Consider the following 47685-nt stretch of genomic DNA (forward strand, 5'->3'; position numbering starts at 1 on the left):
TCCGCGAAAATATTCCCTAATTGCAACTATCAGCAGAACCGACAGCATAATTCACGGATGGGGCAAGCACTATCGCTTCTGTAACGATGATGCCCTTTTTGATCGAGTAGATGACAGAATGGCTCGCTTGGTGGGCGCGTTCCTCGGCGAATACCGAGCCATCAAGGCACGTCGCGACGCCAAGGATGCGGCGTCCCTATTGGGTGTCGAGGAGTTCGCCCGGTACCAGCGTAGGCCGCTGGTTTGGCCGAGAAAGGGGGGCTAGCGCAAGATGGCTGTTCTAGGCGTAATTTCTTCGCCCGATCACCCGGCTTGACCGGGTAATCCAGAGCGTGGCGGCGTTGGGCTGGATTGCCCGATCAAGTCGGGCAATGACGGGGCGCAGGCGCTGGGCCTGTTTTTGCGGAGTGTTACCCCACCCAACGTCCCCCTGTTGGGGGGGAGGGGCTGGGCCGGTGATTGCTGAGGGGACGCAGAGGCCCTCGCTTTCGCGAGGGTGACAGGCTGGTGGTGGGGCAAAGTGTTGAGACCTCGGGTCGGGCCCGAGGGTGCCGGGGTGTGGCGCACGCCGACCCCCACCCTCAGTCCCTCCCCGCAAGGGGGAGGGAGGCGAAGGGGCTGTGCGGCAATGGAAGCCGGGGCTTTTGAGTGTTGGCTTTTTGCGTCGTCATCACCCGGCTTGACCGGGTGATCCAGAGTATGGACAGCGTTGGGCCGGATTGCCCGATCAAGTCGGGCAATGACGGGGTGGGGGCGCGGTGGGCGTTTGGGCATCGCGAAGTGCAGAGCCCTCGGGTCAGGCCCGAGGGTGACGAGTTGGGTGTGCGGGGCGCATCCCCACCCAGCCTCCCCTTGCTAAGGGGAGGGGCTGCGTCGGTGCACGTGGCGAGTTCGTGGCTCTCTTGGGCGTTATCTTTTCACTTCGTCATCACCCGGCTTGACCGGGTGATCCAGATCGCGGCGGCGTTGGGCTGGATTGCCCGATCAAGTCGGGCAATGACGGGGCGCGGGCGCTGGGCCTGTTTTTGCGGAGCGTTACCCCCACCCAACCTCCCCCAAACTCGGCGGAAGGGGCTGGGCCGGTGATTGCGGCAGCGGAAAGGAGGCCTCGCTTGGCGAGGGTGACAGGCTTGCTGGCGAGGCGTACCCCCACCCAGCCTCCTCCTGTTAGGGGGAGGGGCTGGGCCGGTGATTGCTGAGGGGACGCAGAGGCCCTCGCTTTCGCGAGGGTGACAGGCTGGTGGTGGGGCAAAGTGTTGAGACCTCGGGTCGGGCCCGAGGGTGCCGGGGTGTGGCGCACGCCGACCCCCACCCTCAGTCCCTCCCCGCAAGGGGGAGGGAGGCGAAGGGGCTGTGCGGCAATGGAAGCCGGGGCTTTTGAGTGTTGGCTCTTCGCAGCGTCATCACCCGGCTTGTCCGGGTGATCCAGAGTATGGCCAGCGTTGGGCTGGATTGCCCGATCAAGTCGGGCAATGACGGGGCAGTGGTGTTCGTTCGTTGCGCTGGTGTATGCGGAAGCGAAACAGAGGCCCTCGCTTTGGCGAGGGTGACAGGCTGGCTGGCGAGGAGTACCTCCACCCAGCTTCCCCCTGGAAAGGGGGAGGAGTTGGCCCTGTGGTGTGGCGAGCTATTGCTCAGACAACGGCCGTTGCTCTTCTGAGCACACTCTCTCCCGTCGTCATCACCCGGCTTGTCCGGGTGATCCAGAGCGTGGCGGCGTTGGGCTGGATTGCCCCATCAGGACGAGCACTGACGGTGTGGTGGGGCGCGGAGCTTAAGGCACCTGTGCGCCTTTGGCGTTGACGAAGATTGCGTAGACCGAGGTCGTGGCCGTGATGAAGAGCTGATTGCCGCGCGGGCCGCCGAAGGTGAGGTTGGACACGGTCTCGGGGATGTTGATGCGCCCCAGGAGCGTGCCGTCGGGGGAGTAGCAGTGCACGGCGTTGCCGCCGCTGGTCCAGACATTGCCAAAAGTGTCGGTGCGCAGGCCGTCGGGAATGCCGAATTTCAAATCACAGAATTTGCGGCCATTGGCCAAGAGGCGGCCGTCGATGACGTCAAAGATGGTGATGCGGCGCGGCACGTTTTCATCGTGGCTGGAGCCGCTATCGGCGACATAAAGCAGCTTTTCGTCGGGCGAGAAGGCGAGGCCATTGGGCTGGGTGAAGTCGCCGGAAACAGATTGTAATTCGCCTGACGGATCAAGGCGGAAGACATTGTGTTTGGCCTGCTCCGGGGTGGCCATGAAACCTTCATAGTCCGAGAGAATGCCGTAGGTCGGGTCGGTGAACCAGACGCTGCCATTGGAATGGACGACAAGGTCATTGGGCGAGTTGAGGCGCTTGCCTTCAAAACTGTCGGCCAGCGTGGTGATGGTGCCGTCATGCTCCGTACGGGTGACGCTGCGGGTACCGTGGTGGCAGGAGAGCAGGCGGCCAGAGCGATCTCTGGTGTTGCCGTTGGAGTAGTGGCTATCGGCGCGGAACACATGGGTGCCGACATCGGGGATGTAGCGCAGCATCCGATGGTTTGGGATGTCGCTCCACAGGAGATAATTGCCATCTTTGAACCAGACCGGGCCTTCGGCCCAGCGGCAGCCGGTGTAGATTGTTTCGAGCTTGGCATTGCCCAAAATTAGCCCTGAGAAGCGCGTATCTACGACAGTGTAGAGGCCTTGTTCTGTCATTCGTGTCTCCTCCGGAATCCTCAATCTCTTCTTCTGATCATGACAGAGATTTGGGCAGATGGAAGAGGCAGGACAGAGGGGCTGAACTGGCGTCACACTTGAAAAATTTAAAGATTCTCTGCGGTCGTGCTGTGTTGAACTGGTCTCAAAGCGGCGAAATCAGACGAATGATTATTTTTTGAGGACGATTGGAAGAAAAGCGGACTTGGCTCCGTATACAAAGCATGCGTTGCAAGCTTTGTATGTGTTTCATCTTAGGGCCTGCTATCGAAAGATAACCCTCCCGAATCCGGGCGAATGGGGTTATGTGGGTTAGTTTTCCCGACATTCCTGAATATTGTTGCCCATTGCCTGCAATTGCACTGGCGTTTGTTTTCGGCTTTGCTGTCTTCAAAGCTCTCCAGTTCATTCGAGAGAGAGCAAGTATTCAGGAAATGGAGAGGACTTAATGAACACTTCACTCACCCGCATTGCTGCGGTGCTCGCTGCATCCACTATGCTCGTTAGTGTGGCCAGCGCGGAAACCATTCGCTGGGCGCGTTCCTCGGACTCGCTGACTATGGATCCGCACTCGCAGAACCAAGGGAATACCCACACTCTTTCCCACCACATCTATGAAACGCTGCTCGGCCGCGCCAATGACGGCGCTCTGACGCCACGTTTGGCGACAGAGTGGGCCCTCAAGGAAGGCGACCCAACAGTTTGGGTGTTCAAGCTGCGTGAAGGCGTCAAATTCCACAACGGCAACGACTTCACCGCTGAAGACGTGATCTACTCGATTGAACGCGCCAAGAGCGAGTTCTCGAACATGAAGCAGCTGCATGCCGAAGTGGTTTCGGTTGCTGCGGTCGACGATTACACCGTCGAATTCCAGATGAAGGGCCCAGCCCTGATCTACCCAAACAACCTCACCAACACCTTCATCATGGACAAGACCTGGTCCGATGAACATGATCTGGCTGTGGTGCAGGACTTTGCCGCTGGCGCGAGCAACTACTCGGTGCTCAACACCAATGGTACCGGTCCATACACGCTCGCTTCGCGCGAAGTCGACGTGAAGACCGTGCTTGATTACAACGCCGGCTGGTGGGGCGAAAAGCCTGCGGTCGACAAGATCGAATATCTGGTGATCGCTGACGCGCAGACCCGCGTTTCGGCACTGCTCTCGGGTGAAGTCGATATCGTTCAGGACGTTCCGCCACAAGACATCGATCGTCTGAGCAATACCGAAGGTTTTAAGGTCGAAATCGGCCCAGAAAACCGCTTCATCTATTTCGGCTATCGCTTTGGTGAAGAGCCACTGGCTTCGTCCGACATCAAGGACAGCAACCCCTTCAACAATCCGAAGGTTCGTGAAGCGATGGAGCTTGCGCTCGATCGTGATGCGATCAAGCAGGTTGTGATGCGCGGCCAGTCGATCCCGACCGGTATCCCGAACCCTCCGTTCGTGAACGGTTGGACGCCAGAACTCGACGCTTATCCGAAGCCAGACGTGGAAAAGGCGAAGGCCCTTATGGCTGAAGCTGGCTACCCGAACGGCTTTACCGTGACGCTCGATACGCCAAACAACCGTTACGTGAACGACGAAGCGATCTCGACCGCTTATGTCGGCATGCTCGGCCAGATCGGCATCAAGGTGACGCTGGCATCGCGTCCAGTGGCTGAACACAGCCCGATCATCTTGGCGAACAAGTCGGACTTCTACCTGCTCGGTTGGGGCGTTCCGACATTTGACTCGGCCTATGTCTTCAACGACCTCGTCCACTCCAAGACTGATCTGCACGGCACCTATAACGTCGGCCTCTACACCAACCCAGAACTCGATGAGAAGATCATCGCGCTCGGCACCATGGACAACATCGAACAGCGCGATGCGACCATTGCCGAAATCTGGAAGGTCGTGAAGGAAGATCGCGTGCTCATGCCGATCCACAACCAGGTGCTCGCATACGCAATGCGTGATGGCGTGACCCTGGCTGTTCAGCCGGAAAACCAGCCGAACATGACTACGGTCACCTTCGACTAACTTCCTGCAATCCAAGGCCGCCGCGTGAAGAGAGTTCTTCCGCGGCGGTTCGTATTTTGAGGGAGCCACATGCTCGCCTTTATTGCCCGACGACTTCTGCAATCCGTCCTCGTCATGCTCGTCGTGGCGTTTATTGCCTTCCTCGTCTTCCGTTACGTCGGCGACCCGCTCGCAGCTTTGCTGAGCCAGGACGCAAAACAAGCGGATTATGACGCGGCTCGTGAACGGCTTGGTCTAAACGAGCCCTTCTATGTCCAGTTTTTCCATTTCGTGGTGAACGCACTTCAGGGGCAGTTTGGCATTTCCTATCGGCTGCAGCAGCCGGTCAGCCAGCTCATCCTCGATCGCTTGCCCGCAACCATCGAATTGGCTTTCGCCTCGTCCATCATCGCTCTGGTGGGTGGTGTTGTGCTCGGCATCTACACCGCCCTGCGCCAAAAGGCGTTTTCGACCGGCGTGATCATGACGCTGTCGCTGGTGGGCGTATCCTTGCCGACCTTCCTTATTGGTATTGGCCTGATCTATGTGTTCGCGGTCGAGCTCAAATGGCTGCCTTCGTTCGGTCGTGGCGAAGTTGTCGAGCTCGGTTGGTGGAAAACCGGGCTGCTGACCCAATCGGGCCTGCGCTCAATTATTCTGCCGGCGATTACGCTGTCGCTGTTCCAATTGACGCTGATCATGCGCCTTGTACGCGCGGAAATGCTGGAAGTGATGCGCACGGACTACATCCGGTTTGCGCGCGCTCGGGGCCTTTCCAAGCGTGCCATCAACTTTGGCCATGCGCTCAAAAACACCATGGTGCCGGTGATTACCATCACGGGGCTTCAGCTGGGTTCGGTGATCGCTTTCGCAATTATCACCGAGACGGTGTTCCAGTGGCCGGGCGTGGGTTCGCTCTTCGTCAATTCGGTCGCCGCCGTCGACGTGCCGGTCATGGCTGCATACCTCGTCTTCGTGGCGCTGGTGTTCGTTATTATCAACCTCATCGTTGATATTCTTTACTTTATCGTCGATCCGCGCCTGCGCGACGGCGCAAGAACGGGGAAGTAACTCGTGACAGACCTCCCTCAAACACCAGACGCACCAGCGGCCGCGCCGTCGCGTTGGCAGAGCTTTATCAAGTCAGACGTTGTTTGGTCCTATCGCCATTCACCCGTGGCGATCGTTGCCTCGATTATCGCGCTGGCGCTTATTCTGATGGCGGTTTTTGCGCCATTGCTTGCGCCTTATAATCCGTTCAATCCAGCGACGCTGAATTTGATGGACGGCTTTACGCCGCCCAATTCGACCTCGATGTCCGGCAAGTATTTCTCGCTGGGTACGGATAGTCAGGGGCGCGATGTGCTCTCGACCATTATGTACGGATCGCGCGTGTCGCTGTTCGTGGGCATTATGGCGACGTTGTTCGCTATGGTGATGGGTGTCGGCCTCGGCCTTGTGTCAGGCTATGTCGGCGGCGTGGTGGATGCGATCATCATGCGTGTCTGCGACGTGCAGCTCAGCTTCCCGGCCATTCTCATTGCGCTGCTGATCTTCGGCATTGCGCGCGGCGTTATTCCGCCCAATCAGCAGGAAGGCGCAGCGGTCTGGGTGCTTATTATTGCCATTGGTCTGGCCAACTGGGCGCAGTTCGCGCGCACGGTGCGTGGGGCAACCTTGGTTGAGCGGCAGAAGGATTATGTTTCGGCGGCGCGCATTCTTGGCGTGCATCCGATTTTCATCATCTTCCGCCATGTGCTGCCCAATGTGGTTGGTCCGGTTTTGGTGATCGGCACGATCGGGCTGGCACTCGCCATCATCGAAGAGGCGACATTGTCTTACCTCGGTGTGGGCGTGCCTCCGACCCAGCCTTCGCTTGGGACGCTGATCCGTATCGGCCAGCAGTTCCTGTTCTCTGGCGAATGGTGGATTCTTGCGTTCCCCGCACTGACGCTCATCCTTCTCGCTCTGTCGGTCAACCTCCTTGGTGACTGGCTGCGTGATGCTCTCAATCCGAAGTTGCGCTAATGCCTGAACCCGTTCTTTCTATTCGCGACCTCGTTGTTGAGTTTCCATTCCGCGACGACGTGTTCCGTGCCGTAAACGGCGTGTCGTTTGACATCATGCCGGGCGAAATTGTCGGCGTCGTCGGGGAGTCCGGTGCGGGCAAGTCGATGACCGGCTCCGCCGTTATTGGGCTCATCGATCGTCCTGGGCATATTGCGGGAGGCCAAATCCTCCTCAATGGTCAGCGCATCGACAATCTGCCGACCGAACAGCGTGATGCGCTGCGTGGCAAGCGTATCGGCATGGTCTTCCAAGACCCGCTGACGAGCCTCAACCCGCTCTACACGGTGGGTCAGCAGCTGATCGAAACCATCCGCACGCACTTGCCGCTTTCCGAAGCGGAAGCGCGGCAGAAGGCAATTGGTCTGCTGACGGAAGCGGGCATTCCGCGCGCTGCGGAACGCATCGACTCCTATCCGCATCAGTTTTCGGGCGGGATGCGCCAGCGTGTGGTTATCGCGCTGGCTATCGCGGCTGAGCCGGAGCTGATCATTGCGGACGAGCCGACTTCGGCGCTTGACGTGTCCGTGCAGGCCCAGATCATCAAGGTGCTGAAAAAGCTCTGTTCGAGCCGTGGTGCTGCGGTGATGCTGATCACCCACGACATGGGCGTGATTGCGCAAACCGCTGACCGCATGGTGGTGATGCATCAGGGTACGGTGGTGGAGACTGGGACGGTCGGGGACATTATTCGTCGTCCGCGCGAGCCCTATACGATCAAGCTGATCAACTCGATTCCGACGATTGAACGCAAGGACGGGGCAGCGGCGATTGCGCCCACTGTCGCTGACGACAAAGCCTATGTGCAGGTGAAAAACCTTCACCGTGACTTTGAAATTGGCGGTGGCGGCTTCTTCAAGCTGTTGCCGGGCAAAGTGGAAAAATTCCGCGCGGTCAACGATGTCAGCTTCTCGATCGAGAAGGGCACGACCTTTGGCCTTGTGGGGGAATCCGGTTCGGGTAAATCCACGTGCGCCAAGATGATTGTCGGGTTGCTGCGCCCAACTTCGGGCCACATCACTGTGGCCGGTCACGACATTTGGGCTGGTGGCGCGGGGCATCAAGAGCGGCGCAAGCGCGTTCAGATGATTTTCCAAGACCCCTATGCGAGCCTTAATCCGCGCTGGCGGGTGAAGGACATTATCGCTGAACCCATGCGGACGCTGGGCATTGCGCGCAATGGCAGCGAAGTCGAGCAACGCGTTGCTGATCTCCTCACCAAGGTGCGTCTTGATCCGTCGGTTATGCGGAAATTCCCGCATGAGTTTTCGGGTGGTCAGCGGCAGCGCATCGCCATAGCGCGTGCGCTTTCCAGCCAGCCGGAATTTATCGTGTGCGATGAGCCGACTTCGGCGCTGGACGTTTCTGTGCAAGCGCAAGTCTTGGATTTGATGAGCGAATTGCAAGCCGAATTTGGGCTGACCTATCTGCTCATCAGCCACAACCTTGCTGTTGTGCGGCAGATGTCGACCGCCGTTGGCGTATTACACAATGGTGTGTTGGTGGAGAAGGGGCCGACCGACGCGATCTTTGATAGCCCGCAGGCGGACTATACCAAGATGCTGCTCGATGCGGTGCCGGACATCTCCAAAGTTGTCTAAGTTCTAGACCTATATAGAAAAGCGCGGCAACAGAAGATCATAGATTTTGTGTTGCCGCGCCAAGCGCTTGTCCAAGAATTTCTCGACAATGCGCCGCTACGTCTGGAGTCTCTGCAGGTCTAGCGGAGGCGAGTGCCGCGAAAAGGCGTTTGCCTAGTTGTCCGTCTCCAGCTTAGACTATGCGCTTGGATAAGCTGGGGGGCTGATGGGGCGGTTAGACACAAGCGATTTTGAGATATTAAGTGCTGTGCCGATTTTGAGGCGCTATGCGCTGAGGCTCACGCGACATCCGATTGATGCTGACGATCTGGTGCATGATACTTTGCTCCGTGCCATCGAGCGACGCGCCACCTACGACCCTTCGCGCAATCTAAAACAGTGGCTGCTCGCCATCCTCCATAATCTACACATCGACCAGCTGCGTTCGGGCCATAGTGGCAGAGCGCGCGAGCGGGATTTCGTTGAGCAGAACAGCCATATGCTGGCGCCCAATCAATTAGACAGCGTTCGGCTGAGCCAGCTGCGGCGGGCGTTTGACCTTTTGCCGCCTGAGCAGCAGGACGCTGTGCGCCTGGTGGCGATGGAAGGGCTGAGTTACGACGAGGCGGGCAGGGTGCTCGGTGTTCGCCCGGGGACGGTCATGTCTCGCTTGTCGCGCGGTCGCGATGCGCTGCGGCGCTGGGAAGCCGGGTCCGACGAAGGCCCCCAAAGGATCAGCTAAAAAGAAGGGTGGCATCCGCATGCCACCCTTCCTCCGGGAGGGAGACCCTTTAGGGACGCTAGAGCTGTAGCGGGTTAAGCTTGCGCCAAGCTTCGTATTCTTCACGCGCATCGTTGTGCAGGGGATAATAGCGCTGAAGCGGTTCGCCGCGCTTGAGCATCATGCGGGAATAGTCCTCCCACTCGTGATGATTGTTGGCGAATTCAACCACTTGCGCAGCCAAGGCGACGGGGACGCAGACCGCGCCGTCGTCATCGGCAACGATAATGTCGCCCGGCATGACGGTGACGCCGCCGCAGGCGATGGGAACGTTGACGGCAAAGGGCATCAGGTCGGTCTGGGTGTGGAAGTTCGGCGTCCAGCCTTTGATCCACAGTGGGATGTCGAGCTTGGAAAGATTGGGACGGTCGCGCAAGACGCCGTCAATGACCATGCCCGCGCCGCCACGGCCCTTGAAGTAGGTCGACATCATATCCCCGAACACGCCGGAACTCATGTCGCCCCGCGCATCTACCACGACAATATCGCCCGCTTGCACATGGTAGAGCACGTGGCGGTGGAGCTGCTTTTCTGGGTCGGAATATTCGTCCTCGCCGTAAATGTCTTCACGCTTGGGCATGAATTGGAGCGTCAAAGCAGGACCCGCAATGGCCTTGCCCGACTGCTGCGCGACCGGGCCACGAATATGACAATTGCGGACGCCGAGTTTGGCCAAGGTTGACGAGGCAGCGGCAGCACCAATGTGTAGGACGGCGTCAACAAGGGTCTGGGAAGGGCGGGTAATATCAGGCGTATGGGTCATCGTTGAAAAATCCAAAATTACCAATTGGTGACAGAGCCGTCGCGGCGGATGAGATGAGGCGCTTCCCAGAATTTGAAGCTTTGGGCTTTGAGGCGCTCTTCATCCACCTCGACGCCAAGGCCGGGTGTATCGGGCACGTCATAGACGGTGCCGTTGAGGCTGATCTGGCTTGGGAACAACTCAGGGTTGTCGAAGCCGTGGTACAGCTCGCCCGGCGATGCGCGGGTTTCGAGCCACGAGAAATTGGGTACGGCCGCGCCGAAATGGACGGTGGCGGCGGTGCAGATGGGCCCCAGGGGATTGTGGGGCATGACATCGACGTAGTGAGCCTCGCTCCATCCGGCCACTTTCATCGCCTCAGTCAGCCCACCGACATTGCAGACGTCGATGCGATTGAACTGATGAATGTCCCGTTCGATGTAGGGCAGGAATTGCCATTTGCTGGCGAACTCCTCGCCAATGGCAAAGGGAATGTCAGTGAGACGGCGCAGGGCCTCATAGGCCTCGGGCGTTTCATCGCGGATTGGTTCTTCGAGGAAGTCGAGGGTTCCCGGGGGCATTTTCTGGCAAAAGCTGGCCGCTTCGGCGACCGAGAGGCGATGGTGATAATCGATGCCGAGAACGATCCCATGGCCCACGGCATCCCGCGTTTTTGTGCACCAGTTTGCCGTCTCGGCGAGGCTTTCGCGGGGCTCGAAAATCCGAGGGTTTTCATGGCCGTGCGGAAAGAGGCGAATGGCGCGCCAGCCCAGCTCAACCAGTTCTTCGGCTTGCCGCACCATGATCTCGCCACAGGGGCCCCGAACGGTGGCGAAGGTGGGGATGAAGTCGCGCTGCTTGCCGCCGAGCAATTCATAGACCGGCACGCCGAGGGCTTTGCCTTTTAGATCATGCAGGGCGATGTCGATGGCAGACATGGCGGCTGTGAGCACGCGTCCACCCTCGAAATATTGCGAGCGATAGATTTCCTGCCAGATCGCACCAATGGCCATTGGGTTTTTGCCCAGCAGGAACTCGCGAAAATGCTCGATGGCCCCGATGACGGCCTTCTCGCGGCCGGAGAGACCTGACTCTCCCCAGCCGTAGATGCCCTCATCGGTTTCCACTTTGACGATGAGTTGGTTTCTGATCCCAACCCAGGCGGGGTAGGGAATGATTGCTGTGATTTTCATCGGTACATTCCCCCTGTGGCCGCCTTAGCTCCAAGTGCGATCCCAGCTGTATTCATCGTCCCACTGATCGGTCGGCTGCCAGATGCCGGTGACGCCGGGGCCCATGTGTTGGCTGATGACTTCGTCGTTGATGTCATCAATGCCGAGACCGGGTTTGTCGGAGACGGTGATGAAGCCGTCTTTGACAATGGGGCCATCAATGCCGACGGCGATGTCGTCCCACCAGTCGACGTCGACCGAGTGGTATTCGAGGGCCATGAAGTTCTCGGTGGCGATTGCCATGTGGGCGGCGGCCATACACGCGACCGGGCTTTCGGCCATATGGATGGCCATAGCGATGCCCTTTTCCTGCGCCGCATCGCCGATTTTCTTGGTTTCGAGAATGCCGCCCGAAGTCAGAAGATCGGGGTGGATAATGGCGATGCCGGAATTGAGGAGCGGCTCAAAGCCTTCCCTGAGGTAGATGTCTTCGCCCGTGCAGATTGGCACCGTGGTCGCCTGTTGCAGCGTGCGATATTGGTCGGCGTATTGCCAAGGGATCACGTCTTCGAGCCATGCCGGGGCGTATTTTTCAATGCGCTTGGCAAGGCGAATGCCCGACTGCAGCGAGATGTGACCAACATGGTCGATGGCGAGCGGGATTTCGTAGCCGATGACCTCGCGCACCTCGTAGATATATTGCTCGAGCAGCTCGAGACCCCGTTCGGTGAAGTTGAGGCCGGTGAAGGGGTGGCGGACATTGTGGACGTCGTAGACTGCATTGCGGGCGCGCCGATCTTCCATCGAGCGAACAGCACCGCGCGACGGGTGGGTTTTAAATCCTTCCAGCGAGCCGGAGGGTGAGACGACGGCTCCGGGCGTGTCGACGATCTGCATGAGGCCCAGATCCATCTTGAGGAAGGTAAAGCCCAGATCCATGCGTTCTTTGAGGCGCTTGCCAGTTTCGGTGCCGCTTGGGACGGTGGCGTCGGTATCGCAATACATGCGGACCTTGTCGCGGAATTTGCCGCCGAGCATCTGGTAGATCGGCACGCCGTAGGCTTTGCCGGCGATGTCCCACAGGGCGATTTCAATGGCGGAGACACCGCCGCCCTGGCGGCCATGGCCACCGAACTGTTTGATGCGGCGGAAGAGGCGATCCACATCGCAGGGGTTTTCGCCCAAGAGTCGGCTTTTGAGCATGAGCGCGAAAGTGGCGCTGGCGCCGTCGCGGACCTCGCCAAGGCCGACAATGCCTTGGTTGGTGTAGATCTTGAGAATGGCCGAATAGAAGGGGGCACCCTGGATTTCGGCGACCCGCATGTCGGTGATGCGCAGTTCCGATGGACGGGAGTTTGTATTGACGTGATTGAGTGCAGCGTCGTGCAGGTTCATGGCAAAACTCGGTTCAATCGGCCTTGAGGGCCATAGTGGTGTTTTCGTCGAAGAGATGGATGCGGGATTGGTCGAACTCGATATGGACCAAGTCGTCGGGCCGGATGTGGACCGATGGATCGAGGCTGATGTTGACCACTGCGCCGGAGATGAAGACCTGGGCGAAGGTGATGTCGCCTGTAGGTTCAACGGTATAGACTTTGCCGGGGACCGTGCCCGGTTGGGCGCTGTGGTGCAGTTTCAGGGTTGAGTGGCGCGCGCCGAGGACGACTTTGACGGTTGTCGAGCGTTGCGCTTTACGGGCGTTCTCCGGAGACAGGGTAAAGTCCCAGCCTTCGGGAGAGCGCAGAACAGTATCGGCGCCTTGGGTGACGGCTTCGAGCGGAATAAGGCTCATGGCCGGAGAGCCGACGAAGCTGGCGACAAACATGTTCACCGGATCGGCGAAGACTTTCTCTGGAGCGTCGTATTGCTGGAGCAGGCCGCCGTTCATCACCGCCATTTTGTCGGACATGGTGACAGCTTCAAGCTGGTCATGGGTGACGTAGACAATGGTGGCGTTGAGGTTGTGGTGGAAGCGTTTGATCTCGGAGCGCATCTGCACGCGCAGCTTGGCGTCGAGATTGGAGAGCGGCTCGTCCATGAGAAAGACCAGCGGATCGCGCACCAGAGCCCGGCCCAAGGCAACGCGCTGTTGCTGACCGCCTGAGAGTTCGCGGGGGCGACGCTCCAACAGGTGGGTGATGTCGAGGACGCGGGCGGCCTCTTTCACCTTGGTCTCAATCTGGTCCTTGGGCAGCTTTCGCATCTGCAAAGGAAAGGCCAGATTTTGAAAGACCGTCTTTTGCGGGTAGAGCGCATAGTTTTGAAAAACCATGGCAATGTCGCGGTCTTTGGGATCAAGACGGGTAACGTTACGATCACCGATGGAGATGTTCCCTGACGTGATAGGGAGGAGCCCGGCGATGAGGTTTAGGGTCGTGGTTTTGCCGCAACCCGAGGGGCCAACGAGGGCGACGAACTCGCCATCGTTGACGGTGAAGGACACATCATTGACGGCATAGAGATCGCCGTAGCGCTTCATGATGTTTTGGAGGACGACTTCAGCCATGGGAGTGCTCCCTAGTGCTTGACGGCGCCCTCAGCGAGGGCCCGCACGAAATAGCGTTGAAGGACAAGGAACAGCACCACGACGGGCACGCTCATGAGGAAGGTCGCGGCCATGAGGCCGGGCCAGTCGGTGGCGTTTTCAGAGAAGAAGCGCTGAATGCCGACCGGAAGCGTCATCTGATCGTGACGGGTCAGGAAGGTGTAGGCGTAGATGTATTCGTTCCATGCGCCGATGAAGGAATAGATCGAGGTGGCAATGATCCCCGGCGTTGAGAGGGGCATGACAATGTAGAAGAAGGCTTGGAAGCGGGTGGCGCCATCGATACGGGCGGCTTGCTCCAGCTGGATCGGGATATTGTCGTAAAAGCCTTTGAGCAGCCAAATGGCGAGCGGGAGGCCGAAGGTGAGATAGGTGAGGATCAGCGATCCGTGGGTGTTCACCAGCCCCAGCCAGCGCATCAGGATGAACAGTGGGACGAGGAAGATGACCGCCGGGAACATGTTGCGCAGCAGAACCGCGAAAAAGAGGAATGTCCGGCCCGGAAAGCGGAAGCGGGAGAAGGCATAAGCCGCGGGGACGGCGACGACCACGGCGAGAACTGTGGTGGCGACGGAAACCCAGACGCTATTGCCGAAGTAGCGCAGGAAATCCTGCCCCACTTGCCCGCGTGGATCGAGGAGCCGCCAGTAATTGTCGAGGGTTGGCTCGGTCGGCCACCATTGCGGTGGATATTGCATGGCGGCAAAGCCGGTCTTGAGCGATGTGATCAGCATCCACGCCATAGGCATGACGGTGAAGCCGACGAGAAAGACCAAGAACAAGCGGCCACCCCAGCGCCAGCCGTCAAAGCTGGTTCTGGCAACGGCGCGGTCTTGCGATGCGGTGAGAGTGCTCATGCGACTTCCCTCTTGTCATCGCCGCGAGAGAGCGCGCGGACATAGAAATAGCCTAGCGTCATCATGATGAGGAACAGCAGGACCGAGTAGGCCGCTGCCACGCCCCAGCGTTGGCGGCCAAAGGCGAGCTGATAAATCTGGGTGATCCAGATGTCGGTCGCGCCAGCGGGTCCGCCGCCGGTGGTGAGCCAAGGGATGATGAAGGAATTGAAGTTTGTCACCAGCAAGAGAAGAATGGTGACGGTGGAGACGCCCGCCAAATGCGGGAAGGTCACATGCCAGAAGCGCTGCCAGGCATTGGCGCCATCGACCTTGGCGGCGCGCAGCAATTGCTCGGGCACGGTCTGCAGGCCAGCCATGAGCATGATCATGGCGAAGGAAAATTCCTTCCAGACGTTGATGACAATGAGCGAGGGCAGCGCGGTGGTGGTGTTGTCGATGAAGTTTATGGGCTGATCGGTGACGCCCAGTTGCACCATGAGCGCGCCAATGGCGCCAAAGTCGGAGTGGTACATCCACTTCCAGACGTAAGAGGCTGCAACGGCGCTGACGACCCACGGAATCAGCAAAATGGCGCGCAGGAATGCCCGGCCGACGAATTCGCGGTGGAGGGCGAGGGCTGCGCCCAAGCCGAGCACAAAAGCGAAGAGCGTGGAGAAGAAGGTCCAGATCAGCGTGTTGACGGTGACCTTCCAAAACGAGGCCTGGCCCAGAATGGTGGTGTAGTTGTCAAAGCCGATGAAAATCTTGTCTTTGAGCTGGAGGCTCGGCGGCGTTTTGAAAAAGCTCAATTCAATGGTGTAGTAGACCGGGTAAGCGATCACCACCAACATCACCACAATGGCTGGCATGACGTAGAGATAGTCTGCACGGCTCTGCCAGGCCCGTTCGGCGACATTGGGTTTACGATAAACCTCGTCTAACTGCCGCCCACGCATGGCGGGCTGCCCTGAAATATTGGTCATTAGAGACGTCCCTATAGGCTTGAGAGTGACCGGCGGTGGCGGGTGGCCTGCGACCGCCGATCAGCGTTTCGGGAGCGAAAACCGGGTTAGAAGCCGCCGATGATCTCTTCGATCTTGGCCGCGGCGTCATTGACCGCCTCATCAACCGTCATGGCTCCGGTCAGCGCGTTCTGCATCATGTCCGGAATGACGATGTTCATGATTTCCGGGCTTTCGGGCAGAACCGGGAAGGGAATGCCGTTGGGCAGCATGGAGGTGGTGACGTCGAGGAATTTGATGGTGTCGAGACGCTCTTTCATCCATTCGGTGGTGAAGCCACCAAGGTGACCCGGGTTGGAGCCTGTCCAAGCGAGCTTGGTTGACCATTCCGGGCTGGTCCACATGCAGACGAGCGCCTTTACGGCCTGTTCGTCATAGGCACCGCCGTTGACATATTCGGGTTTGACCACGTGGAGGTTGGAGCCACCGAACACCACAGCACGACGGGCTGGGCCTTCTGGAATGAGGCCATAACGCATGTTCTCAATCACTTCGTCGGCCACGGCTTTATCAGTGCCGGTGGCTTTGCTCGAAAGATCGACCATGCGGGCGTATTCAGACGGGTGTGCGATCATCATGGCCAGTTGGCCAGCAATGAACGGCGCCTGATTTTCGGCCTGAGTATTGGTCAGGGCCGATGTCGGAGCCGATTTATCGGTCACATACATCTGCACAGCGGCTTGCAGCGCCGCCTTGGAGCCATCGTTGTTCACCCAGACATCGGTGTAGGACGGGCTGTCAGCGGCTTCGTCGAGCGCGCCACCACCATAGGCCCAGAGCTGAGGCATGAAGCGGAACGGGGTGTTGCCCGCGTTTTGCTTAGCGACGAGGCCATAGCCAGAGATGCCGAGCTTGTCTTTGATGGTTTTCGAGTAAGTGACGAGATCGTCCCAAGTGGCCGGTGGGTTTTCAGGATCGAGACCGGCGTCCTTGAAGATCTTGGCGTTCCATATGAGCGCCATGGTCTCGTTATTGGTCGGAATGCCGTAGGGGACGCCGTCATAGGTGACGGATTTCATCGCGCCTGGCCAGAAATCGGAGCTGGAATAGCCGACATCTTCGGGCTTGAGTGGGTTCAAATAGCCCTTGGCGGAGAACTCGACGCCACCGAGAATTTGCAAGCGCACGACCATTGGCGCGGCATTGCCGAGCAGGGAGGTGCGGAACTTGTCGAGGAGCTCGTTATAAGTGATCGACTGAACGTCGGTTTCGATATTGGGGTAGGCGGCTTTGAAGGCTTCCCAGAAGTCTTTGTCGACCTTGTGGGCGATTTCGGGATCGGCTTCAAAGGGGCCAGTGTACCAATAGCTGACCTTGCCCTTGTAGTCGGCGGGGACGACAGCGGCGCAATCGCCATTGGTGTCAAATGTGTGGGTGCCCGCAATGGATTTGACGTATTCGGGCGACCATTTGCTGAGGTCGACCGTCTGCGCCATGGCAGGAAGTGAAAGCATGGATGCGGTGGTGGCTGTGGCTAGGGCGTAAGCAGAAACACGCCGTGCACAAGCCCAGCCCGACCGCGTGAAGCGGCCTTGCGAATGTGTCATTGGTAGTCCTCCTCATCATGGGAGAAGCTCTCAGCCCCCTCGGCCGAGGTTTGTCCTCCCCGCAGCGAGTAATCTCAGCTGCGCCTCCTTAGGTGGCAGTCCAGACCATGCGGGGCCTGACGGGACGTACTGCCTGCTTGCTGGCAATCGTTCTTTCGATGAACGTTTTGTTGCTGTCGAAAACGTTACAGACGTTAACCTGTCTGTCAATGGCAATTAGATCGTACATTATCTGAATCTGATTATGTGATGATCGCTCTTGGCTTGTCGATGTTCTGGCGCTACAGATGGGGCATGTTGGTTGCGCAAAAAGCATCATGACCGCGCCTGATTTCGACGTTTCACACAGCACGATTTACCAGAGGATCCGCGACGATATTGTCTCGGGCCGACTGGCTCCATTGGCGCGATTGAAGATCGGCGAACTGGCCGCGACCTATGGCACATCGACCAATCCGGTGCGCGAAGCGTTACAGGTTTTGCGTGGCGAAGGGCTGGTGACGATCGAGCCCAATCGTGGGGCACGGGTGGTGCGCATTGACGAGGATTTCGTGCGCGACATTTGCGAGATCGAGATGCTCATTGAGCCCTCGCTGACGCGGTGGTTTTGCACGATTGCCAGTGATCCGGATATCGCCGAACTGGAACGCATTCAGGATCAGATCGAGAGTTTGAACTTCGGTGATCCGGAAAAGCACGGCCAGCTCGATACGCAATTTCACATGGTCATTTATGGTCGGCACTATAATCGCCACGCGGCGGACCTTTGGTGGCGGCACAGAGAGATTTTGCGCTCTATCGCGCGAAAATTCCCGACATCCTTGAGCCGTCGCCAGACGGTGGTGCGGGAACATAGAGAGCTGATTGAGGCGATCCGCAAGCAAGACGCGGAGAAGGCCGCAGCTATTGTTGCCCAGCACGTGGAGGGTTCTGGGCGCCATATTATCGAGCAAATGCGCCTAGCGCGTCTCAAAGCACCAGGGAGTGCAAGCGCCTAGGTCTTATCTTTTTTCGGGAGGGGACCCATGAAGATTACTGATCTGCGCTGCGCCGTTATCGGGCGTCACCCTATTGTTCGCATTGTGACCGATGAAGGGCTTTATGGCTTAGGTGAGGTGGAATTCACCAAGACCTATCTCAAGCCCTTCGTATTGCATTTCAAAGAGGCTCTGATTGGGGAGGACCCGACAGACGTCGAGCGCTGCATGATGAAAATCCGCCAGCGCGGGTCGTTCAAGCCTTATGGGGCGGCTGTTAGTGCCATTGAGCACGCGCTCTGGGATATTGCCGGTAAAGCGGCAGGTGTGCCCGCCTATAAGCTGCTGGGCGGGAAGGTGCGCGATAGTGTGCGCGTCTACAACGGTTCCATCCGGCAGAAGCGCACCGGCGATCGGCCTGAGGATTATGCGGCGGATGTGAAATGGATGATGGAGCGCGACGAGAACTTCTTCATGGTGAAGCAGGGGATCAGCTTCCACTCCAACATGAAGGACAGCATAGACGACTTCCACTATGGGCCGCGCCAGACCAAGGCGGGCTATCATGGGGCGATGGATCAGGGGCAGATCTCTGAGCGTGGGTTCAATCACATGCTCGATTGCGTCTCGGCCATGAAGGAGGTGCTGGGGGATAAGGTATCCCTTGCGCTCGATTGTGGGCCGGGGTGGTTTCTCAACGATGCCATCCGCTTTGCGCGGGCGGTAGAGAAATATGACCTCATGTGGCTCGAGGATATGCTGACGGGGGACTATGTTCCCTGGGTCAATCCGCAAGCCTATCGCGAGCTGACCGTGTCTACCTCAACGCCGATCCACACGGGCGAGCAGATTTATCTCCGGCATAATTTCAAAGAGCTGATTGAAACGCAGGCCGTGCGCGTCGTCGGGCCGGACCCGGCGGATATTGGCGGGATCGCCGAGCTGAAGTGGGTGGCGGAGCACGCCTATATGCACTCGATCATGATGGCCCCGCATGGCACGGCCAACGGTCTGCTGGGCTTGGGCGCATTGATCAATGTCTGCGCCACGCTGCCCGCCAATTTCATCGCCTTTGAATATCCGAGCGCCTCTGACCCATGGTGGACGGATATAGTCATTGGCCTGCCCAAGAAGATCGTCACCAATAGCCATGTCGATCTGCTCGAAGCGCCTGGCCTTGGGCTGGACATTGATGCTGAAGGGGGCAAAAAATATCTCGCGGAGGAAGACGCCGGTTTCTTTGATTAGTCCAAGGAGGAGGGGATTATGAAATATCGCTATTTGGGACAGTCGGGCCTTTTGGTCTCACGCCTCTGCCTCGGCACTATGACCTTTGGCAATAAACAGTGGGGCTGCGACCAGGAGGGGTCGACGGCCATCGTGCGTGCCTTTGTCGAGGGCGGTGGCAATTTCATTGATACGGCGGACGGCTATTCGGGGGGAGATAGCGAGCGCATGCTCGGGGTCGCGCTCAAGGATTTTGTCCGCGACGATCTGGTCGTGGCAACGAAGTGCTGGTTTCCGACCAATAGCGCCGTGACCTCGCGCGGGCTGTCGCGAAAACATATCATTGAGGCGTGCGAGAAGAGCCTCAAACGCATGGGGCTCGACTATATCGATCTCTACCAGTTCCACGGGCCAGACCCCTATACGCCGATTGAGGAAAGCATGCGGGCGGCGGAGGATTTGGTGCGCTCAGGCAAGGTGCGTTACCTTGGGTGCTCCAATTTCTACGGCTGGCAAATCTCCAAGGCGAATACGCTGGCGGAGGCTAAGGGCTATGAGAAGCTGATATCGGCACAGCATCTCTACAATCTCATTCGTCGCGATGTGGAACGCGAAATCCTGCCCGCATGTGAGGATGCGGGTGTGGGGATGATCTGCTGGAGCCCGCTGGCGGCGGGGATGCTTTCGGGAAAATATCAGGGCAAGGATAAGCCCGACGCCGATACGCGCATGGGCATTCAGGCGTCGATTGCTCTGCCGCGCTATTGGTTCGACGATGCTCTCAAGGCCATTGATGTGCTGGTCGCGGTGGCCAAGCAGCTCGGCAAAACCCCAAGCCAAGTGGCCTTAAGCTGGCTACTCGGTAATCATCAGGTTACCGCTGCGATCATTGGGGCGCGCAAGGTGGAGCAGGTGGAGGAGAACCTCCATGCGGGCGATTTCAACCTGCCGAATGAAATTCAGCGCCAGCTGACCGAGGCTATGCCGCTCAAGCTGGGCTATCCGTTTGAATGGACCGACAACAATCTGCGCGCCACTTTTGGCAAGGCCGAGTTTGAGCCAAACCATACGGTGCGTCTGCCTTGAAGGCGGTGTCAAAAGACAAGTGGGGCGACAGTGTCGCCCCACTTTTTGCTGTTATGTGCGCTTTTTGAAGGCGTCGTTGAGACGGTCACCGAGAGAGCCAAAGGCGCCACCAGAGTTGGACTGGGCTGGGCGCTGGTTGGGCGGGCGCGCATTGTTCGGGCGAGCATTGCCGCTTGGACGCTCATTCGGGCGTTCATTGCCGCGCTCGCGCTGGATGGGGGTGTCGTCCTTGCGCATAGAGAGCGCAATGCGTTTACGGGCGACGTCGACTTCGACCACGCGCACTTTTACCACATCACCCGCCTTGACCACTTCATGCGGGTCTTTGACGAATTTGTCGGCAAGGGCCGAGACGTGGACAAGACCGTCCTGATGGACGCCAATGTCGACGAAAGCGCCGAAGGCGGCGACATTGGTGACGGTACCTTCGAGCAACATGCCGGGGACGAGATGTTTGATCTCGTCAATGCCTTCGGCGAAGGTGGCGGTTTTGAAGGCAGGGCGCGGGTCGCGGCCGGGCTTTTCGAGTTCGGCGAGGATGTCCTTGACCGTCGGCAGACCAAAACGGTCGTCAACGAACTGGCGCGGGTCGATGTTGGCGAGCGCGGTTTTATCGTTTTGCAGCGTGCGCAGATCGCGGCCACAGGATTTGACGATTTTACGGGCGACGCCATAGGCCTCCGGGTGCACGGCGGAGGCGTCCAGCGGCTCGTCGCCATCGGTGATGCGGAGGAAGCCCGCAGCTTGCTCAAAGGTGCGCTGGCCGAGGCGTGCGACCTTGAGCAGTGCTTTCCGATTGGCGAAGGGGCCGTTTTCGTTGCGGTGCAACACAATGGCGTCGGCAACCGAGGAGGAGAGGCCCGAGATGCGCGCGAGGAGCGGGGCGGAAGCGGTGTTGAGATCAACGCCGACGGCGTTCACAGCGTCTTCAACAACGGCGTCCAACTGCCGGCCCAAGCGGCCCTGATCGACGTCGTGCTGATATTGGCCGACGCCAATGGCCTTGGGCTCAATCTTGACCAGTTCGGCCAGCGGGTCTTGCAGGCGACGGGCGATGGAAACCGCGCCGCGCAGCGAAACGTCGAGATCGGGGAATTCATTGGCTGCAAGCTGGGAGGCGGAATAGACCGACGCGCCAGCTTCCGAGACGATGACCTTGGTGGGTTTTGGCGCGGGGAGGCGCTCAATCAGATCGGCGACGAGCTTTTCGGTCTCGCGGGAGCCGGTGCCATTGCCGATAGCGATGAGTTCAACGCCATGCTTTTTAATGAGCAGGCCGAGGGCTGCTTGCGCACCCATCACGTCATTGCGTGGCTGGAAGGGGTAGATGGTATCGGTATCCAAGACTTTACCGGTCTTGTCGATAACGGCCACTTTTACGCCGGTGCGAATGCCCGGATCGAGGCCGATGGTGGTGCGGGCGCCAGCGGGGGCGGCGAGTAGCAGATCTTTCAAATTGCGGGCGAAAACGGTGATGGCTTCGGCCTCGGCGCGTTCGCGCAGTTCGACCATGAGATCGACCGAAAGCGAGACGGAGAGGCGGGCGCGCCATGCCCAAGCGGCGACTTCGCGCAGCCAGATGTCGCCAGCGCCAGAGCCTTGTGCGGACAGCGCTGCGCCAACCATGCGTTCGACAGGTTTTACTGGATCGGTTAGGTCGGCATCGATGGTAATGTCGAGACCCAGAAAGCCTTCGTCGCGGCCGCGCATCATCGCCAGAGCACGGTGGCCAGCGGTTTTGTTCCAGCGTTCGGAATGCTCAAAATAGTCCGAGAATTTTTGGCCTTCGGCTTCCTTGCCCTTGAGGACGGAGGAGACAAGCATGGCCTTGTCGCGCATATAGGCGCGCAGTTGGCCGAGGAGGGCGGCATTTTCCGTGAGGCCTTCCACGACGATATCGCGCGCGCCTTCGAGCGCCTCCTTCGTGCCCGGGACCTCGTCGGTCATGTAGGCTTCGGCGAGTTTGTAGGGGTCGGCAGCGTGGTTGGCCAGAATGGCTTCGGCGAGGGGCGCAAGGCCGCGTTCGCGGGCGATTTCGGCCTTGGTACGGCGCTTCGGCTTATAGGGAAGATAGAGATCTTCCAACTCGGCCTTGGTGGTCGCGCCGACGAGCGAGGCGGTCAGCTCGGGGGTGAGCTGGCCTTTTTCATCGATGGATTTGATGATGGACGCGCGGCGGGCTTCGAGCTCGCGCAGATAGGTCAGGCGCTCGGCAAGGTTGCGCAGCTGGGTGTCGTCTAGGCCCCCGGTGACTTCCTTACGGTAACGGGCAATGAACGGAACCGTCGCGCCACCATCGAGCAATTCCACGGCGGAGCGCACCTGTTCAGGGCGTGCCGCAATTTCGGTGGCGATCTGTTTGGCAATGCGGGTGTCGATTTCGGACATGTCGCTCAATCTCGGGTTATTTCGCCGTGACCATAGTGCGGAATGGGCGCAAGGCAATGGTTTTTGGCGCAGCTTTGGGAGGCTGTGGAGATTGACTTAATGCGCAGTTGCGGCGGGCTTGGGGCGGGGGAGTTTTGGGCTGGGATTTCTCCCGCGTTTCGCTGTTCCGCCTAATCTGCTTTTATTGAATGACACCCTGTTAGGCACGTTCGCCAGTTTCAGAACAGAAGTCACAATCGAGAGCTTCAAGCAATGTGGCCATCACTACCGATAGAATTTCTAGTGGTTGGTACGCCGGTGACTTTGCAGTCAGGCAATAGCCGGGCTCGGGCAGCTTGGCAGCGTTTGGTGCTTGAGGCAGCGGAAGCCGCACTCCGCGATGCGGAGAACGAAATTGATGCTAAACTATGGGCGTTTCATGATTGGCCTAGGCTGTCCTTCACGATGTTCTATTTTCCGGCAAGCCCGATGCTCGGGGACATAGATAACATCGTGAAATTGACGATGGATGCACTGGTACCTAGAGTTTACACTGATGATGCCATTGTCGATCGAGCGCTGGTGCAAAGGTTCAATGTGCGCGATGCAGCCGCATTTGTTGCACCTAGCGAAGTTCTGCTCAGCGCTATGGCTGTGGAGGATCCTGTGCTCTACATATGCGTTGATGAGGTTTCCGCTGTCGGAGTTTCGCTATGAGCGCTGTATCTAGTGCCGCGAATGAAATGACCGAACAACTTGCTATAGAGTGGCAAGCGCGTGGCTTTGACGTGCAGGTCGAACCCCGCAGTTTCGCTGGGTTAGAAGACGTCTTCCGGTACTATCAACCGGATATGATTGCGACCAAGGGTAATGAGAAATTTGCCATTGAGGTCAAATCTAAAGGTGTGAAAAGTAATCCAAGTGCTGAGCAGAACTTGGAGCGCGTGCGGTCACTGTTTCAGCGCCACCCGGATTGGAAATTTCAGGTTGTCTATTATGGGCAGGCGCAGGACGAATTGCCGAAACTCGCTCTTTATCAGCTCCAATCTGAGTTGCAGGCGGTCGATGACATTGGGTCTGTCGATACGAGGTTGGCGCTGATTAAGCTTTGGTCTTTAGCCGAGGCTTTGGTGCGGCACATCTATCCCGATCATACTCAGCGCCCACAGTCTCCTGGGCGGCTGGTTGAGCTATTGGCGGGGCGGGGTGATATTCTGCCGGGGCAAGCTGCTCAAATGCGGGGAATGGCCGCTAAGCGGAACAAGTTCGTGCATGGTGATTTGACGGTGGCGGTCACAGCGCAGGAAGTCGCGGATATGAAAGCGATTTTGTCAGGGTTGCTATCTGAGCAGCGTGCCGCATCTTCTTAAGGCCGGGCTCACTTGCCGTCTTGGTCGAGCCGAGTGGCGGAGCCGCTTGCCATGAACTGCGACAATGAAAAAGCCGGGGCATGACCCCGGCTTTTGTGTTTTTGGCGCTACTTTTTAAGCAGCCACTCGTGTTCGGCCTGGTTGTGGAACTTCCAGATGCGGGTCGGGCCGGCCATGACGTTTAGGTAGTAAAGGTCGTAGCCGTGGATGGTGGCGCAGGGGTGGTAGCCCTTGGGCACCAGCGCGGTGACGCCGTCTTCGATGAGCATGGTTTCGTCCAGCGAGCGATCATCGGTGTAAACGCGCTGGAAGGCATAGCCGTGCGGCGGGTTGAGACGGTGATAATAGGTTTCTTCCAAAAAGCTCTCGGCGGGCAGATTGTCCTTGTCGTGCTTGTGGGGCGGATAGGACGAGGTGTGGCCACCGGGGGTGATGACTTCCACCACAAGGAGCGAGTCCGCGGTTGGGTCGGTCTCGGGTAGGATATTGGTGACGTGGCGCACATTGGTGCCTTTGCCACGAACCTCCTGGCTCATGTCGTCCGACGAGATAAAGCGGGCCTTTTTCTCGGTGAGCGCTGGTGCGGAGCAGACGGCCAGTTCGACTTGGGTTACGGCTTTTGCCGACCAGTTGGAATGGCCGGGGACGTAGACGGCTTCGGGCTTGCCTTCGAAAGGCGAGGTGCGCTTGCCGACAGATGGGAAGTTTTCGGACCCGGCGGTGATGTCGGCTGTGCCGGAGACGAGGACGAGACAGACCTCGCGGTCGCCTGTTGGGGCGCTGACCGACTGGCCGGGACTGAGCTTGTGGAGGGTGAAGCCGACATAGGTCCAGCCTGCACTTTCCGGCGTAACGTCGATGACTTTGCCGGAGGTGCCGTTTGGTTTGACGAGCAGTTTAGACATGTCGGTTTCTCGCTTTATTCGGTGACGGTGAAACCAGCGGCTTCAAGGTAGCCACGTAGGTTTTTGTAGCCGAGCTTGGCGTATTGCAGCGGATTGGCCTTTTTCGGGTCCTGTTCGGCTTCCACGACCACCCAGCCTTCGTAGCCCGAGATTTCGGCAAAAACGGCGGGGTAATCGACCACGCCATCGCCGGGGACGGTGTAGACACCTGCGAGGACTGAATTGAGGAAGGACCAGTCTTCCGAGTTCGACTGTTTCATGACCTCGGCGCGGACGTCCTTGCAATGGACGTGGCCAATGCGTGCACGGTGATTGCGCGCGACGCGGGCCGGATTGCCGCCGCCCCAAGTGATGTGGCCGGTGTCGAGCAGGAGATGCACGGCCGGGCCGGTGACGGCCATCAGGCGGTCGATTTCGGCTTCGGTCTGGACGATGGAGCCCATGTGGTGGTGATAGACCAGCGTCAGACCGTACTGCGCCTTGATCGCTTCGGCGAAGGCTGTGAGGCGCTCACCGAACTGCTTCCAATCCGCTTTGCCCAAGACCGGACGCGCCGAGAGCGGGGTGTTGATCTGGCCATGGATGGCGTTGGACGTTTCGCAGACGATGAAGACTTTGCAGCCCATGTCGCGCAGGAGCGTGGCGTGGGCTTCGGCGGCCTTGAGTTCGGCGGCGACGTCGCGCGTGAGCAATTCAACCGAATACCAGCCGGAGACGAGGTTGTGGCCGTGGGCCTCAAGGATCGGGCGGAGTTGGCTGGCGACGCGCGGGAACTTGTTGCCAAGCTCCATGCCGGTGAAGCCAGCTTCGCGCGCTTCGGTCAGACAGGTTTCGAGACTGGTTTCGCCACCAATCTCGATCATGTCATCATTGGACCAGCCTATGGGGTTTGCACCGATGCGGATCATTCTTCGTGTTCCCTAGAAAAGACTTAGCCGATGGTCTGGCGAGTAATATTGGTTTCGTATTCGGCGCGCTTGGTGCGGACTTCGGCGCGGTCTGACACTTCCGGCACAGCCACATCCCACCAGTGACCGCCCGCTTGCGTGGTGATCAGCGGATCGGTGTCGATGACGATGACCGAGGTCATGTCGCGGGATTTGGCAGCGGCGAGGGCGGTTTCGAGTTCGGCGATGGAGGCGACTTTTTCCGAATGCGCGCCCTGAGCGCGGGCATGGAGGGCGAAGTCGATATCGGGCATGATTTCGATATTGGCGTCTTCAAGCAGATTGTTGAAGTTGGCTCCGCCGGTGCCCATTTGTAGGCGATTGATGCAACCGTAGCCGCGATTGTCCAACAGCACGACGATGAGCTTTTTGCGCATCATGACCGAGGTCGAGAGCTCGGAATTCATCATCATGTAAGAGCCATCGCCGACCATGACGACGACGTCTTCGTCGGGCCGCGCCAGCTTGACGCCGAGACCGCCAGCGATCTCGTAGCCCATGCAGGAGAAGCCGTATTCAAGGTGGTAATGGCCCGGCTTTTCGGCCTGCCAGAGCTTGTGCAATTCGCCGGGCAGACCACCTGCCGCGCAGACGGCAATGGCGTCGGGGATGGCGCGCTGAACAGCTCCGATCACCTGAGCGTCGGATGGAAGTTGCGCATTTGACGAAGCGGTCGCGGCATTCGCGGCCTTGAGCCATTCGGCTTTGCCGGATGCAGCTTTGTCGGTCCATGTCGCCGGAGCTTTGGTCGTGCTCAGAGCGGCGCTGAGAGCCTTAAGGCCCAGCTTTGCATCGGAGACGAGCGGCAAGGCGCGGTGCTTGGCAGCGTCGGGGGCGGCGACGTTGAGGCCGATGAATTTAACGTTCGGGTTTTTGAATAGGGCCCAGGAGCCGGTTGTGAAATCCTGAAGGCGGGTGCCGACGGCGAGGACCACGTCAGCGGCTTCTGCCAGCTGATTGGAGGCCGAGGAACCCGTAACACCAACCGAACCCATGTTAAGCGGGTGCGAATGGGGCAGGGAGGATTTTCCGGCCTGAGTTTCGAGAACGGGGATGCCGTGGGTTTCGGCAAAGCTGCGCAATGCCTCTGTGGCCCCGGAATAGAGCACGCCACCGCCGGAGATGATCACCGGTTGCTTGGCGTTCTGAAGTGCTGCGACAGCGGCAGCGAGTTCATTCTCGTCCGGACCCTGGCGGCGGAGCGACCAAATGGTTTCATCGAAGAATGAGCTTGGGTAGTCGTAAGCCTCGGCCTGCGTGTCTTGGCACAGTGCAAGGGTGACTGGGCCGCAATCGACGGGATCGGTGAGCACCTGCATGGCGCGGCGGAGAGCGGAGATGATCTGCTCAGGGCGGGTGATGCGGTCGAAATAGCGCGATACCGGGCGGAAGCAGTCATTGGCCGAGACAGTGCCGTCGGCAAAGTTTTCGACCTGCTGCAACACAGGGTCGGGGCGGCGATTGGCGAACACGTCGCCGGGCAGGAAAAGCACGGGCAGGCGGTTCACATGGGCCAGAGCGGCGGCGGTGACCATATTGGTCGCGCCGGGGCCGATGGAGGTGGTGCAGGCCATGAAGCGCTGGCGGAAATTGGCCTTGGCATAAGCAATGGCGGCGTGAGCCATGCCTTGCTCATTGTGAGCGCGATATGTCGGCAATTTGTCTTTGACCGAATACAGCGCCTCGCCCATGGCCGCGACATTGCCGTGGCCAAAGATTGCCCAGACGCCTTCAAAAATCGGAACGTTCTTGCCGTCGATAATGGTGCGTTGAGCCGCGAGGAATTGCGCCACGGCTTGAGCCATGGTGAGGCGAATAGTTTGGGTCATGCGTTCCCCCTCTGCTCCCAAGCCGAAACGAGTTCGGCGAAACGCTGGGCCATATCCTCCACGGCTTCAGCGTCGGTGATGGTGCCAGCCAACCATTTTTCGGCGGCGCTGGCAAAGAGTGTTCTGCCGACAGCGAAGCCTTTTACGGTGCGCGAGGCAGTGGTGGCTTTGAACGCTGCTTCGAGCTCGGCGCGGGGCGCTTCTAGGCCGAGGAGCACGACGCCGCGGCAGAGCGGATCGTTGCGTTCAATGGTGTCGTCAATGGCGACCCAAGCCTCGGGCGAGGCTTGTGGTTCGAGCTTCCACCAATCGGGCTTTATTCCGGCGTCGTAGACGTCCTGAAGGGCACGAGCGATGGTGTTGGCGTCAAGTTTGCCGTGTTTGCCCGCGATGATTTCGACCAGAAGTTCGCGGCCGATTTTGCGAGCGGCTTCGTGCAGGGTTTTGAGCTTGTCGATCTGGGTGGCGCGCAGATCGGCCGGGTCGTCTGGATGGTAGAAGCAGAGGCATTTGATGCAGTGATCAATCGGCCATTCGACGAGACGCGAGCCCACGTCCTGGCTGAACTCGAAGCGCAGCGGGCGCGAGCCGGGCTCTTCCAAAGGCTTGGAAATCCAGAAGTCTGGTACTTTCGAGGCGGCAAACAGCGCGTCGCGGCCGTATTTGTCGTCGAGCAGCATGCCAAAGCCATTGCGGCCATCGGCAACGCGGGCGGCAGCCTGCACAGCGAGCACCTTGAATTCGGAGATCTTTTCGCGCGGCGCGCCAAGTCGGTCAGCGACGTCTTCGAGCTGGATGCGATGGTCAATCGCGAAAGCCTTGAGGGTCGGATAATCGCGGCGGCGGGCCGTGGTCGCCCAGTGGATGTGATTGATGCGCGCGTCTTTGCGCAGGGCGCGTTCAGAGCTTCCCTTGGCGAGGAAATCCTGCAGCTCAACAAAGCTCGGGATTTCGGCAGAGCAGAGGAGGCGGGAGACAGCGAAGGCACCGCAGGCATTGGCCCAAGTGGCGCAAGTGTCGAGCGGCTCGTTGCGCAGCCAGCCGCGGAGGAACCCGCTCATGAAAGCATCGCCAGCACCCAGCGTATTGTAGACCTCGATTGGAAAACCCTGGCCGATAATGCCGTCTTCCAAATCGTTTGGAATGTCGCCTTCGTAAACGATGCAGCCCATGGGGCCGCGCTTGAGAACGATGGTGGCGCTGGAGTGGGCGCGAATGGTGCGGAGGGCTTCGTGCAGATCATCAGCGCCGGAGCCAATGAGCACTTCTTCTTCAGTGCCGACGATGAGATCGCAATGGGGTAGCACGTCGCGCAGCTTTTGCGAGACAGTGTCGGAGGCGATGTAGCGCTCTTCGCCTGCATTGTGGCCAGCAAGGCCCCACAGGTTTGGGCGGTAATCAATGTCGAAAACGACCTTCATGCCGTTTTCGCGGGCGATTTTGATCGCCTTGAACTGGGCCGCAGCCGTATTGGCGCGGGAGAAGTGGGTGCCGGTGACGAGGATGGCACCCGCGCTCAGAATGAATGTCTCGTCCACATCGTCTTCGCTCAGTGCCATGTCGGCGCAGTTTTCGCGATAAAACAGGAGTGGGAATTTCTTGTCGTCTTCAATGCCGAGAATAGCGAGGGCGGTGAGGCGGGTCGGGTCGATGGTGATCCCGTCGGTCGATGCGCCTTCGCGGGCCATTTGTTCGGTGATGTAGCGACCGAATTGTTCGTTACCGACGCGGCCAAGCCATGCCGATTTCAGGCCCAGACGGGCCGAACCAATGGCTATGTTGGCCGGGCAACCGCCAACCGACTTGGCGAAGCTGACAGTGTCTTCGAGTCGTGTGCCAATCTGTTGGCCATAGAGGTCGACCGAGGCGCGGCCTAGAGTAATAATGTCGAGCGTGGGGTGTACCTCACTCATCGATTGCCTCCTCAGAATCTCGATGCGCGCGCTGTCCAGAGCTCGCGGATGTGTTGTTTTGAGTGAAACATCAATTCCGCCACTTCGTCAATCTGGAATGTACGTTCTATTTTGATGTTGAAATTCTTTTCGGAATGACGCAAATCACTATGACTTGGCGTGAGGTCCGTGCAACGCTACATGCGCGGCGAGATTGTTAGGAGGCAAACTCATGTTGCGTTTCGGTATTCTTGGGGCAGGGCGTATTGGCAATGTGCACGCTCGTTCTATTGCGAGCTCAGGCCGTGCGAAGGTCAGCTATATTGCTGACGCGATGCCTGACGCTGCGAGCAAGCTGGCCGAGGTTGTTGGCGCGAAAACCGCTCCGCTGGAGGAGGTTATTGCCGCGTCCGACGTGGATGCCATTCTGATCGCGACACCGACCGATACCCATGCCGATCTGATTGAGATGGCGGCGCGTGCGGGTAAGGCGATCCTTTGCGAAAAGCCAGTGTCGCTTTCAGTGTCGCGCATTGAAGAATGCTTGAAGGTTGTCGATGCGGCCGGTGTGCCGCTGATGATCGGCTTCCACCGTCGTTACGATCCGAATTTTTCGGTGCTTGAAAAGCGTTTGCGCGCTGGTGAAATTGGTGACCCAGAAATCATTACCATCACCTGCCGCGATCCTTCGGCGCCGCCAGTCTCTTATATCGAGCGCTCGGGTGGCCTCTACCGCGATATGATGATCCATGACTTTGACATGGCGCGCTTCCTGCTCGGCGGCGAAGAAGTGGCGACGGTTCATGCCCTGGGTGGCGTGATGACTGATCCGGCCATTGGCAAGGCGGGCGACATCGACACCGCGGCGGTGCATATGCAGACTGCTTCAGGGAAAATGGTTGTCATCACCAATTCGCGTCGCGCCACCTATGGGCATGATCAGCGCATTGAAGTGCATGGCTCTAAGGGCCTGCTGCGCGCTGCCAATATTCACAACACCACTGTGGAATTGGCGAATGAAAACGGTTGGACCGAAGACGCCATCCCGTTCTCCTTCGTTGAACGATACCAGGCAGCTTACACAGCCGAGATCCGTAAATTCCTGGATTATCTGGAAAAGGGTGAGGCTCCGCGTGCGTCTGGCCATGATGGTCTGATGGCGCAGAAGCTGGCGGAAGCTGCAACCGAGAGCCTGAAGACCGGTTCGGTCATCAAGCTCTGACGTCTGCCTTTGGGCAATAATTTAGCCGGCCGTCGCTTTGCGGCGGTCGGCAATTCCAACTGCGATTGCCATTGCGAGGGTGATCGTTGCGTTAAGGGTGCGGAACCCTTCAAAGTCAGCCTCGGCCAATTCAAACCAGAGGTCCGACTGCGCTGTCAGTGGCGAGAAGACTGAATCCGTAATGGCCACCACTTTTGCCCCGCGCTCCCGCACTTGCTGGGTGAGGGCGACCGTCTCGCTCGCATAGGGTGTGAAGGAGATGGTGATGGCGGCGTCCTGCGGGGTGATGAAGCTGGCTTGCTCTGGAGCGAGCCCGCCGACCGCATCGATCAGCATGGACTTAATTCCGAGCTTGCCCAAGACATAAGCCAGATAAGACGTGGCCGGGAACGAGCGGCGCAGGCCGACCAAATAAATGGTCTCGGCGGGGGTAAGGATGTCGAGGGCCTTGTCGAGCTGGTCAGGCTGAGTACGGCTCTGCAGCGCCGCGAGCGAGGTGCTGGCGGCTTCGGTGACCCCTTCCAGAATCAAAGTGGAGCGGGACTTGCCGTCCGCATTCTCGCCGAACTTGGCGAGGCGTTGGTCATAGCCAATCACCTGATCGCGCAGACGGGAGCGGAACACATCCTGCAGATCGGAAAAGCCTTGGTAGCCGAGCGACTGGGAAAAGCGAACCAGGGTCGATGGTTGAACATTGGCCTTGGCGGCGATCGAGGCTGCCGTTCCAAAAGCAATTTCATCAGGATTATCTAGTGCGTAGCGAGCAACTTCGGTTAGGCGCTTGGGGAGGTCTTCCCAGCGCGCAACAACCATGTCGCGCAAGGCAGAATAATCGCGGGGCGGGGCTAGCTTGTTGTTGGATTCTGGAGTGTGTTTTGAGTTGGTCATTCTAAAATACTCCAGAGCGATCCCTGCGAGGGAGAAGATTATTCAATGGTGTCAGTGGTCTTCGCTGTTTGGCTCAAAAGGCGAGCAATTTGTTTGAAGAATACTGTTGACGCTTTCTAACATAGATGGAATGAATGTTCTACTAACTCGCAAATATGAACAGGCGTTCTATTTGCTGCTGTGACTGGGAGGAACAGACATGGCTCATACGCAGGTGCCTCTGTTGGAGGCGCGGGGAGTAGCAAAGCATTTCGGGGCGATCACCGCTCTGCATGATGTGAACTTCCATGTTGGCAAAGGTGAAGTGCTGGGCGTTGTTGGTGACAATGGCGCGGGCAAGTCGACCTTGATGAAAATTCTGTCGGGCCTGTTTCAGCCTTCTGAAGGCGAATTGGTGCTCGACGGCAAGCCGGTGCGGTTTTCTAGCCCCAAGGACGCTCGTGCTCAAGGCATTGAGATGGTCTATCAGGACTTCGCGCTCGCCGGAAACATGCCCATTTACGAAAACATCTATATGGGGCGCGAGCCGGGTGTGAAGTTCGGGCCGCTGACTGTCATTGACCACAGCAAGTCCCGAGAGATGGCTAAGAAGCATCTCGATAACCTCCACATTCATGTGAAGTCGGTCGACCAGAACACCGAAGATCTCTCCGGTGGGCAGCGTCAGGCTGTGGCAATTGCCCGTGCGACGGCGTTTGATGCGCGTCTGGTTATCATGGATGAGCCGACTGCCGCCTTGGCGATCAAGGAAGTGGGCAAGGTGCTCGACTTGATCAAACGGCTGAAGGACCACGGTGTGGCGGTGATCATCATCTCGCACCGTATGGACGATATCTTCTACTGCTGCGACCGCGTCATGGCGCTCTATCAGGGCACGAATTTCGCTGAAGCGCCGCTGGATCAAACGCATCGTAACGAAGTGATCGGTTGGATCATGGGCACCAAGGGGCACAATGAAGCCCTTGCTCATGACCGTCTGTAGGAGCCTGAGATGTATAACCCCAAGCTCTCCAAATTCCTTGAGTCCTACGGCATTATCATCGTCGTTCTGGTGATGGCCTTTGTGATTGCGCTGTCGCGTCCTGACGTGTTCCTGACACCGCAGAACCTGACCAATATTCTCAAGCAGAACGCGACCTTGGCGCTGTTGGCGCTCGGCATGTTCGTCGTCATCGTTACCGCCGGTATCGACTTGTCGGTCGGTTCAACCATGGCCTTGGGAATGGTGTGTCTGGCGGTCGCCAGCAAGATGGGGCTGCCGTGGCCGGTCGTTATTCTGATTGGGCCGCTCGTTGGGATCGCAGTGGGTCTCGTCAACGGCATTGGCCTGACGTGGCTGAAGCTACCGCACCCGTTCATCATGACGCTCGGCACGCTCAATATCGCTCGCGGTCTGACCTATCTCGCCACCAATGGCGCGCCGGTTTCGGGTCTGCAGCCTGAAGTACGGTACATCGGGCAGGCCTATTATGACCTTGGCATTTTTGCGCCACCGGCAGGTATTCCGGCCTCGCTCCTTCTGGTTGCGGTCTGTGCCGTGGGCCTGTGGTTCTTCCTCGAGAAGACCAATGTGGGTCGTCATATCTATGCCATTGGCGGCAATCCGCAGGCGGCTCGTGTGTCCGGGGTCAACGTCGACCGCGTGCTGGTCTTGGTCTACGTTATCTCGGGGTTCTTTGCTGGTCTTGGCGGGTTGTTGCTCGCTGGTCGTACGGACTCTGGTTTCCCCAATGCGGGGATCGGGCTTGAACTTGACGCCATTGCGGCGGTTATCATTGGCGGTGCGTCCTTCTTTGGTGGGCGTGGCACGGTGATCGGCGTTCTGGCTGGTGTGTTGATCATGGGGCTTTTGAGGAACGGCCTAAACATCAACAATGTCAGCCCGTTCTGGCAGATGGTTCTTATTGGTGCCGTCATTATCTTCGCGGTCTGGATCGACGTGGTCCGTCGTCGGGCATCGGTTCGCCGCTAGGATTTTACCAACAGGTCGGTCCGGTGCACTCCAGCCGGACCGAACCGTAGTTTCAAGTGGAGTGGTTCTTAGGGAGGACCGTGATGAAAGCTGTACTACTCGCTAGCGTTGCTTTCGCAACCATGGCAATCGGCGCACAGGCAGAAACCTATGTGCTCGGTATGAAGGGCCCCGGCGCGGGCAACCCGTTCTGGGCCGCTGTTGAAGCCGGTGCCAAGGCGGCCGGTGCTGAGCATGGCGTTGAAGTGATTGTTGTGGCTCCGCCACAGGAATCCGACGTTCAGGCTCAGATCAACCAGATCGAAGACTTGATCGCACAGAAGGTTGACGGCATTGCGCTGGCTCCAACCGATCCAAACGCTCTGGCCCCGGTTGTGGAGGCAGCTAAGGCTCAGGGCATTCCAGTGGTGTTCGTCGACACCCGTGGCACCAATGAAGGCGTTTCCTTCATCGGCACCAACAACGAAGTCGGCGCTGCACTTGCCGCCAAGTATCTTTGTGACAACCTGCCGAGCGGCGCTGAAGTCGCCATTCTGCAGGGCCTGATCAGCCAGTCGACCGGTCAGGAACGGTACAATGGTGCTAAGGGTGGTCTTGAAGGTTGCGGCCTCAAGATCGTGGCCGAACAGCCAGCAAACTGGGATCGTGCGACCGGTATTTCTGTGACCGAAACCATTCTGGCTGGTAATCCAAACCTTGCTGGTATCTTCGGCTCGAACGACAATATGGCGCTCGGTGCTGTTGAAGCTGTCAAACAGGCAGCGCTTCTCGACAAGATCACCATCGTTGGTTTTGACGCCAACCCAGATGCTGCCAATGCCATCATCGCTGGTGACATGGAAGCTTCGATTGCTCAGGCACCAACCAATATGGGCAAGTTCGGCATTGAAAGCCTGATCAAGCTCAAGAAGGGCGAAACTGTCGACGCTTGGGTCGATACCGGCACCGTGCTGGTCGATGCGTCCAATGCTGCTGAATACAAGTAAGCGGACTTAACAAACGAAACGACGGCGCTCTTTATGGGCGCCGTCTGCATGTCTGGGAGAGAAGCATGGCGGGCTTAGGTGTTGGCCTTATCGGCACAGGCTATATGGGGAAGTGCCACGCGCTGGCTTGGAACAGTGTGGCGTCCATATTCGGCGATGTTGAGCGGCCACGGCTGATCCATCTGGCCGAGTGGAACCGCGAACTGGCCGACGATCAGGCGCATAAGCTTGGGTTTAAACGCGCGACCGGCAATTGGCGGGATCTGCTGCTGGACCCCGAAGTTCAGGTCATCTCCATCACGACGCCCAATGCTCTGCATGCTGAAATGGCGATTGCGGCCCTTGAGGCTGGCAAGCATGTTTGGTGCGAAAAGCCGATGTCGCCAAGTTTTGCTGATGCCGAGCGTATGTTGGCGGCGGCCAAGGCGAGCGGCCGCAAGGCGGTGTTGGGCTATAATTACATCCAAAATCCAATGGTCCGGCACATGGCCAAGCTGGTCAAATCCGGCGCGATTGGTCAGGTGCATTCGTTCCGTGTGGAGATGGATGAGGATTTTATGGCGGATGCGAACGCGCCTTTCTCGTGGCGCAGCGAGGCCAAGTCCGGCTATGGCGTGGTCGATGATTTCGGCGTGCATCCACTGTCCATTCTCTCGACCATGCTCGAGCCTGTTGAGGCGGTTTTTGCCGATCTCGGGAAGCCCTATGCAAGCCGGGTGACCGCGGACGGCACGGCCCGCGATGTTGAGAACTTTGACGTCGCCCATGTCCTCCTCCGTCTGACGGACGGTACTTCTGGAGCCATTCAGCTGTCCCGCGCCGCCTGGGGGCGTAAGGGGCGCATTGCCATACAACTCTTTGGCTCTGACGGCACGATTGCCTATGATCAGGAGCGGATGAATGAGTTGCAGCTCTTCACGCGCAGCGGCAAGCCGGCCGATCAAGGGTTCAGGACCATTTTGGCTGGGCCCGACCATCCGCCCTATAATCTATTTGTTCCGGCAGCAGGCCATGGCCTGGGTTTCAACGACCTCAAGGCGATCGAGGCGCACGAGCTTATCCGCACGATCAAGAGCGGGCAGGGGCATGTGATTGATTTTGCCAAGGGGCTGGAGATTGAGCGCGCTATCCATGCCATGGCGAAAAGCCATTCTGATGGTCGCTGGGTGCGGCTGAAAGACTAGCCGCTAGAGGTTGCAAGGCCCTCGGGGGAAGGGCCTTGCGTTTCTACGCCTCTTGACGGGCGTAAGGTGGGCAGAGCACGGCAGTGGGGCACCGCCATGCTCTGTGTTCGTCACGCCTTCTGCGCGCCCTCAATTGTCTGGGCAACGAGGTCTGCGAAGGCGATTTTAGCCGGTCGGCGCATGTAGGTGACGATATCGTCTGCGATCAGCGGCTTGTACCAGCTCTCTGCGATCACGCCGCTGCGCTTCTGAATGCCGATGACGCACAGGATTTGAGCGGCGTTGCAGTCAACGTCGTGACCAATGCCGCAGATGATTTCGAGGGTCTTGTCGAAGTCGCCTTCACCAAACCACAGCGCCACGACCTGAGCGGCAGCGTTGGGGTACACGTGGATCCAGTTGTATTCGACGTATTCTTCATCGCACTTGGCCCAAGCCGAGCGCCAATCTGGCGAGGTTTCGCAAGCATTGCGCGCGAAAGCCAGAACGGCACCGTATTCGGTTTCGGTGGAGATGAGATCGATAGTCGAGTTCAGCAGCTCACGCGTGTCGGTGAGCGTGTAAGCGCGGGCCGCGAGAACGGCATTGAACACTTCGCCCAAAATGCCGTTACCGGCTGCAGAGATTTCAGCGTCCATATAAGCAAGGCGTGCGGCTTCACGAGCCTGGCCGGGAACGACCATGCCGCAAATGGTGCCGCGCATCTGGCCGCCGATCCATTCGTCGAATGGGTTGTCGAGCGAACCGGAGACGGGCGGGAGAATGCCACGACGGATATTGTTGAGCGCGATAGCTTCTGCCGACCAGCCGAGCGGGATCATGCCAGTCCAACGAGCGGCGATGTCTTCACCGGTCACAGCCGAACCCTTTTCGCGATAGGCTTCGAGGAAGGCGATCTCGAAGGTGATATCGTCGTTATAGGTGTTGGGTTCGCGCGGGTAGCTGGTGATCGGGCCGAACACTTCGGCAATATTGTCAGCGGTGTAGCCTTCGAGCGCGGTGCCGGCAGCGGCGCCAACGAGCTGACCGAGCCAAGCGGCGCGGGTCTGATCGGCGAAATCTTCGCTGGTGGTGTCGACAGCGTCGTCAGCTGGCCACGTTACGGCCGCGTCGAACTCTTCCCAAGACTGGTAGCGCAGGGTCTTCTGCGACTTGTGTTCTGGATCGGGCTTGGCGGCCTGCATGATGGCGCGCAGGCGCATGTCGATCATGTAGAGGTTTTCGTAGTCGCCAGCGGCAACGGCATCGAGACCTTGCTGGAGCAAGTCAGCGTAAGGCGCGAGGATGTAGCCCTTGTTTTCAAGCGACTGCAGCGCGCCAGCCATCAGGCTTTCTGGGGCCGCGGAGCCCGGAACATTGCTGGACCAAAAGAGCTTGAGGTTGAAGTCCGTCCCGGCCATGACATCGGTCGCGTCCCAGGTCTGTTCTTCAGCGGTCCGCACGACAGGCTTGGTGTCGCGCAGTAGATCTCGGGTGAGTTCCCAAGCTTTCATAGCAATAGTCCTTCGTCACGCTGCGGAAGCCGGAGCGCTCGCAAACCGCCTGATGAGCGGCGTTTAATCGTGTAAACTTTTAAAGGCATTTATTGGCGGGCGTCAAGATGGAGCGGGCAGGGACTAGTATTTCCTTGGCGGCGGAGGAGTTTTCAGCAATGAAGGGGCGGATGAACGGGGGATTTGATCGGAATGATTAAAGGGCGCGGTCCGACCATCAAAGACGTCGCAAGAGCTGCGGGCGTATCGTCCGCTACAGTCTCTTACGTGTTGAACGATCTTAATAAAGTCTCGTCCGAGGTGGATAAGTTGGTCCGCAGGGTCGCGGCCGAGTTGGGCTATACGCGCAATAACGCGGCTCGTGCGCTCAAGACCGGGCGCAACAATACTATTGGTTGCCTCTTGCCTAGCTTGACCAGTCCGATCTTTCCCGAAATCGCACAGGCAGTTCAGAGGCGCGCTGAAGCGCATGGCTTCGCTACCGTTGTTGTTGATTCTGGAACCGAGATTGAGCGCGAGGAGAATTTGATCCAGACGCTGATCAACCATGGAGTCGACGGGGCCGTCGCCCTCCTTCATCCCGGCTTCGATATGGACGGCATTGAACACTTCCCGCTCGTTGCCTTGGACTCTCCTCATCTCGGCCTAGACAGCATCATGTCTGATCATTTCGTCGGTGGGCGGCTGATGGCAGAGCACCTCATCGCTCTGGGTCATAAGCGCGTTGGCTATTTGCGCGGACGACAGGAGCTTTTCTCCTCGGAAAGTCGGCGGGCGGGATTTCTCGCCACAGCCTATGGGCGGCTTGAGATTGTATGGGAGCACGAGGTTGATCTCATTCCCCAGCTGCCAGAAAGCGCCATAGAGGCCATTGGTCGGCGCGCGGTGACAGCTATTGCCTGCGTGAATGATTTGGTTGCGATTGCAGCACTCAGCGCGTTGAAAACATTCGGACTTCGTGTTCCGCAAGATGTTTCTGTCATCGGCTTCGACGATATGCAGATGAGCAGCTGGCCGCTGATTGACCTGTCCACCGTGCGTCAGCCACTGGACAGATTGGGCGAAGGGGCCGTCGATCTGCTCATCCAACGCATTAAGGCGCCGGGGATCAGCCGCGAAGATCGTGTTGTGCCGGTGTCATTGGTCCACCGCGGCTCAAGTGGGCCATGGTCGGGCGAATAGACGCCCGTTGCGAGCTGTCTCTCACATGATGAACAGAGTTGGCGATTTTTGTCGTGCTGCATAGGTTAAGCTGAAATGGAAGGAACTGGGCTGAGGCTCAGTTTCGACTTCCATCTCCGGCTGGCAAAGGCGGTTTCCCAATGACGACAGAAGTTCGCGCGCCGCGCGTCATAACCCTGATTTTGCTGGCTGCACTTGCTGTCTTGCCGTTAAATTTCATCGTGCCGTCGCTTTCGGCTTTGGCGCTGGAGTTTGAGGTTGATTACGGCGTTATCGGCTTGGCGCTGGCTGGGTATGCTGGCGTATCGGCGTGTTTGCAGCTGGTGCTTGGGCCACTTTCTGATCGTTTTGGCCGACGCCCGGTCATTCTCGCCGCCCTCGCGGTTTTTCTTTTCGCCACGCTCGGCGCGGCCTTGGCGCAAGACGCGACCAGCTTCCTCGCTTTCCGTATGGTGCAGGCGGTGATTGCGCCGGTTTATGCGGTGTCTTTGGCCTCAATTCGCGACGTCCATACGCGCGAAGAGGCCGCGAGCAAGATTGGCTATATCGCGACGGCTTGGGGCATTGCCCCTTTGCTCGGGCCAAGCATCAGTGGGGTCATAGATCAAGTGTTCGGGTGGCGCGTCGGTTTCGCGCTACTGGCTGTGTTGGCGGTTCTGGTGCTGGTTCTGTGCTGGTCTGATTTCCGCGAAACCAACTATAAGCGGTCGACCTCTGTGCTGTCGCAAATGCGGGCCTATCCGGAGTTGCTGTCGTCGCAGAAATTCTGGGCCTATGCGCTTTGCATGTCTTTCTCCATGGGCGGATTTTATGCGTTCCTGGCTGGCGCGCCTCTGGCAGCGCACGCACTCTATAACGTTTCGCCCGCAACCCTCGGCCTGCTCTTGGGGACAATCACGGTCGGCTTCATGCTGGGTAGTTTTTTTGCCGGGCGTTTGTCGGGCAAGCTCGAGCTGTCTCGATTGCTTCTGCTCGGGCGGCTTTTGGCCATCGGCGGGCTCTTGGGTGGGCTGCTCGTCGTGTGGGCAGGGGCAGACCATGTGCTGATGCTTTTTGTGCCGTGCATGTTTGTCGGCTTTGCCAATGGCTTTACGCAGCCGAGCGCAAATGCGGGGGCGATTTCGGTCAAGCCGCAGCTGATTGGGAGTGCCGCGGGACTTGCCAGCGCGATTTCCGTGGGCGGGGCGGCCGTTATCTCAGGATTGGTCGGCGTGATCATTACGCCCGAGAACGCGCGCTATTCGCTATTGCTCATCATTCTCGCCACGGCGCTCGCTGCGCTTGTCGCGGCCCTCGTGGCGATCCGCGCGGAGCGGAAAGCCGCATAGGACTCGCGGCGATTAGGACGACTGCAATTTGGGAACCCCATCGGTGTGACAGGATTTTACCCTGACAAGTTCTGTCACTCAGCGCGGCGAGACTTTTGCCGGGCTGGATTTGGCCAGACGACATGGAGAGTTTTCAACTATGCGTTTCGTGACCAAAATTTCGAGCATTGCCATTGCGCTAGCAATGACGACCACCATGACCCAAGCACAGGTCGTGGTTGCCTCTAAAATTGATACGGAAGGCGGGGTGCTCGGCAACATCATCTCGCAGGTGCTGCAAGCCAATGACATTGCAGTGACAGAGAAAATTCAGTTGGGCGCAACATCGGTGGTGCGTGAGGCCATTCTGGCCGGTCAGATCGACATCTATCCAGAATACACCGGCAATGCGGCTTTCTTCTTCAATAAGGCCGATGATCCGCTCTGGACCAATGCCGAACAGGCCTATGCGGAGGCGGCGAAGCTGGACCTGGAGGCCAACAAGATCGTCTGGCTTGCCCCTGCGCCTGCCAATAACACCTGGGCAGTTGCGCTCCGCAGAGACGTCGCCGAAGCCAATGGGCTCGTGACCTTTTCTGACTTTGGTAAGTTTGTTGCCGGAGGCGGCGAGGTGAAACTGGCGGCTTCTGCAGAGTTTGTCAGTTCGCCCGCAGCCTTGCCTAAATTTCAGGAGGTCTATGGGTTTACCCTCAAGCCTGAACAATTGGTGACGCTCGCTGGTGGCGATACGGCGGCCACTATTGCTGCGGCCGCTCAGCAAACGGATGGCGTGAATGCTGCCATGGTCTATGGCACTGACGGCGCAATCTCGGCTTCCGATCTTGTCGTTCTGGAGGATGACAAGGGCGTGCAGCCTGTGTACCAGCCAGCGGCAATCGTCCGTCAGGAGATTATCGACGAGCACCCGCATTTGGAGCACATTTTGGGTCCGATCTTCGAAGGGCTTGATCTGGCAACTCTACAACAGCTGAACGGTCGGGTTCAGGTCAATGGCGAGGCAGCCAAGGATGTGGCTGTGAGTTGGCTCACTGAGCAGGGCTATCTCTAATTAGCCCGTCGCTGTCTTGGCGATGAGCGTGGTTGAAAGCCAAGCTGCACCTATGGGGCACGCGTGGTGTGATCGGCTCGGCGTGATTATCGCCGGGCTGGTTGCGTTTGCCTTGTGGTCGCCATTGGTCGTTTTCAAAGCCAACCGTATCGTGCCCGGCCAAGCCTTGGGCTGGGTCGATGCGCTCCCTGCGCCCTTGGGCCTTGTGGCCATGGTCATGTTTGGGAGCGTCGGCGCTCTCGCTCTGCTGAGGTTTGACCCGCGTTGGCGGCTTGTTCTGGCCTTGGCGTCCCTTATTGGCCTAGCCGTCGCACTGGGTTTTGCGGCGGACATGGCAACCACAGAGGGCGACAAGATTTCCCGAACTGCGCCTGCCAGTGGGCTGTGGATTGCAGCGCTGGCTTTCGGGCTTTTGGCGACGGATAGCGTCGTTAAGCTCAGGCTCGGTCCGATTGCACGGGTCGCAGTCGTGGTGCTGATTGCGGGTCTCGCGGGGGCCGCTCTCTGGTTCGGGCTCTGGGAAAATGTCTCGGTGCTGCGCGAATATGCCAATCAGGCTGAGGTATTCTGGCGTGAGCTTGGCACCCATATTATCCTCGCGCTTGGCTCGCTGGCAGCGGCAGTTGTCGTTGGCATTCCTCTCGGCATTGTTTTGCATAAAGCAAAGCCGATCCGGGCCGGCGTCGTCGGCGTATTGAGTGCGATCCAGACCGTGCCCTCCATTGCGCTGTTCGGTCTACTGATTGCGCCCTTGGCCTGGGTCTCGGCGAATATCCCCGGAGCGGCCAATCTGGGCATAGCAGGGATCGGTCCCGCGCCTGCCATGGTCGCGCTATTTCTCTATTCTTTGATGCCGGTCGTAGCCAACACTCTTTCTGGCCTTGCTGCTGTGCCAGCCGCTGCCAACGAAGCTGCCAAAGGCATGGGTATGACCACATGGCAGCGGATGTTGCGCATCCAGCTTCCGCTCGCCTTTCCTTCGCTCCTCACAGCAATCCGCGTGGTGCTGGTCCAAAACATTGGCCTTGCGACCATTGCCTCGCTGATCGGCGGCGGAGGCTTAGGGGTCTTTGTGTTTCAAGGCGTTGGTCAGACGGCGATGGATCTGGTCCTGCTCGGTGCCGTGCCGACGGTGGCGCTGGCCTTTGCCTCCGCCGTTGTTCTTGATGCTTTGGTTGAAGGTGTTTCCACGAAGGGGCGCACATGATCGAAATTGACCATGTTTTTAAGCACTTCGGCGACAAATGCGTTGTCGATGACGTCAGCTTCACCGTGGCGGATGGCGAGATCGCTGCTATCGTGGGGACATCTGGGTCGGGGAAAACCACGCTCTTGCGGATGATCAATCGGCTGGTTGAGCCCAGTTCCGGCGCAATCCGCATTGATGGACGCGATATTTCGACAGTCCCACCCCATACGCTGCGGCGGGAGATTGGCTACGCCATTCAAGGGCATGGCCTTTTTCCGCATCGCACTGTTGCGCAGAATATTGCGACTGTGCCCAGTCTTTTGGGCTGGGAACAGAGTCAGATAGCGCGCCGTGTTCATGAACTGCTTGAGCTGTTTCAGTTGCCTGAACAGGATTTTGCGGAGCGCTATCCCAGTGAACTTTCTGGCGGGCAGCAACAGCGCGTTGGCGTTGCCCGCGCGCTCGCGGCGGAGCCAAAAGTCTTGCTTATGGATGAGCCCTTCGGCGCGCTCGATCCCATTATTCGATCGCGGGCGCAGGAAGACCTCAAACACATTCAGCGACGCCTAGGGACGACTGTGGTCCTCGTGACCCATGACATGGCTGAGGCCATAGATCTGGGGGATAAGATCGCGGTTATGGATCAGGGCAGGCTGGTTCAATATGACGTGCCGCTCGAGATTGTTGTCAAACCTGCAACGCCATTTGTTGGGGCCTTGCTGGGGAGTGGGGAGCGGGCGTTCCGACGCCTTGCGTTGCAACCCATTGGCACCTTCATTGAGGCGGGTGAGGCCAGCGGGCTGCCACTGGGCCAGCACGTAACACTGCGCGATGCGCTGGAGGAGGCATTGTGGAGCGGGCGCAAGGCCGTGCCCGTGGCTGACGCGCAAGGGGCAATCATTGGACGTGTGACGCTCGACACGGCCATCCGGCAAGCGGCGAGGCCACAATGAGGTGGGGCGCGCTGATCAATATAGTTGTGCTGGCCATCCTTGTCGCATTCATTGCGCAGCCGCAGTGGTTTGAGCCTGTGTTCGCGCCTCTCGCCAAGGAGGGCCAGCCGGTGATTTATACGCAGAACACGGTGTTGAATCTGGTGCTGAGCCATTTAGGTCTGGTGCTGGCGGCGACACTTGCGGGCGCTGTATTGGCTGTGGGACTGGCGATTTTGGTGACGCGACCTTTCGGTCGGGAATTCCTGCCGCTGTCGCGCACGCTGGCCAACGTCGGACAGACCTTTCCGCCTGTGGCGGTTCTGGCCCTTGCGGTGCCCATCCTGGGGTTTGGTACAGCACCGACGCTTCTGGCGCTGTTTCTCTATGGCTTGCTGCCGATCTTTGAGAATGCGCTAACGGGGCTAAGCTCGGTGCCACCCCAAGTTGCGGAAGCCGCAGAGGGTGTCGGCATGACCGGATGGCAGAAGCTGACGCAGGTGGAATTGCCTATTGCTATGCCTGCGATTTTGGCAGGCATTCGGATTTCGGCGATTATTTCGCTGGGAACGGCAACGATTGGTTCGACAGTTGCCGCCTCGACCTTGGGGGAGACGATCATCGCAGGATTGATCAACTCCAACATTGCCTTCATCGCTCAGGGGGCGCTGGTCGTTGCGCTGTTGGCTATTATTATCAACGATCTGTTGCAGGTTCTGGAACGCCGGGTGAGCCGCTATCGCCTTGCTGCGCGGTAATTATACGTGGCGGAAGGAGTTTGAACTTTCTCAAAAGTATGATTGTTTGACGCTTAGGTTTTGGGCTTGGAGGGGACCATGACGAAGACACGCGCTCGGCTTGCTGAGCTCATTCGCTGGCAGGTTCCCGAGGCAGCAGTCATCGATAGCCTCGAAACTAGACGTGACGGCTATGTTCTTGAAGTTCTAACGCTTCAAATCGGCGCGGAGCAGGTGCGGGGGCTTCTGACCAAGCCCCTCAACCAGAACGGACAAGGACCGGCGATCCTTTATGCACATTCGCATGGTGGCAATTACGATATTGGCGCCGAGGAGTTGATCCGGGGGCGGGAGTATTTGCTCGATGGGCCTGGGCCGGCCTTGGCGAAAGCGGGCTATGTCACCCTGTGCATCGACATGCCCTGTTTTGGTCGACGTAACACCGTTACTGAAGCGAGCGCGTCTAAGGCCTTGCTTTGGTATGGGAAATCCCTGCTCGGCAAAATGCTCAATGAAGAAGCTGCCGCATTGAGTTATCTCGCTAGCCGAGACGATGTTGATCCCGGTCGCATCGGTGCGCTGGGCATGTCCATGGGGTCGACGCTGAGCTATTTTCATGCCGCCTTGGACGAGCGCATTGCCGTGGTGGCACACCTCTGTTGCTTTGCCAATCAGAGGGAGATGATCGCCTCCGGGGCGCATGATGGTCACGGCATCTATATGGTCGTGCCGGGCTTGCTCGAAGAGTTTGACGCTGGGCAGGTGGCAGCCTTAATCGCGCCGCGCCCGCAAATGGTCTGCATCGGTGAAGACGATAGCCTGACGCCGCCCGATGCGTTTAAGGCTGCTTGGCTGGAGCTTGAAGCGGCCTATCTGGGCAAACCGGAAGCGCTCGACTTGCTGATAGAGCCCGGTGTTGGCCATATGGAAACGCCCCAGATGCGGGACAGCGTTTTATGGTTTTTCGAGCGCTATTTGAAAGCCGCTGAGTCGGCTTAAGTGGGCCGCAATTGGCCGGATTGACCGATGGTTGGCGGGACCGGCACGGTAGGTACGGCCTTCCCAAGGGGTAAGGTCAAGAGTGTGGAACCCATATGCGTGTTTCTCCCTTAAGGCACCGCACACGCGTAAAAATTGTTCCGTGGCCGATCTCCTTGGGATTTGGCTACTATAGTCGCCTGATGCGTAAAATTTGGTCAGGGTGATACAAATCGCCACTTTGACCCAGGCGGTATGCGGACCTAGCCCTAGAGGGCCGCAATCCGAAAGAGGGGAAGGCAGATGCAAGAGCCAGTCTCTAACCAGAAGCGCGTATGGCCAGCGATGAAGCGTGGCCTCAAGTGCAAGTGCCCAAATTGTGGGAAGGGATGGCTATTCCATCACTATCTCGAACAGGTGGATGTCTGCGCCAACTGCAATGAACCAATCGGCGAGTTTAAGGCCGGGTTGTTTACCAGCCTCGTGGTCATCACGCTCATTGTTCATGTTGTCGCTGTGTTGATGCTGGATATGGAACTGCGGGGAGCGAATGACCCGATGTTCTATCTCTATATTTTGGTGCCGGTGACGCTTTTCGGCTCGCTCGCGGTGATGCCGCCCATCAAAGGGGCGATCATTGGCATGATGTGGGCCAAAGGCTGGAGCGACGAGCAGGACCGCTGAGGCCCAATCGTCGATAGACTGCTAAAAGGCCCCCGCAGGGGCCTTTTGTGTTTTGGCGACTAGGCCTTGAGCACCACAACCTTGGTGCCGACCGGGGTTTGGTCGAACAGATGCTTGGCGTCTTGCGTGAGCAGGCCGACGCAGCCACTGGTGATGTTCTTGCCGATCGTCTCCGGCATGATGGTGCTATAGATGGTGTAGAGCGTGTAGCGCCCATCTTGGTACAGATAGAGCACCCGTGCCCCGAGTGGATTATCGAGGCCGGGGGCCATGCCGCCTGCATATTTTGCCACTTCAGGTTGGCGGGCGATCATTTCGCGGGGCGGCGTCCAGACCGGCCACTCGGCCTTGCGGCCGATGTAAGCGTCGCCATTCCAGAGAAAGCCTGCGCGGCCAACATTGGCGCCGTAGCGCGTTGCCATGCCGTTCCCCTCGATGCGATAGACATAAAATTTTCCCGGGTCGACGATGATCGTTCCCGGCGCTTCACTGGATTTATAGGCGACCGTGCGGCGCAAATACCGTGGGTCGACCTTGTTCAGATTGACGGCCGGGACCGGAAAACGTTCTTTGGGCAGAGGACCATAGGCGAGCAGAGCTTCCTCGTGAGACATGCCACCGCCCATGCTCGTGCACCCGGCCAGCGTCAGGGCCGCTAACGACGCTGCGCCAAACAGAACATGGCGACGATTAAGTCCGATATTGGAGTGTTCTTCGGTCATATGAGACTCGTCCTCAAGCCAAGCTTGTCCTTTGATGAGAAGGAGAGTGTTCTGCTCTCGAACTCTTGGCAAGTGCTCTGAAATTATTTGATCGGCGCGACAGGCGCCGTGTGCGACTGGGTCATCACCTTTTGTTGGCTCGCGAAAATTGAAAGAGAATTTTAGCGGTTTTGGGGGCCAGTGAACCTGTTGATCACTCACTGGTTTGCCATGCGTATTTTTGCTGCCGCAGTTCTTTCTTTGGCTTTCACCGCGCCGCTCATGGCCGATGAGCTTTGGCGCTATGAGGGCGGTGCGACGCCCATTGCGTGGTTCGAGACAGACAAGGCCCAGTTTCAGTTTGCGTGTCGCGGCGGAACGCTCACCATGGGTTTTTGGGTGAAGTCACCGGACAAGGCTGTGGTGGGTGCGAGTTCGATCAGCGTAGCGATTACCCCGGACGCGGCTACTGGAAGCCGGGTGTCCTCTGGGGGTGGAACTAGCTTTGCGCAGGATATGCCGCTGGTGCATCTGGAGGGGAGTTCGGTGATCGTGCGGGGGCCCGTGGCGCGGCAGTGGGCGCGGATTGCGCAACAGGCGCGGGACAGTATGCGGGTTGCCTTTGTGCGTACGAAAGGCGGAGGGGCTTTTGATCAGCTTGATACGCATGTGTTTGGTGCGCGTGGCTCCAAGACGATGATCGGCAAAGTCTTGGAGACATGCGGCTGAGGTTCGGCTGATCCCGACGGGCAGAGTGTCTTATGAGTCTGCGGTCTCTTGGCCGATGGCCCAGGTGACGCCGAAGGGGTCTTTTAGCTGACCATAGATATCACCCCAAAATTGCTTTTCGAGCGGCTGGCCAACTGTGCATCCTGCCGCCAAGGCGCGGTCCCACCACATCTGAGCGTTGTCGACGTGAATGTGCAGGTTGAAGGCCTGCGGCGGGACGGCGGGATAGCCGTAGTCGGGAAAGAAGTCGCTGAGGAAGATCGGCGTTCCGTTGATGTCGATATGGGCATGCATGATCAGCTTGCCGTCGTCGCTTGGCAAGGCGTGGCGCTCTATCGCGCCAAAGGCGGCCTTATAGAACTCGATCGCTTTGCGTGCGCCATCGACGCTGAGGTAGGGCGTGACGCCCCCAAATTTGCTCGCGGTATCCATCGTGTTGTCCTCCTTGGCGAGCAGCCTATGCCTCTGTTTGGGGCATAGCAATATTGCGTGGCGTGCCACGGGCTCAGAGCTAAAAACGTGAACATGCGCCGCGTGGCTGAGAGCTCACGGGTCGAGATATTGGCCTGAGGCGACTGTTCTTTGGATTGCTCCGGTAAGTGCAGAGCCCTCGGGTCAAGCCCGAGGGTGACGGCTGGAGTGTAAGCTGCAGGTGCTTTCGGGACATCTTTCTGTCTGATTATAGCTTTTCTCGGAGGGCCTCGTAAGGGGTTTTTCCGTTGAACGCGCCGTGCGGCCTGGCGAAGTTATAGAACCGTTCCCACTCGTTCAGTTTCGCCTCGAGATCAACATCGCCCTTGTAGCTGAGCAGCTGGTAGAACTCCTGTTGATCTGACCGGTGCGATC

The 47685-nt window shown here is 58.6% G+C and carries 43 protein-coding genes (1 of these 43 only partly in view); 25 read left to right on the plus strand and 18 right to left on the minus strand.

Annotation, left to right across the window (positions count from 1 at the left end; translation table 11 throughout):
- A protein-coding gene (locus HKD40_RS13840; RefSeq protein ID WP_169196372.1) for a reverse transcriptase domain-containing protein crosses the window boundary here: on the plus strand, positions 1-265 show its 3' end. 1004 nt of this gene lie to the left of the window's left edge; the window shows 265 of its 1269 coding nt (coding positions 1005-1269); its start codon lies beyond the left edge, outside the window; the stop codon is at positions 263-265.
- A 1509-nt stretch (positions 266-1774) separates the two neighbouring features.
- Here the strand turns inward: HKD40_RS13840 and HKD40_RS13845 are convergent.
- Positions 1775-2686 (minus strand): SMP-30/gluconolactonase/LRE family protein, encoded by a 912-nt coding sequence (locus tag HKD40_RS13845; RefSeq protein ID WP_169196373.1) that lies wholly within the window; start codon positions 2684-2686, stop codon positions 1775-1777.
- 448 nt (positions 2687-3134) lie between these two features.
- Between HKD40_RS13845 and HKD40_RS13850 the strand changes: the two genes are divergently transcribed.
- The 5 genes from HKD40_RS13850 to HKD40_RS13870 all read left to right on the plus strand — a co-directional run bounded on the left by HKD40_RS13850 (position 3135) and on the right by HKD40_RS13870 (position 9080).
- Complete coding sequence (locus tag HKD40_RS13850) at positions 3135-4712, plus strand: ABC transporter substrate-binding protein (RefSeq protein ID WP_200211674.1); 1578 nt, start codon at positions 3135-3137, stop codon at positions 4710-4712.
- Between the two features lie 69 nt (positions 4713-4781).
- Positions 4782-5762 carry an ABC transporter permease gene (locus HKD40_RS13855; protein WP_169196374.1) on the plus strand — a complete coding sequence of 327 codons (981 nt, stop codon included), beginning with the start codon at positions 4782-4784 and terminating at the stop codon, positions 5760-5762.
- A gap of 66 nt (positions 5763-5828) precedes the next feature.
- Positions 5829-6719: an ABC transporter permease gene (locus tag HKD40_RS13860; RefSeq protein WP_349236481.1), complete on the plus strand. Its 891-nt coding sequence runs from the start codon at positions 5829-5831 to the stop codon at positions 6717-6719.
- The gene (locus HKD40_RS13865; RefSeq protein WP_169196376.1) at positions 6719-8359 is read left to right on the plus strand and encodes an ABC transporter ATP-binding protein; all 1641 of its coding nucleotides are present in this window, start codon (positions 6719-6721) and stop codon (positions 8357-8359) included. The genes HKD40_RS13860 and HKD40_RS13865 overlap by 1 nt, the downstream gene beginning before the upstream one ends.
- 205 nt (positions 8360-8564) lie before the next feature.
- Positions 8565-9080 carry a sigma-70 family RNA polymerase sigma factor gene (locus tag HKD40_RS13870; protein ID WP_169196377.1) on the plus strand — a complete coding sequence of 172 codons (516 nt, stop codon included), beginning with the start codon at positions 8565-8567 and terminating at the stop codon, positions 9078-9080.
- A gap of 58 nt (positions 9081-9138) precedes the next feature.
- Here the strand turns inward: HKD40_RS13870 and HKD40_RS13875 are convergent, their stop codons facing one another.
- The 7 genes from HKD40_RS13875 to HKD40_RS13905 form a co-directional block, all read right to left on the minus strand.
- Positions 9139-9882, minus strand: a complete 744-nt coding sequence (locus HKD40_RS13875; RefSeq protein ID WP_169196378.1) for a ribonuclease activity regulator RraA — start codon at positions 9880-9882, stop codon at positions 9139-9141.
- A gap of 17 nt (positions 9883-9899) precedes the next feature.
- Complete coding sequence (locus HKD40_RS13880) at positions 9900-11054, minus strand: mandelate racemase/muconate lactonizing enzyme family protein (protein ID WP_169196379.1); 1155 nt, start codon at positions 11052-11054, stop codon at positions 9900-9902.
- Positions 11055-11078: 24 nt separating this feature from the next.
- The gene (locus HKD40_RS13885; protein ID WP_169196380.1) at positions 11079-12428 is read right to left on the minus strand and encodes a mandelate racemase/muconate lactonizing enzyme family protein; all 1350 of its coding nucleotides are present in this window, start codon (positions 12426-12428) and stop codon (positions 11079-11081) included.
- A 13-nt stretch (positions 12429-12441) separates the two neighbouring features.
- Positions 12442-13539 (minus strand): ABC transporter ATP-binding protein, encoded by a 1098-nt coding sequence (locus HKD40_RS13890; RefSeq protein ID WP_169196381.1) that lies wholly within the window; start codon positions 13537-13539, stop codon positions 12442-12444.
- 11 nt (positions 13540-13550) lie between these two features.
- The gene (locus HKD40_RS13895; protein WP_169196382.1) at positions 13551-14435 is read right to left on the minus strand and encodes a carbohydrate ABC transporter permease; all 885 of its coding nucleotides are present in this window, start codon (positions 14433-14435) and stop codon (positions 13551-13553) included.
- Positions 14432-15373 carry a sugar ABC transporter permease gene (locus HKD40_RS13900; protein WP_248306080.1) on the minus strand — a complete coding sequence of 314 codons (942 nt, stop codon included), beginning with the start codon at positions 15371-15373 and terminating at the stop codon, positions 14432-14434. The genes HKD40_RS13895 and HKD40_RS13900 overlap by 4 nt, the downstream gene beginning before the upstream one ends.
- A gap of 113 nt (positions 15374-15486) precedes the next feature.
- The gene (locus tag HKD40_RS13905) at positions 15487-16986 is read right to left on the minus strand and encodes an extracellular solute-binding protein (RefSeq protein ID WP_169196384.1); all 1500 of its coding nucleotides are present in this window, start codon (positions 16984-16986) and stop codon (positions 15487-15489) included.
- Positions 16987-17303: 317 nt separating this feature from the next.
- Between HKD40_RS13905 and HKD40_RS13910 the strand changes: the two genes are divergently transcribed.
- Genes HKD40_RS13910 through HKD40_RS13920 form a run of 3 tightly spaced genes read left to right on the plus strand, consistent with a single transcriptional unit; the run spans position 17304 to position 20276 of the window.
- A complete protein-coding gene (locus tag HKD40_RS13910; protein ID WP_248306074.1) occupies positions 17304-17984 on the plus strand; it encodes a GntR family transcriptional regulator in 681 nt (226 codons plus the stop codon).
- A 27-nt stretch (positions 17985-18011) separates the two neighbouring features.
- Positions 18012-19211: a mandelate racemase/muconate lactonizing enzyme family protein gene (locus HKD40_RS13915; RefSeq protein WP_169196386.1), complete on the plus strand. Its 1200-nt coding sequence runs from the start codon at positions 18012-18014 to the stop codon at positions 19209-19211.
- Between the two features lie 18 nt (positions 19212-19229).
- Positions 19230-20276 (plus strand): aldo/keto reductase, encoded by a 1047-nt coding sequence (locus tag HKD40_RS13920; RefSeq protein ID WP_169196387.1) that lies wholly within the window; start codon positions 19230-19232, stop codon positions 20274-20276.
- Positions 20277-20327: 51 nt separating this feature from the next.
- Here the strand turns inward: HKD40_RS13920 and HKD40_RS13925 are convergent, their stop codons facing one another.
- Positions 20328-22664: a Tex family protein gene (locus tag HKD40_RS13925; protein WP_169196388.1), complete on the minus strand. Its 2337-nt coding sequence runs from the start codon at positions 22662-22664 to the stop codon at positions 20328-20330.
- Between the two features lie 282 nt (positions 22665-22946).
- Between HKD40_RS13925 and HKD40_RS13930 the strand changes: the two genes are divergently transcribed.
- On the plus strand, positions 22947-23360 hold the full coding sequence (locus HKD40_RS13930) for a RusA family crossover junction endodeoxyribonuclease (RefSeq protein ID WP_349236814.1): 414 nt from the start codon (positions 22947-22949) through the stop codon (positions 23358-23360).
- Positions 23357-24013 carry a hypothetical protein gene (locus tag HKD40_RS13935; RefSeq protein WP_169196390.1) on the plus strand — a complete coding sequence of 219 codons (657 nt, stop codon included), beginning with the start codon at positions 23357-23359 and terminating at the stop codon, positions 24011-24013. Before HKD40_RS13930 ends, HKD40_RS13935 begins: the two co-directional genes overlap by 4 nt.
- A gap of 107 nt (positions 24014-24120) precedes the next feature.
- Here the strand turns inward: HKD40_RS13935 and iolB are convergent, their stop codons facing one another.
- The 4 genes from iolB to iolC are packed head-to-tail and all read right to left on the minus strand — an operon-like array spanning position 24121 to position 29607.
- Complete coding sequence (gene iolB, locus HKD40_RS13940) at positions 24121-24918, minus strand: 5-deoxy-glucuronate isomerase (RefSeq protein WP_169196391.1); 798 nt, start codon at positions 24916-24918, stop codon at positions 24121-24123.
- A 14-nt stretch (positions 24919-24932) separates the two neighbouring features.
- Positions 24933-25826 carry a myo-inosose-2 dehydratase gene (gene iolE / locus HKD40_RS13945; protein WP_169196392.1) on the minus strand — a complete coding sequence of 298 codons (894 nt, stop codon included), beginning with the start codon at positions 25824-25826 and terminating at the stop codon, positions 24933-24935.
- Positions 25827-25849: 23 nt separating this feature from the next.
- Positions 25850-27694, minus strand: coding sequence for a 3D-(3,5/4)-trihydroxycyclohexane-1,2-dione acylhydrolase (decyclizing) (gene iolD, locus HKD40_RS13950; RefSeq protein ID WP_169196393.1), 1845 nt, complete (start codon positions 27692-27694; stop codon positions 25850-25852).
- Entirely contained in the window at positions 27691-29607 is a 1917-nt protein-coding gene (gene iolC, locus HKD40_RS13955) for a 5-dehydro-2-deoxygluconokinase (protein ID WP_169196394.1), read from the minus strand. The genes iolD and iolC overlap by 4 nt, the downstream gene beginning before the upstream one ends.
- Positions 29608-29818: 211 nt before the next feature.
- Between iolC and iolG the strand changes: the two genes are divergently transcribed.
- The gene (iolG, locus tag HKD40_RS13960) at positions 29819-30808 is read left to right on the plus strand and encodes an inositol 2-dehydrogenase (RefSeq protein WP_169196395.1); all 990 of its coding nucleotides are present in this window, start codon (positions 29819-29821) and stop codon (positions 30806-30808) included.
- Positions 30809-30829: 21 nt separating this feature from the next.
- On the opposite strand, the gene HKD40_RS13965 is transcribed toward iolG, so the two are convergent.
- Positions 30830-31696, minus strand: a complete 867-nt coding sequence (locus HKD40_RS13965; protein ID WP_169196396.1) for a MurR/RpiR family transcriptional regulator — start codon at positions 31694-31696, stop codon at positions 30830-30832.
- A 199-nt stretch (positions 31697-31895) separates the two neighbouring features.
- On the opposite strand from HKD40_RS13965, the gene HKD40_RS13970 reads away from it, so the two are divergent.
- The 4 genes from HKD40_RS13970 (at position 31896) to HKD40_RS13985 (ending at position 35838) form a co-directional block, all read left to right on the plus strand.
- Positions 31896-32678 carry an ATP-binding cassette domain-containing protein gene (locus HKD40_RS13970; RefSeq protein WP_169196397.1) on the plus strand — a complete coding sequence of 261 codons (783 nt, stop codon included), beginning with the start codon at positions 31896-31898 and terminating at the stop codon, positions 32676-32678.
- 9 nt (positions 32679-32687) lie between these two features.
- Positions 32688-33668, plus strand: coding sequence for an ABC transporter permease (locus tag HKD40_RS13975; protein WP_169196398.1), 981 nt, complete (start codon positions 32688-32690; stop codon positions 33666-33668).
- A gap of 83 nt (positions 33669-33751) precedes the next feature.
- Positions 33752-34654 carry a sugar ABC transporter substrate-binding protein gene (locus HKD40_RS13980; protein WP_169196399.1) on the plus strand — a complete coding sequence of 301 codons (903 nt, stop codon included), beginning with the start codon at positions 33752-33754 and terminating at the stop codon, positions 34652-34654.
- Positions 34655-34719: 65 nt separating this feature from the next.
- Complete coding sequence (locus HKD40_RS13985) at positions 34720-35838, plus strand: Gfo/Idh/MocA family oxidoreductase (RefSeq protein ID WP_169196400.1); 1119 nt, start codon at positions 34720-34722, stop codon at positions 35836-35838.
- Between the two features lie 110 nt (positions 35839-35948).
- On the opposite strand, the gene HKD40_RS13990 is transcribed toward HKD40_RS13985, so the two are convergent.
- Positions 35949-37331, minus strand: a complete 1383-nt coding sequence (locus HKD40_RS13990; protein WP_169196401.1) for an ADP-ribosylglycohydrolase family protein — start codon at positions 37329-37331, stop codon at positions 35949-35951.
- A 192-nt stretch (positions 37332-37523) separates the two neighbouring features.
- Here HKD40_RS13990 and HKD40_RS13995 point away from each other — a divergent pair, with 192 nt between their 5' ends.
- From HKD40_RS13995 to HKD40_RS14030, 8 genes are all read left to right on the plus strand, one after another.
- Positions 37524-38513 (plus strand): LacI family DNA-binding transcriptional regulator, encoded by a 990-nt coding sequence (locus HKD40_RS13995; RefSeq protein WP_169196402.1) that lies wholly within the window; start codon positions 37524-37526, stop codon positions 38511-38513.
- 140 nt (positions 38514-38653) lie between these two features.
- The gene (locus tag HKD40_RS14000; RefSeq protein ID WP_169196403.1) at positions 38654-39841 is read left to right on the plus strand and encodes an MFS transporter; all 1188 of its coding nucleotides are present in this window, start codon (positions 38654-38656) and stop codon (positions 39839-39841) included.
- A 139-nt stretch (positions 39842-39980) separates the two neighbouring features.
- The gene (locus HKD40_RS14005) at positions 39981-40889 is read left to right on the plus strand and encodes an ABC transporter substrate-binding protein (RefSeq protein ID WP_169196404.1); all 909 of its coding nucleotides are present in this window, start codon (positions 39981-39983) and stop codon (positions 40887-40889) included.
- Positions 40890-40941: 52 nt separating this feature from the next.
- Positions 40942-42096 carry an ABC transporter permease gene (locus tag HKD40_RS14010; protein WP_169196415.1) on the plus strand — a complete coding sequence of 385 codons (1155 nt, stop codon included), beginning with the start codon at positions 40942-40944 and terminating at the stop codon, positions 42094-42096.
- Positions 42093-43031: an ABC transporter ATP-binding protein gene (locus HKD40_RS14015; protein WP_169196405.1), complete on the plus strand. Its 939-nt coding sequence runs from the start codon at positions 42093-42095 to the stop codon at positions 43029-43031. The genes HKD40_RS14010 and HKD40_RS14015 overlap by 4 nt, the downstream gene beginning before the upstream one ends.
- Positions 43028-43768 carry an ABC transporter permease gene (locus HKD40_RS14020; RefSeq protein WP_169196406.1) on the plus strand — a complete coding sequence of 247 codons (741 nt, stop codon included), beginning with the start codon at positions 43028-43030 and terminating at the stop codon, positions 43766-43768. The genes HKD40_RS14015 and HKD40_RS14020 overlap by 4 nt, the downstream gene beginning before the upstream one ends.
- A 78-nt stretch (positions 43769-43846) precedes the next feature.
- Positions 43847-44746 (plus strand): dienelactone hydrolase family protein, encoded by a 900-nt coding sequence (locus tag HKD40_RS14025; RefSeq protein WP_169196407.1) that lies wholly within the window; start codon positions 43847-43849, stop codon positions 44744-44746.
- 282 nt (positions 44747-45028) lie between these two features.
- Positions 45029-45409: a DUF983 domain-containing protein gene (locus HKD40_RS14030; protein ID WP_169196408.1), complete on the plus strand. Its 381-nt coding sequence runs from the start codon at positions 45029-45031 to the stop codon at positions 45407-45409.
- Between the two features lie 59 nt (positions 45410-45468).
- Here HKD40_RS14030 and HKD40_RS14035 read toward each other — a convergent pair whose 3' ends face one another.
- Positions 45469-46131, minus strand: coding sequence for a L,D-transpeptidase (locus HKD40_RS14035; protein WP_169196409.1), 663 nt, complete (start codon positions 46129-46131; stop codon positions 45469-45471).
- A gap of 180 nt (positions 46132-46311) precedes the next feature.
- Between HKD40_RS14035 and HKD40_RS14040 the strand changes: the two genes are divergently transcribed.
- Positions 46312-46839 carry a hypothetical protein gene (locus HKD40_RS14040; RefSeq protein ID WP_169196410.1) on the plus strand — a complete coding sequence of 176 codons (528 nt, stop codon included), beginning with the start codon at positions 46312-46314 and terminating at the stop codon, positions 46837-46839.
- A gap of 30 nt (positions 46840-46869) precedes the next feature.
- On the opposite strand, the gene HKD40_RS14045 is transcribed toward HKD40_RS14040, so the two are convergent.
- A complete protein-coding gene (locus tag HKD40_RS14045) occupies positions 46870-47271 on the minus strand; it encodes a VOC family protein (protein WP_169196411.1) in 402 nt (133 codons plus the stop codon).
- A gap of 247 nt (positions 47272-47518) precedes the next feature.
- A partial coding sequence (locus HKD40_RS14050; protein WP_169196412.1) for an integrase core domain-containing protein occupies positions 47519-47685 on the minus strand: 167 nt, incomplete at its 5' end.

The sequence above is a fragment of the Devosia sp. MC1541 genome (genome assembly GCF_012847305.1).
In the GTDB taxonomy this organism is placed as follows: Bacteria; Pseudomonadota; Alphaproteobacteria; order Rhizobiales; family Devosiaceae; genus Devosia.

What these genes read in the sequence shown, in the direction of transcription:
- HKD40_RS13845 (WP_169196373.1), bottom strand. Translation starts at nt 2,686, where the DNA reads ATGACAGAACAAGGCCTCTACACTGTCGTAGATACGCGCTTCTCAGGG.
- HKD40_RS13850 (WP_200211674.1), top strand. Translation starts at nt 3,135, where the DNA reads ATGAACACTTCACTCACCCGCATTGCTGCGGTGCTCGCTGCATCCACT.
- HKD40_RS13855 (WP_169196374.1), top strand. Translation starts at nt 4,782, where the DNA reads ATGCTCGCCTTTATTGCCCGACGACTTCTGCAATCCGTCCTCGTCATG.
- HKD40_RS13865 (WP_169196376.1), top strand. Translation starts at nt 6,719, where the DNA reads ATGCCTGAACCCGTTCTTTCTATTCGCGACCTCGTTGTTGAGTTTCCA.
- HKD40_RS13870 (WP_169196377.1), top strand. Translation starts at nt 8,565, where the DNA reads ATGGGGCGGTTAGACACAAGCGATTTTGAGATATTAAGTGCTGTGCCG.
- HKD40_RS13875 (WP_169196378.1), bottom strand. Translation starts at nt 9,882, where the DNA reads ATGACCCATACGCCTGATATTACCCGCCCTTCCCAGACCCTTGTTGAC.
- HKD40_RS13880 (WP_169196379.1), bottom strand. Translation starts at nt 11,054, where the DNA reads ATGAAAATCACAGCAATCATTCCCTACCCCGCCTGGGTTGGGATCAGA.
- HKD40_RS13885 (WP_169196380.1), bottom strand. Translation starts at nt 12,428, where the DNA reads ATGAACCTGCACGACGCTGCACTCAATCACGTCAATACAAACTCCCGT.
- HKD40_RS13890 (WP_169196381.1), bottom strand. Translation starts at nt 13,539, where the DNA reads ATGGCTGAAGTCGTCCTCCAAAACATCATGAAGCGCTACGGCGATCTC.
- HKD40_RS13895 (WP_169196382.1), bottom strand. Translation starts at nt 14,435, where the DNA reads ATGAGCACTCTCACCGCATCGCAAGACCGCGCCGTTGCCAGAACCAGC.
- HKD40_RS13900 (WP_248306080.1), bottom strand. Translation starts at nt 15,373, where the DNA reads ATGCGTGGGCGGCAGTTAGACGAGGTTTATCGTAAACCCAATGTCGCC.
- HKD40_RS13905 (WP_169196384.1), bottom strand. Translation starts at nt 16,986, where the DNA reads ATGACACATTCGCAAGGCCGCTTCACGCGGTCGGGCTGGGCTTGTGCA.
- HKD40_RS13910 (WP_248306074.1), top strand. Translation starts at nt 17,304, where the DNA reads ATGACCGCGCCTGATTTCGACGTTTCACACAGCACGATTTACCAGAGG.
- HKD40_RS13915 (WP_169196386.1), top strand. Translation starts at nt 18,012, where the DNA reads ATGAAGATTACTGATCTGCGCTGCGCCGTTATCGGGCGTCACCCTATT.
- HKD40_RS13920 (WP_169196387.1), top strand. Translation starts at nt 19,230, where the DNA reads ATGAAATATCGCTATTTGGGACAGTCGGGCCTTTTGGTCTCACGCCTC.
- HKD40_RS13925 (WP_169196388.1), bottom strand. Translation starts at nt 22,664, where the DNA reads ATGTCCGAAATCGACACCCGCATTGCCAAACAGATCGCCACCGAAATT.
- HKD40_RS13935 (WP_169196390.1), top strand. Translation starts at nt 23,357, where the DNA reads ATGAGCGCTGTATCTAGTGCCGCGAATGAAATGACCGAACAACTTGCT.
- iolB (WP_169196391.1), bottom strand. Translation starts at nt 24,918, where the DNA reads ATGTCTAAACTGCTCGTCAAACCAAACGGCACCTCCGGCAAAGTCATC.
- iolE (WP_169196392.1), bottom strand. Translation starts at nt 25,826, where the DNA reads ATGATCCGCATCGGTGCAAACCCCATAGGCTGGTCCAATGATGACATG.
- iolD (WP_169196393.1), bottom strand. Translation starts at nt 27,694, where the DNA reads ATGACCCAAACTATTCGCCTCACCATGGCTCAAGCCGTGGCGCAATTC.
- iolC (WP_169196394.1), bottom strand. Translation starts at nt 29,607, where the DNA reads ATGAGTGAGGTACACCCCACGCTCGACATTATTACTCTAGGCCGCGCC.
- iolG (WP_169196395.1), top strand. Translation starts at nt 29,819, where the DNA reads ATGTTGCGTTTCGGTATTCTTGGGGCAGGGCGTATTGGCAATGTGCAC.
- HKD40_RS13965 (WP_169196396.1), bottom strand. Translation starts at nt 31,696, where the DNA reads ATGACCAACTCAAAACACACTCCAGAATCCAACAACAAGCTAGCCCCG.
- HKD40_RS13970 (WP_169196397.1), top strand. Translation starts at nt 31,896, where the DNA reads ATGGCTCATACGCAGGTGCCTCTGTTGGAGGCGCGGGGAGTAGCAAAG.
- HKD40_RS13975 (WP_169196398.1), top strand. Translation starts at nt 32,688, where the DNA reads ATGTATAACCCCAAGCTCTCCAAATTCCTTGAGTCCTACGGCATTATC.
- HKD40_RS13980 (WP_169196399.1), top strand. Translation starts at nt 33,752, where the DNA reads ATGAAAGCTGTACTACTCGCTAGCGTTGCTTTCGCAACCATGGCAATC.
- HKD40_RS13985 (WP_169196400.1), top strand. Translation starts at nt 34,720, where the DNA reads ATGGCGGGCTTAGGTGTTGGCCTTATCGGCACAGGCTATATGGGGAAG.
- HKD40_RS13990 (WP_169196401.1), bottom strand. Translation starts at nt 37,331, where the DNA reads ATGAAAGCTTGGGAACTCACCCGAGATCTACTGCGCGACACCAAGCCT.
- HKD40_RS13995 (WP_169196402.1), top strand. Translation starts at nt 37,524, where the DNA reads ATGATTAAAGGGCGCGGTCCGACCATCAAAGACGTCGCAAGAGCTGCG.
- HKD40_RS14000 (WP_169196403.1), top strand. Translation starts at nt 38,654, where the DNA reads ATGACGACAGAAGTTCGCGCGCCGCGCGTCATAACCCTGATTTTGCTG.
- HKD40_RS14005 (WP_169196404.1), top strand. Translation starts at nt 39,981, where the DNA reads ATGCGTTTCGTGACCAAAATTTCGAGCATTGCCATTGCGCTAGCAATG.
- HKD40_RS14010 (WP_169196415.1), top strand. Translation starts at nt 40,942, where the DNA reads ATGGGGCACGCGTGGTGTGATCGGCTCGGCGTGATTATCGCCGGGCTG.
- HKD40_RS14015 (WP_169196405.1), top strand. Translation starts at nt 42,093, where the DNA reads ATGATCGAAATTGACCATGTTTTTAAGCACTTCGGCGACAAATGCGTT.
- HKD40_RS14020 (WP_169196406.1), top strand. Translation starts at nt 43,028, where the DNA reads ATGAGGTGGGGCGCGCTGATCAATATAGTTGTGCTGGCCATCCTTGTC.
- HKD40_RS14025 (WP_169196407.1), top strand. Translation starts at nt 43,847, where the DNA reads ATGACGAAGACACGCGCTCGGCTTGCTGAGCTCATTCGCTGGCAGGTT.
- HKD40_RS14030 (WP_169196408.1), top strand. Translation starts at nt 45,029, where the DNA reads ATGCAAGAGCCAGTCTCTAACCAGAAGCGCGTATGGCCAGCGATGAAG.
- HKD40_RS14035 (WP_169196409.1), bottom strand. Translation starts at nt 46,131, where the DNA reads ATGACCGAAGAACACTCCAATATCGGACTTAATCGTCGCCATGTTCTG.
- HKD40_RS14045 (WP_169196411.1), bottom strand. Translation starts at nt 47,271, where the DNA reads ATGGATACCGCGAGCAAATTTGGGGGCGTCACGCCCTACCTCAGCGTC.